Below are 53,448 nucleotides of genomic sequence, written 5' to 3'. Positions count from 1 at the left end.
CTGAAAGCGGCGAGCAAAGTGCCAAGAGGAAGGACCAAAGGCCGCCAAACGCGTAAAACACCAGCTCCGCTGTTACAGCCGCACCACTGCGATGTGGCGCTTACGAAGCCGTCGAAAAGAAAAAGACGATAAACCCAATTTTTGGATTTTGCAACCTACTGTAGCATGCCTCTGCTCTTTTTAAAAAGTCGAGCGAAATGCGGATGTAAAATTTTACATTAAGGCACTTTTTGAGGAAACTCCTCAATCCAAGGCAGCTTTTATGCAACGCTAGTGAAGCGAGTTCCGCTATTCTCCTCATTTTCCCCCATGTCCCGCACCTTAACGGAAAAAACTTCCGCTATACGCCCCCATTTCTCCCCTGCACTACGAAAAAAAGCACTGCCTCCCCGCCGGCAAGCGGCGGATGGCAGTGCTTTTCCTATGATGCGAGGCCTTAAGCGACCTGCTTGGTCTCCTGCTCCTCCGGCGCCTTCGTGCGGCGAATGAACAAGCCGACGACCAGCGCGACGAGCGCGACGATAAAGCCGATCCAGAACGCGTCGTGCAAGCCTGCCATCAGTCCGGATACCTGCTCGGCCGGCGCGGTCGGTTCCTCGGAGCCGGCCAGATAGTTTTTGGAGCCCGTCGACATGATGCTGATGAACAGCGCCGTACCGATCGCCCCGGATACCTGCTGCAGCGTATTGAGGATAGCCGTGCCGTGCGGGTACAGATGCCGCGGCAGTTGGTTCAATCCCGTCGTCTGCGCGGGCATCATGACCATCGAGATGCCGACCAGCATGACGATGTGGATGAAGATGACGTACCCCTTGGAGACGTCCGCGTCGATGCCGGTGAACATCCATACCGACAACGCCGTGAGCGCCAGCCCCGGAATGACGAGCACGCGCGGACCGAACTTGTCGAACAGCTTGCCCGATACCGGCGCCATAATCCCGTTGATGATGCTGCCCGGCAGCATGAGCAGGCCCGACTTGAAGGCGGTCAACAGGAGCGCGCTTTGCAGGAACATCGGCAGAATGGTCATCGTGGAGAACATCGTCATCATAACGACGAACAGCAATACGGTAACCAGGCTGAACATCGGATACTTGAAGGCGCGCAAATTCAGGATCGGCTCCTTCACGACCAATTGGCGCCAGATGAACAGCAGCAGGGACACGCCGCCGGCCGCGAGAGACCATACGACCTCCGTATCTCCCCAGCCGCTCTCGCCCGCTTTGCTGAAGCCGTACACGATGCCGCCGAAGCCGATTGTCGACAGCAGGATCGAGACGATATCGACCTTAGGCTTGGTCAGATCGGTGACGTTGCGCAGGAAAGCCGCGGCGAAAATAATGGAGAAGGCCGCCAGCGGGAGCACCAGGTAGAACAGCCAGCGCCAATTGAGCGCATCGATAATCAGTCCCGACAGCGTCGGTCCGATCGCCGGCGCGAACATGATGACGAGGCCGATCAGGCCCATCGCCGCTCCCCGTTTTTCGACCGGGAAAATGACGAGGATCGTATTCATCAGCACGGGCAGCATCAGTCCCGTCCCCATCGCCTGCACGACGCGGCCCGTGAGCAGTACGCCGAATTCGGGCGCAAAAGCCGAGATGGCCGTGCCTATGAGAAATAAAGTCATCGCGGACAAAAACATTTGCCGCGTCGTAAACCATTGCTGCAGCAGCGCCGTGATCGGCACCAAAACGCCGATGACGAGCATATAAGCCGTGCTGAGCCATTGAATCGTCGTCGCGCCGACGTTAAATTCCTTCATCAAGTCAGGCAGCGCATTCCCGAGCAGCGTCTCGTTGAGAATCGCCACGAATGCCCCGATGATGAGCGAAAAGACGATCGGCCCCCGGCGTATCTTGCTTAAATCGATTGTCGCCCCTCCGGACGACGGTGATGCCCCGTTCATGGATGAAGCCTCCTATCCGCATTCTCTTTGTCTACACTTGTATGTTTATTTGTACAAGTGTTAGTCTTTACTATACAATGCGTTCGCCGTCCTCGGTCAAGAACCAAATCGCAATAAATGTAGTCTAATCTACATTGGAGGCATTAATGTATATGAAAAACGACGGGACTACCGATCTTAGAGTGCGACGCACGCGCAAGCTGCTTTGGGACGCGCTGATGGCGCTGCTCGGCGAGTCCGGCCGGACGTTCGAATCGCTCACCGTCGCCGAGATTTGCGAGCGGGCGATGGTACACCGGACGACGTTTTACAAGCATTTCGAGGACAAATACCATCTGCTGTGCGCAGGCTTCGAGGAATTGAACAAGGAGCTGGCGGCCATGGACTTCGAAGAGAGAATGCGGCGTCCGATGCAGCTGCTCGAACAATTCGGGCATCAGCGGCAGTTCCGTACGATCATGAAGTCCGAACAAGAATCCACGTCGATCAAAAGTCTCATGCAGCGCATCGGATCGGGCTTTTTGAAAAACGATTTGCTTGCGCTCGAGCAAAAAGACGGGCCCTTCCCCGTTCCGGCCGAGATCATCGCCGAATTTTACGCCGGCGCGATCAACGGGGTGGCCGCCTGGTGGGTGCAGCACGGCGGGCACATCCCCGCGGAGACAATGGACCGCTATATCGGAGAGCTGCTGAACCCGGCGATATTCAATCGTCAAGCTCCATGAAAACCTCCATGAAAAGAACGGCTGCGCGGAGTGCCAGCCGTTCTTTCTTTGTCCGATACGGATTGAAGTGATTTACTTGCAGTGATTTAATTGCCGGCAGCGATTCGTTCCTGCCCGTCTAAAACGACCATCCGCGCGGGCGCTTCCCCGGCGCCGTGAACGAACACGAGCGTCGTCTCCCGCGAACGGTCGACGACGCCTTCCCGCTCCCAGCGCTCATAATCGAACGGCACGCGATCGATCGACGCTTTTTTAACCAAGTCCCGCTCCTCCACGCCGAGCTCGGATGCCGCCCGCTTGAACCGGAAGGTCCAATCGTCCTTCCCGAGCCGGTCCTCCCACCACATTTTGCGCGGCTTGTACTTGTGCTGGAGATAAAAGTCGATCTTGAGGAGCGCAAGGGTCACGTCCAGATCGAGCGCAGGATGCCGGTCCTCCTCGAGGAAGGTCCACAGCCGGACGAACAAGTCCTCAAGCTGGTGGCCGATTCGCTGCCAGCCGCGCGCTTCCCAAAAGTCGCCAAACCGCTGGAAAAAGTCGAATGGCGACGGATACGCCACATGGACCAAATATTCGATCGTCCGATTCATGCGGTGCGCATTCCAGTACTTCTCCAGCACATCCTCCACGCGCTTGATGCGGACGATGTCCGCGAACGGCATGAGGTCGTTGCCGAGCATCTCGTAAGGCGCTCTGTCCATGTAAATATAGCCGAACTTTTCCGCGTCCTGCCGAAGTCCCGTCCCGCGGAGCATCTTGAGGAAGCCAAGCTGCAGCTCCTCGGGGCGAAGCGCGAACACGTCGTTAAACGTTTTGCGGAACGTATCGTAGTCCTCATGCGGCAGGCCGGCGATCAAATCGAGATGCTGGTCGATCTTCCCGCTTTCCTTGACCTTTGTCACGGTGCGTACGAGCTTGCTCCAGTTCTGCCTGCGTTGTACCGCCAGATTGGTGACGTCGTTGGTCGACTGGACGCCGATCTCGAAGCGGAAGACGCCGGGCGGCGCGTGCTCCGCCAAATAATCGAGCACCTCCGGCCGCATGATGTCAGCCGTAATCTCGAACTGGAAAACGCAGCCTCGATGATTCTCGATAAGGAACCGGAACATCTCGAGCGCATAATCCCGCTTGATGTTAAACGTGCGGTCCACGAACTTGATCAGCTTCGCCCCGCTGTCGATCAGGTATAAAATGTCGGCCTTGACCCGGTCCATATCGAAGTAGCGGACGCCGACCTCGATGCTCGACAGGCAGAATTGACAGCTGAACGGGCACCCGCGGCTCGTCTCGAAGTAGACGACGCGATTGGCGAGGCTCGGCACGTCCTCCTCGAACCGGTACGGCGAGGGCAGCGTCGCCAGATCCAGCTTCGGACGACCGGGATTGACGACGATCTCGTCTCCCTTGCGATAGGCGAGGCCAAAGACGAAATGAAACTTGCGGCTGCCGGACAACTCGCGCAACAGATCGCGCAGGGTCTCTTCCCCTTCGCCCATGATGATATGGTCGACCGCCGGCAGGCGCCGCATCCACTGTTCCGTGTCGTAAGACACCTCGGGGCCGCCCAGGACGATCGTCGCGTTAGGCAAAATCTTGCGCAGCATGTCGATGACGGTGATCGTCTCTTCGATGTTCCAGATATAGCAGGAGAAGCCAATGACGTCGGGCTGCCTGGCGAACAGATCGGAAGCGATGGTCATCGGCGGGTCCTTGATCGTGTATTCCGCAATGTCCATCGGAAACTCGTCCTGGCTATATGCCTTGAGGCAGCGCAGGGCAAGCGAAGTATGAATGTATTTGGCGTTCAGCGTCGCGAGGACGACTTTCATGCTTGTCCCTCTCTTTGAAAACAGAATTCAGCTTACTCCATTGTAAGGGATTGCGGTTGCCGTGTAAAAGCGGAGGCGTACCGGTACGCGGGTGGCGCGGATAGCGGTTGCCCGATCCAGTCTCAGCATGCTATGATCTTAGCAATATATTCCCGGCAGCAAAGCATGCGCCGCAAGCTTCTCTATTCGAGAGCTTGCGGCTTTTTGCGTTCCGGACGAGAATGGGAGGATAAAAATGGCGCCGCACGATGAAGCCTTCAAGAAACTGCTGCAAACTTTTTTCAAAGAATTTATTCAGTTGTTTTTCCCCGAGTTGGACGAATGGATCGACTATTCCCATACGCGATTGCTTATGCAGGAGCTTCTGGTCGATATAGTCGGCTCGGAGGCTAGACAGCTGGACTTACTGATGGAGACCAAGCTTAAAGGCCAGGACGCCTACATCCTTTTTCACCTGGAACCGCAATCTTATCGGGATCCGAAATTCGTAGAACGAATGTATATTTACTTCAGCAGGCTTTTCGAAAAATACCGCAAGGCGCACAAGCTGATCGTTCCCATCGCGATCTTTACCGGAGACGGCATGAAAAACGAACCGGATACGTTGTCGATGGCGCTGCCTTGGCACGAAATCTTCCGATTCCGGATGCTCAAGCTCGAGCTCGGCCAACAGGATTGGCGAAGGTTTATCGACTCCGACAACCCTGTAGCCGCTGCGCTGCTGGCCAAGATGGGCTATAATAAAAAAGACCGTCGCAGCTTGAGACTCGCCTATTTGTCGATGCTGCTGCGAATGAAGGGCAAGCTGGATAGCGCCAGACTGGCGCTCGTCCGCTCCATAGCGGATTTATATTACGAGCCTGATGCGACGGAAGAGAAATCTATCATGCAAGAATTCATGAACATGCATCCCGAGGAGGAGGAAACGATCATGGAACTGATGCCTGCGTGGGAACGGTGGGGCTACGAGCGGGGAATGAAGGAAGGCATCGAGCAGGGCATTGAGCAAGGCATCGAGCAAGGCATCCAGCAAGGCAAAAGAGCACTCCAAGAAGCCACGATCGGACGCATGCGGTCCAGAGGATTTTCCGACTCGGAGATCGCGGACCTTCTCGGCCTGCTGCCTGAAGACATGGCCAGTTCGAATTCGGACGCCACATAAATAAAAGCGGCAGACCGGACGGACCGGCTGCCGCTTTTTCATTTCTTTAAGCCTCAAAACCGTCTTGCTCGATCACGCTTTGAATAAACAGGTAGCTGTCCTTCGGATAACGCTTGAGCGTCTTGTAGTCGGTGTAAACGATTCCGAAGCGCTTGACGTAACCTTCCGCCCACTCGAAGTTGTCGAGCAGCGACCAGGCGAAGTATCCCTTCAGCGGCACGCCGGACTCGATCAGACGATGGCACTGGATGAAGTGCTTTTTAAAATAGTCGGCGCGCTTCGCGTCGTGAACGCGGCCTTCCGTCGTCAGCTCGTCCTCGTAGCACGCGCCGTTTTCCGTAATGTAAATCGACACTTCGCCGTATTCTTCATGCACCCACGACAGCACCTTGTACAACCCGTCCGCGTAAACGTTCCAATCCATGTAAGTCTTGTCGAAGCCGACCTGCACTTCCTCGCAGTCGAACAGCCCTTCGCCTTCCTTGTATCGGCCGAAGCCGCCGCTATAGAAGTTTACGCCGATGAAGTCGATTGGCTGCGCGATCGTCTCCATGTCGCCGGGCTGGATCGGCACCTCGACGCCGTTGCCCTTGAACCAGTCGACCATGAACTGCGGATATTGCCCCTTGAACGTCGGGTCCATGAACCACTCGTTGTTGTACGCGCGATTGCGATGCGCGGCGGCGACGTCTTCCGGCTTGGTCGTATACGGCTCGAACCAATACAGGTTGTGCGTCGTGCCGATCTCGCCCGGGGTGCCAAGCGCACGGAATGCCTTCACCGCTTCGCCGTGCGCGACCATGCAGTTGTGCGCGACGTTGACGGCAAGCTGCAGGTCGGTGTTGCCCGGCGCATGCGCTCCGATATAGTTGGACAGGAACGATACGCACCAGGTCTCGTTAAACGTGATCCACTGCTTAACCTTGCCGCCGAACGCCTTGAACGCGGTCTCCGCGTAACGGACGAACGCGCGGATCGTGTCTCGGTTGTCCCAGCCGCCCTTGTCCTGCAGCGCCTGCGGCAGATCCCAGTGGTACAGCGTCACGCAAGGCTCGATGCCGGCGGCCAGCAGGCCGTCAATGACCTTGGCATAATAATCGAGCCCCTTTTGGTTCAGCTCGCCGTCTCCGTCCGGATAAATGCGCGGCCAAGCGATCGAAAAGCGGTATGCCCTGACCCCCAGGTTTTTGAGCAGCGCGATATCTTCTTCATAACGGTGATAGCTGTCGCAGGCGACGTCGCCCGTATCGCCGTTAACGACCTTGCCCGGCGTGCGGGAGAACGTATCCCAGATCGACATTCCCCGTCCGTCTTCGTTATATGCCCCTTCGATCTGGTAGGAAGCGGTAGCCGTTCCCCAGACGAAATCCTTCGGAAATTGAATCGAAGCCATTTTTAACCCCTCCGCACAAAGTAATCGTATGGCGCACGCATCATGTAAAACGTTTTCCATACTCTATTTTATACAAATTGTCCGCGTGCGCCCATACGATATCCTGTGCGATATTGGCGCTTACTTATTCGGATTGGCTTCGTCTAGCAGCTTGCGGGCATTCGCCTCCAGCCCGTCGTAGAATGCCTTGACCTCCGGAATGGCGACCTGCTCCCCGCCTTTGCCCTTTTTGTAGACAACGCCTCCCGTTTTCTCCACGATGGCCAGAAATTCCTGGGCGAGCTTTGCCGTAACCGTGCCCGGAGCATCGGCGATGTTCTTTTCCAGCGATGCTTTGACCTGCGAATCGAGCTTGAACGTATCGAAGTCGAAAACCGGCGTGTTGTCCAGTCCCATCAGCAAAAACGGGATGTAACGCGTAGCAAACAAATCCTCGGCCTGCCCGCGCTCGGGCGCATCGGGATGCGCAACCACGTAGGCTTCCGCTTGGGCGGCGCGCGCGGCGACCTCCGCACGCTCGATGACGAGCCCCCCGTCCGAGGCCGACTTCTGATCCGACTCGACGGCCAGCAGCGAGATATAATCCTTCATCGCGGCTGTCACCCGCGCGTCCGCGCGTTTCAGCTTGCCATAATCTATGACGGGGAAATAGTAGCCCTCGGTCGTCTCCAGCTTGTATCCGCCGTCTATGGCGCCCTGAGCGAGCGCGCGAACCTGATCATCCTTAATTTGACCGATTTGCTGCGCGGTAGGCGGCCAATCGAGCTTTTGCAGCGCCTGCTGGACCTTTTCCGGCTCGAACTTCCCCTGCAAATCCGGCAGTCGCCGATCATAATAGGCGAGCATCTCTCGCATGAGCGCATCTCCAGTTTCCGGCGAGGCCTGCGCAAGCTTGTCGTCAAGCGCCTTGTTCAACTCCGCGGCCGACAGGTCGGACTGGGCTTGCTCCTTGAACGCCTCGAGCAGCGCGGCTTCGGCATTGTCATCGGATGTCGCGCTTGCCGACGGCGAAGGCGATGCGGATGCGCTTGCGGCCGGACCCGCGCTCGCCGAAGACGTCTGTGCCGGCGCCGAGGCTGTGACGGTTGCCGAAGCGTCCGGAGCGGCATCGTTCGACCCGCTAGAGCAAGCCGCAAGGCCGACCGACAACAACAGCACGAGTCCGAATGCAGGCTGGCGCATGACCGACCTTCGCTTCGTTTGTTCTCTCGTATCGCGCATTGGACCTCTTCCTTTCCACCCTGTCTTGTAATAGCTATTTACCCATTCGCTGGTTGGCCTTCGAACGATTAGACGGCTCTGGCACAAGAATGGTTCCACGATTAGGAAATTTTATACATTTTCCTGCGTACTCAAATGCGTTACAATCGAGGAAACCTGTCCCCCTACATAAAAAGGAGAGAAACCTGCCATGTCTTCTTACCGGCTCATCGCGATCGACCTCGACGATACGCTGCTAAACGACAAGCTCGAAGTAACCGAAGCGACGAAGGACGCGCTCGCGCAAGCGATATCGCAAGGCGTCCATGTGACCCTGGCTACGGGCCGCATGTTTGCCTCGGCCAAGCAGACGGCCGCTCAGGTCGGCCTGAACGTACCGCTCATCACTTACCAAGGCTCGCTGGTCCGCAATCTGCTCGACGAGCGCACGTTGTACGAGCGTTCCGTCGACCTCGAAGCCGTCCGCAAGCTGTACGGCTTTACGCGCGCCCGCAAGCTGCACTTGCAGACTTATATTGACGACAAGCTCTATTCCTTTGACGACGGAGACCGACTGGCCGCTTACGCAAAGCAATCGAACATTCCCTATACCGTCGAGCCCGAGCTGGACGCGCTGCCGGCCGGACATCATACGAAGCTGATCATCATCGACGAGCCGGCTATGCTGGACGAGATTGCGCCTGAGCTTCATGCGCTGCTCGGACCGGATGTTCATATCACGAAGTCCAAGCCGCATTATTTAGAATTCACGCACAGCGAAGGCACCAAAGGGCATGCGCTTCAATTTCTGGCCGAGCATTACGGCTTGACGATGGATCAAACGATCGCGATCGGCGACTCCTGGAACGACCGCGAGATGATCGAGGCCGCCGGTCTCGGCGTCGCCATGGCGAACGCGGTTCCCGCGCTGCGCGAGATCGCCGACTACATTACTGCAAGCAACAACGAGGATGGCGTAAAGCAGGTCGTCGACAAATTTATTTTGAACGCTTAAGTTCGCCGGTTCGCTGTTAGCCCCATGCCTGGTTCCCTCGAAGATCCGTTTTGAACATCAAAAAAGGCTTCCGCAAGCTCTTATTCAGAGCAGCCCGGAAGCCTTTTACGATTTTCGCCGATCGGCGTCCTTCTCTTTTTTCCGCTTCTCGCGCAGAAGCCGGTACATCTCGAGCTGTTCCCGCAGATGTCCCGCCTCTTCCTCCGTTAGCGTCTGTTCGACGCCTTGAATGACAAAACGGTTCGGATCGGCGGAAGGCTGTTCCTTATCGATGCCCGTCAGCAGCCAATCGAGCGATACCTCGTAGATGCTTGCAAGCTCCCGCAATATTTCATTATCCGGCTGCGACCGGTTGTTCTCGTATTTGGATATCGTGGTGAAGTCTACGCCCAGCGCGCCCGCGACATCGTTTTGCGTCATATGCTTTTCTTGCCTGGCCAGCTTCAAGCGTTTGCCGAATGTCAACGGTTACACCCCGCACTTTTTGCTCCAGTATAAGAGATTTCAAATCGGCTTCGGCCCTACTTGCATATAAATCAAGTTTTTACTTGAATTTTTTACAATTTTTATTTAATATAAAATCAATACATGAAGTTACTTCAATGGAGGGAACGTTCATTTTTATTCACGATCAGCCTTACCCGATGTATTATTGGATCATTAGTCTTTCCGTCATACTCATCCTCGTCGGATTCCTCGTGCGCAGCGAACGCCGCAAGCGCCGGTCGGAGAGGGACGATGAGACCCCTTAAAAAGAAAACCGTTCGAGCGTCGAGCCCGAACGGTTTGTGGAAGACTTCGCGATACGAGTTCTCCATAAAACAAAGTAGGACCGTCAGGGGGAGATCGTCCTGACGGTCCTTTAAGTTTGGCGGATACCCGGAACTGAAATCGTGAAGAACGCCCGTCGATGGCTCATCGGCAGCCATGCCCATGGACCCGCGTTACGGCGCGTGCGTTCTCGCCGGATGTTGTCGCTTGCGTTCCGTCGCCTACATTCCGTCGCCTACATTCCGTCACCTGCGTTCCGTCGCTTGCGTTCCTTTGACGGCGTTTCGTCACCTGCGTTCCGTCACTGTATTCCATCACTTGCTTTCCGTCGCTTGCGTTCCGTTGACTGCATCATCCCTAACAGCAATGCCTGCAAATATACATCTTTTTCCGCCGAAGTCGACCCTTTTAACTACGAAAGATGCAAATATGCAGTTATTTTACGTCATCAGCCGGATTTCCGGCTTGCGCATTGGATTTACCTGCATATTTGCAGGTATTTCACCAGATACCGTTGGTCGGCAGACAATACATGTATAGATGCAGGTTTTTGAGGCTCGCAAGCCACCGTAATGCTCCAGCATACCGAAGGTACGGATACTCGACTGCGAATGCCGCCCAATTTATACTTTCTGATCTTCCAAAAAAAGACGAAGGCGCCGAACGCGCCTTCGTCCTTTGTCGTGTTGTTCGTTGTCGTGCTGTTCTTTTTCGTGCGATCACTTGCCGGCCAGCACCTGATACCATACGCCGCGTTTGGCGTACAGCTCGCTCCGAACCTGGCTCCATCCCCCGAGATAGCCGATATCGAACAAGCCGGAGGGCGTCGCGTACCGGTCCGCATAGCGGCTCGCCACCTCTTCGTTCACCGGCCGGAAGCCATGCTCCGCGAACACCTTTTGCGCTTCCGCCCCGCTCATGTATGCGACCAACGCCTCGGCGGCTTCGCGAACGCCGTGCGCGTCCGCGTTGACATCGACGACGCCCGCCGGATTCTCGATCAGGATCGTATCCTCCGGCGTCACGATGTCGTAATGCACGCCCTGCGCCACCCGGGCAAGCAGCTCGTTTTCATAGGTGACGATCACGTCGCCGACCCCGTATTCGAATGCCGCCATAGATGCGCGGCCGCTTTTGTCCATCGATTCGACATTCCGGTAGACGGCTTTCAAGAAGGTCTTGGCGGCATCCGGATCCTTCTTCCCCGAATCGCGCTCCGCCTGCTTCAGCCCGGCGCCATAGATCGCGTTGATGTCCCATTGCGCGCCGCCCGATACCTTCGGGTTGGGAAACAGCACTTTAACGCCTGGTTTGGCGAGATCCGCGAAGCCGGTAATGCCAAGCGGATTGCCTTCCCGCGTACCCAATACGACGATCGAGCGCGTGATCATGCCGCTCGTCTCCGTCTTTTTCCAATCCGCGCTCATAAGCCCGGCCTTGACGATCTTGTCCATATCGCCCTCGAGCGACAGCACGGCGACATCCGCCTTGAAGCCCCCGACGATCGATCTGGCCTGGGTACCCGACGCCTCGTAGGACTCCTGGAACTTGAGCTTCTGTCCCGTCTTCGCTTCCCATTCCCGGCCGAAGGCGGGCAGAATCTCCTGCAGCGCGTCCTTCGCGACCGAGTACGCGCCGACGACGATAGTCGCGGTCCCCGCATCCTGCGCGGCGCTGCCTTCGCCTTCGGCTGGAGAGCCGTTAGACGATTGCGCGCCGCCGCAGCCGGCCAGCGAGGCCGTGAGCGCCGCGGCCAGCAGCCATCCGCTCAGCCGGCGGCCAGCGCCGCGCCGCCTTGTTATCTTGTTGCTATTCAAGAACGCCAACCTCCCGGCGGTGCCTCCGCAGGCTCCCGCATATGCAACCGAACGATCGCAGACGATCGGCAGCCCTCGCGGACTGCCGGCGCCTTTATCAGATATAAACGAACATCGGGTCAGCTTTCAGCTTGTTTTCCATCACCCAACTGTCGCTGTCGTTGAACAAATACGCGCGGTGAACGAGCACCTGCACTTCGTCGCCCGGATGGAGCACTTCTTTCTCGAGCGATCTGTAGGTGACGAGCTTGATCCCGCCTACCTCTACCTCCACGAGCCATTCGCTGCCGCGGAAATGAATGTGGCTGACGCGGCCGGCTTCCGTCGCCGAGAGCAGCTGCGTGAACTCTTCCTTGCGTCCGATCTCGATATACTCCGGCCGGATCAGGCCTTTGGTGCCCGCAGATGCAGCTGCGTCGGCGAAGCCGCGAAGCTCGCCGATGTTGTCGACGATGCGGGACTCCCCGATAAAGCCGGCGACGAACGGCGTCTTGGGATCCTTGTAAATTTCCCAAGGAGACCCCTTCTGCTCCAGATTGCCTTTGTTGATGATCATGATCTCGTCCGCGACCTCGATCGCCTCGTCCTGGTCGTGCGTGACGAAAATCGAGGTGATGCCGAGGCGGTCGATCATCTCGCGCAGCCAGGAGCGCAGCTCATGACGGATCTTGGCATCGATCGCCGCGAACGGCTCGTCGAGCAGCAGCAGCTGCGGCTCCGGCGCGAGCGCGCGGGCGAACGCCACGCGCTGACGCTGTCCGCCGGACAGCTGGTGCGGATAGCGGGACTCGAAGCCCTTAAGGCCCGTCAACTCGGTCAGGCTGGCGACGCGTTCCTTGATTTTGGCTTTGTTCCACTTTTTGACCTCGAGGCCGAAGGCGATGTTTTCGCTCACCGTCATGTGCTTGAACAGCGCGTAGTTCTGGAAGACGAACCCGATGCCGCGCTCCTGCGGCGGCAGATCGTTGACCCGCTGGCCGTGGAAAACGATGTCGCCCGAGTCGGGCGTCTCGAGCCCGGCAAGCATGCGCAGGATCGACGTCTTGCCGCCGCCGCTCGGACCGAGCAGGCCGATGAGCTGGCCCTTTTCGACGCTGAAGTCGACGTCCTTGACCGCTTGAAAGCTGCCAAACGATTTATTTAATCCCCGCACTTCGACATGCATGCTCAATGCACTTCCTTTCGGGATTTAGACCATTCCATAACGAGCAGTAGCAGAACCGAAGCCGCAGCCAGCACCAGCGCAACCGAGTTGGCCGCCGTCAGATCGAAGTTCTCGACGTCCTGATATACCAGCGTCGTCGCCGTCTGCGTCTTGTTGATAATGTTGCCCGAGACGACCAGCACGGCGCCGAATTCGCCCAGGCAGCGCGCGACCGTCAAGATAACGCCGTAGACGACGCTCCAGCGGATGAGCGGCCAGGTGACGCGCCAGAACGTCGTCCAGGCGTACGCGCCCATCATGTGCGCGGCCTCCTCCTGCTGGCTGCCGACCTCTTGAAGCACCGGCATGACCTCGCGGATCACGATCGGAAACGTAACGAACAGCGTCGCGAGAATCATGCCCGGCAGCGCGTAAACGATATCTACGCCGGCACGGCCGAGCAGTGCGCCCGCTGCGCTGTCTGGACCGAGCAGCAGGACGATCATGAGGCCGCCGATGACGGGCGAGACGGCGAAGGGCAGGTCGACGATGCCGTTCATGACGGCTTTGAGCCGCTTGCCGAGCCAGCCCGCGCGGACCAGATACAGTGACAGCATGACGCCGAACAGCGTGTTGACCGCGGTAACGCTCGCCGCGATAATGCCGGTCATCAGGAGCGCATGCAGCGCTTCGGGCCGCGTGATGCCCGCCGAGAAGCCGCTCCAGCCGTGATCGAACGCGCCCTGCACGATCCGCAGCAGCGGAACGATCAGGAGAACGGCGAAGATGAGCGTCGTCAAACCGATCCATAACCTTCTGATGGTCAACGGGCTCGCCTCCTTCGGACGAAGCTGACCGTCCATAAAATCAGGAGGGACAAGGTAAGCAGCAAAACCGATACCGCGGCGGCGCCGGCGGGATTGTCGCTCTCGATCTCGCCGAAGATGTAGACGGAGGCGACCAGCGTGCGTCCCGGAATATTGCCAGCGACCAGCACGACCGCGCCGAACTCCGCCAGCGCGCGGGAGAATGCGAGCATGGCCCCGCTCACGATGCCGGGCATCATGCAAGGCAGAATGACCCGCAAGAACGTACGCGACTTCGAAGCGCCCATCGTATACGCAGCTTCCTCCGCGGAAGCGTCGAGCTCCTCGAGCATCGGCTGAACTGCGCGGATCACGAACGGAAACGTAACGAAGACCATGGCGACGACGATCGCCGGCTCATGGAACAGAATCGACGTGCCCAGTCGCTCCGCGCCGCTGCCGATCCAACTGCGGGGTCCGAGCAGCAGCAGGATCATCAGGCCGATGACGGCGGTCGGCAGCGCGAACGGCAGATCGACGAGGCTGTTCAGGAGACTCCGTCCCGGAAACCGGTACCGAACGAGCACCCAGGCCGACATGGTGCCGACCGCCGCGTTGATGATTGTAGAGATCACTGCGAGCTTGACCGTGAGCAGCACGGACTTCCAGGCCAGTGCCTCAGTAATGTTGTCGGCGAACGCCTGAAGGCCGCCTGACAGCGATTGCACGTAAATGCCTGCGATCGGACAAACGATAAGAATGATAAAATAAAGCATGACGGTGCTGCGGAATCCCCAGCTCCACCATCGGCTCTGCAGCATGTTTGTCACGTATGCGAACCTCCAGGATGGGCTTTGTTGCCACTCCATAATTCCTATTAAATTAGTTGGTATTGCTACTTTAGCAGATCGGCCCTTGATTCGTCAACGACATTTCTGTATTTTGTCAAATAGAAGGAGCATCCCTCCAAGGGATGCCCGTATAGGAGGCCGCAAACGATGCTATACAAAGAGAAGCTCCGCACGACTTCCCGCGACGAGATCGTCGATATTACCAGGCAGACCGCCGCGCTCGTCGCGCGCTCCGGCGTTCAGGAAGGCCTGGCCGTCGTTTATTGCCCGCATACGACTGCAGGCATTGCGATCAACGAGAACGCGGATCCCGACGTCAAGCGGGACGTACTGATGCGGCTGGACGAGATCTACCCTTGGACACATCCCAAATACCGTCATGCGGAAGGGAACACGGCTTCCCATCTCAAGGCGATCACGACGGGAAATTCGCAGACGATCATCGTCAGCGGCGGCAAGCTGCTGCTCGGCCGCTGGCAAGGCGTATACTTCTGCGAGTTCGACGGACCGCGGGACCGCGAATACTTCGTCAAGATCGTCGAGGGCTGACGTTGCCGGGCCCGGCGCAGGGCTTGGCGCCGGGCTTCTTGTCCGGTCTGCGGACTGCATGGCTCGCAAGGATGGCTTGAATCATTGACTCATGAGAGCTGCTCCGTAAAATAACGCGCCTCTCCCCTGGTCACGAGCCCCTGGCCTTGCGTCAGATCGGTCATCCAGGCTTCGAAGCGCTCGGCTTCCCCTTCCTCCGGCAGGCACAGTACCCGCACCCGATCGGTAAACGCGACGTCTCCGACCTTCACGCCTTTTCCGCGCAGCTCGTTCTCCAGTTTGCCGTACCAGGTATAATCGACGTCCACCGCGATCTCCCGATGCAGCGCCCGAACGATCGGCCCGGCCGCATCTGTCCCGGCCACGGCGCCGTCGGTGTAAGCGCGGACGAGCCCGCCCGCTCCCAGCATGATCCCGCCAAAATAGCGCGTGACCACGACGACCGTATTTTTCAGCCCGCGGTTTTTGAGCACCTCCAAGATCGGCCGCCCCGCGGTCCCGCTCGGTTCGCCGTCGTCCATCGCCTTCTGCCACTGATCGCGCTCCCCGATCGTATAGGCGGAGCAATTGTGCGTGGCGTTCCAATGGCGTTTCTTGATTTCCTCGATAAAGGCGACCGCTTCCTCTTCGGTCTCTGCAGGCTTCGCGTGGCCGATGAAGCGCGACTTTTTAATGACGACTTCTTGTTCCCCGTATCCGGCTACGGTGGCGTATCGCGCCAGCATGCTCCAACTTCCTTTCCCATTAGCTTAGCTCCGATGCTTGTCACCCAGTTTAACATGAGGCATGGATAAGGAAAAACCGCCCCCGGACGAAGGTCCGAAGGCGGTTGTAGCGGCATCCGTAAGAGATGCGCGGTTCAGGCTTTACAGGCGGGCTTCCAGCTCTTTTTTCTTCTCCTCGAAGCCGGGCTTGCCCAGCAGCGCGAACATGTTGACCTTATAGGCCTCGACGCCCGGCTGGTCGAACGGATTGACGCCCAGCAGGTACCCGCTGACGCCGCAGGCGATCTCGAAGAAGTAGACGAGCTGGCCGAAGCTGTGCGGCGTAAGGTCCGGCAGTTGGACGACCAGGTTAGGCACGTTGCCGTCCGTGTGCGCGAGAATGGTGCCCTCGAACGCCTTTTTGTTCACGAAGTCCAGCGTCTTGCCGGTCAGGAAGTTCAGGCCGTCGAGATTGTCCGCGTCGCTCCGGATCTCGATCTGCTCCGACACCTCGCCGACCTGGAGCACGGTCTCGAAAATGATGCGGTTGCCCTCTTGAATAAATTGCCCCATCGAGTGCAGATCCGTGGAAAAGTCGACGGAGGCCGGATAAATGCCTTTATAATCCTTGCCTTCGCTCTCGCCGTACAGCTGCTTCCACCATTCGGACACGAAGTGCAGGCTCGGCTCGTAGTTGACGAGAATCTCGACCGTCTTGCCCTTGCGGTACAGCGCGTTGCGGATGGCCGCATACTGGTATGCAGGGTTCTCGGCGAGGTTCGGATTGTTCAACGCCGTAGCCGCGTCCTGCGCGCCTTTCATGATCGCTTCGATGTCGATGCCCGCGGTCGCGATCGGCAGCAAACCGACGGCCGTGAGGACCGAGTAGCGTCCGCCGACGTCGTCCGGGATGACGAACGATTCGTAGCCTTCGGCGTTCGCCAGCGTCTTGAGCGCGCCCCGCGCCTTGTCCGTCGTGGCGTAGATACGCTTCTTGGCCGCTTCCTTGCCGTACTTGGTCTCGAGCGCTTCGCGGAAGATGCGGAAGGCGATCGCGGGCTCGGTCGTCGTGCCGGACTTGGAGATGACGTTGATCGACCAGTCCTTGCCTTCGAGCGCCTGCAGCAGATGCGTCACGTACGTCGAGCTGATATTGTTGCCTGCGAAAAAGATCTGCGGCGTCTTGCGCTGATCCTTGGAGAGCGTATTGTAAAAAGAATGCGACAGCATCTCGATCGCGGCGCGGGCGCCGAGATAAGAGCCGCCGATGCCGATGACGACAAGCGCCTCGGAGTCGGATTGAATCTGCTTGGCCGAGGCCTGGATGCGGGCAAACTCTTCCTTGTCGTAGTCAAAGGGAAGATTGATCCAGCCCAGGTAATCCGAGCCCGTGCCCGTACCGTTATGTAGCTGCTCATGCGCCAGCTTCACCGCAGGAGCCAGATAATCGATCTCGTGCTGCCCGATAAACTGCAGCGCCTTGGAATAGTCGAGCGCTATGCTCTTGGCCATCATTTGTTTCCCCTCTCAGGTTCGATTGTTCGCGTCCGGAAGGCACGTAGTTTTAGAATAACCAAAATTCGCCTTAGGTACAAGCAACCGAACCTGGGGAGCACGATGCTTCCCCGAAAACGAGATTATGCAGACGAAGCGGGGACAGCGAGCAAGAACACTACGGAGGCTGCGACGCCGAGCTCGAGCTCGATCGCGTCGTCTCCGAGCCTGACGTCCGGAGCCTCCTCGCCGTACAGAGAAAGCGCGCGTGACACCTCCGTACGGTTTAAGGGCAGCCGGTCCCATCGAATCGTCCGTTTAGCGGCGCGCTCAGCGTCATAGTTAAAGCAAGCGAGCCAGAGCCCTTCGTCGGTACGCAGCGCGAATACGTCCGCAGCGTCCCCGCCGGCGACGCCGTCCACGGGCAGAAACGTCCTGCCCTTGCGCGCCAGCGCGACCGCCTCTCCGCTCGATAGCCAGTCCCGCGCTCTGGCTGCGGCTTCGGGCATGCGGTAGTCGTCTCCGAGCAGCAGCGAGGTGCCAGCGATGAGCGACGCATGCAGCCGGCTGCGTCCCTCGTCCTCCGACGTGGCGCGCTGGTTGTGGCTTTTGTAGAGAACGGTATGGTCGGGGTCGTTAAACCTGTACAGCGTATCGTTGACCCACCAGGCCGACGTCAGCGCGTTCAGCATGTATTCCGTGTCGCCGATCAGGCCGAAAGCGTCGCAGGAGATGCGGCGGCTGTGCGCATAGCCGTGCGGGAACAGCGGCGCGATCGACAGGTTGATGAAAAACGGACGGCCGATCCGCGCCGGGTCGAGCGCGTCCCTAACGACGGACATGCCGTAATTGTACGCCTGGATGCCGGTCTCGATCTCGTGCAGCGCATGCTTGCCCTCCATCGCGCCATGCGTAAGGAAGTCCAGCTTGACGTAGCTGAAGCCGGCGGACACGAATCTGGCCAGCTGCCGGCGGATCGATTCGACGACGATCGGGTGGGTCGGATCCATCGCATAAGCGCCGTCGAGCATCGGCAGGAGCGCGCCTGCCTCGTCCTTGAGCAGCAGCTCCCTGTAAACGACGCCCTCGAAGCCCTCGACGGGCTTCTCCGGATCGCGTCCCCAATAGGCGAAAGGCGTCGCGTAAATGCCGGGCAGCTGCCCGTTCGCGCGGACGCGGTCTACGCAAGCCTGCAATTCCGCTTCGTTCAGATGATTCCAGAAGGCGTCGAAGTTCACGAACACGGCGTCGTCCTCGCCCAGCGCGCCGCCCGCCTGGAGCGCTTCGCCGATGAAGTCGGACACGCGCATGTACACGTCGGCATCCAGCTTGTCCATGACGGCGGACCAGCTGTTCCAACCGAAAGGCACGCCGCCCTCCCAGGGCAGCGCGGGCGCGGTCTCCGCATTCGCCCGGCCGTAAGCCTCCAGACCTTCCCGATAATCGTCGTATTTGCCGACGAAGACGAGCGGCGAGCGAATCTCGCGTCCCGACACGGCTCCATGTCTCAGCGTATCGCGGGTATGCAGTCCGGCTGCGCCGCCGTATATACGCAGCCTGGCGATCTCGCCGGCAAAGGTTCCCGCTGCTTCGACGCCCGTCTTCCATACGTCGTGGGAGACGGATCCGAAGACGAAGCCGCGGCGGCTCGCGGGATGATAGACGGAGGTCACCTCATAGCTCTCCACGTCGCAAGGGATCGGATGCGCCGCATACCGGACCCATTTGTCGTTGTCGAACGGCACGAACAGCACCCGCAGCTCCTTGTCTTCGGCCCGGGCCTCCGCCTCCTCTCCGAACGACAGCACGGAGCCGTCGTTGCGCAGCGCGCACAGGGGGCTGATCTCGCGCGTCGACCAGGACGTCTCGCGCGAAGCGGTCAGCTCCGTCAGCGCATAGGGCCGTCCCGCCGTGAGGACAAAGCGCTGGCGCAGCGCGGGGCTATCGGCATCCGCTCCGCGATGCTCGATCGTCCAGGATAACGTGCTCCCGCCTGCTGCGGCTCCGTCCGCAAGCACGGATTCCTGCAGCAGGACATGGCTCCCCGCATGCGTCGTCCGCCACATCCGGTCGCCGGCGAGCGTCTCGCCGTGCGTATCCAGGACGGACGAACCGTCCGCCCACCGATAAGCGGTCGTGCCGCTCCGCAGATCGTTTTCGACCCGCATGATCCCGTTGTCGGCGACGAACCGGTTGCCGTCGTTTTCGATGATCCAGCTATTCATAATTAGCCTCCGTCCGGATGCGGAAAAGGAGCGGCATCGCTGCTGCCCCTTTTTCCCGTTCCATCTTATTTCCAGAGCGACAGGCGCTCCTGGTAATTATCGTTGATAACCTTCTCGACCTTGTCGCTGCCGGCGGACTTCATGTCCGAGAGCATCTTGTCGTACGCGGCGTTCGCGTCGGCTTCGCTCTTGGCGATGATCACCTTGGTGACGGACTGCGTCATCAGATCTTGCACCTTCTGCATGGTGAGCGCCTCGGGCGTGCCGCCCTGCGGGCCCAGATTCTCGTAGGCGTCGTTGTCGTAGACGGAATCCGCCAGGTTTTTAATCGCCATCTTATCGATCTCGTTGCGGTCGTAGCGTCCGGCCAGATCGTACGGCGTACCGTCCGTGCCTTTTCCGTTTTTGATGAACCAGGTCCACTTGCGGATGCCGGACTGCTTCACGAAGCCGCTCCAGTCGTCCTTGAATCCTTGCATCGTCTCGGGACGAGGCACGTGCTTGCCGTCCTTCATGTCCCAGTCCTTGCCCTCGATCCCCCACATCAACAGGTATTGGCCTTCCTCGCTGGCCAGGAAGTTGATGAATTTCATCGTGCGCTCGGGATCCTTGTTCGCCTTCGTGATGCCGATCGCGTCCCAGCCGAGCGAGCTCTTGGGACTATAGGTCGTCTTCGAGGGATCGACCCCGTTCGCTACGACCTTATAGGCATAAAACTCCTTTTCGACGCCGTCATCCTTTTTCAGCGCCGTGTTGGCATCGCCCAGATCCCAATATGCGCCCGTCGAGGCGAGTACGGCGCCGGACGAGAGCTTTTGCAGCCAGGACTCCTTCTTGTTGATGGCCCAGTCGACGTCGATCAATCCGTCGCGGTACAGCTTGTTCATATAAAGCAGCATCTCGCGATACTTGGGATCCGTTACGTCAAATTGAAGCTTCCCGTCCTGCTCGTAATACGATTTCAGGCCGAACATGCCCTTGAACGTACCGAGCGTGGCGCCCATATTCGAGCCGTCCATCGTCAGCGGCACCGACGGCTTGCCGTTCACGTTCGGATACTTCGCCTTGAAGCTTCGCAGCAGCGCTTCGAATTCGTCGGCCGTAAACGGCTTGCCGCCCTCCGCCTTGTCCGGCGCGAGCTCCTTGAGCAGGTCCATGCGGATGTTGAAGCCGCCGTTCGGCTCGTCTTTTTCGAATCCGTACCAGTTGGACAAATAATAATTTTTGCCGTCTTTGAAACGGGTTTTGTTGAGCATGTCGCCGTACATGCTCTTGACGTCCGGGCCGTACTTCTCGATCAGGTCGTCCAGCGGGACAAGCGCGCCGGCAGCGATGTATTTGTTCACGATGTCGCCGCCGCGGTCCATCAGCACGATGTCCGGCAGATCGCTGCTCGCCAGCATCAGGTTCAGCTTCTCCGCCGGGTTGCCCGTCGGCTGCTGGATCTCGACGGTAACGCCGGTCCGCTTGGTAATCTCCTGCGCCACGGCATTGTTAAAGGCGTCGCCCGTATTTTTGTCAAAAAAGGTGAGCGTGATCGGCTTCTCGTCCGCGCCGGCGGACGGGCTCGCGGAAGCGCCGGCCGACGCCGGAGCGCTCCCGCTGGCGGACGGACTCGCGGACGTATCGCCGTTGTTATTATTATTGCCGCAGGCGCCCAGCATAGAGGCGAGAAGCGTGAAGCCGGCAGCGTATACGACCGATTTTTTCAGGCTGGTCATGGTATTTCCCCCCGAATGATAGTTGGATGATCAAGCATAACACCGATAGAATCGAATGGCACACCGGCCTTCTCCTCGAAGCTCCTCACCTCCTCTCAAGGCCGGATGGCCTGTCAGCTTTTGACCGCGCCGAGCGTCATGCCTTTGACGAAATAACGCTGGAGGAACGGATAGACCAGAACGATCGGCAGCGTGGCGACCATCGTCGCCGCCATGCGGATCGTCTCCGAGGAGACCGCCATCCGTTTCGCGGAATCCGCGAGCTGTCCGGACGAAGAGGTGAATTCCTGCGTCTGGTATTGGTTCAATATTTTGACCAGCACCGCCTGCAGCGTCTTCAGATCGGACTTATAGGTGAACACGTACGAGTCGAACCAGGCATTCCACTGATTGATGGCTGAAAAAAGGCCGATCGTCACGAGCACCGGAACGCAGATCGGCAGCACGACGCGGGCGTAGATCTGGAAATCGTTCGCGCCGTCGATCCTGGCCGACTCCTCCACCTCGGCGGGCAGCTCCTGCATGAACGATCGGACGATGATGACGAAGAAGACGTTCATCAGGTTCGGGAAGATGTAGACGGCGAACGTGTCGATCAGATGGACGCTTTTCAAAATCATGTAGTACGGAATCAGGCCGCCGCCGAAGTACATCGTAAAGATGAAAAACAGCGAGATCAGCTTGTTGCCGACCAGGTCCTTTTTACTCAGCGCGTAGGCCAGCAGGCTGATGACGAGCACGGTCAACGGCGCGCCGATCACGGTGCGCATCAGGGTCACCTTAATGCCGCCCAGAATCTCCTGATCCTTCAGAATCTCCTGATAGCTCTGCAGGCTGAACGATCTGGGCCACAAGTAGAGCCCGCCTCTGACCGCGTCGTCCGCGCTGTTCAGCGACAATACGAGAATGTTCCAGAACGGGTAGAACGTCACGAGGAAGACAAGGATGAGAAACGCGTATACGAAAGCCATGAACAAACGGTCTTCCGATCTTTTGACGAGCGACACGGCGCGCGCCTCCTTTCCGGTGCGGATCAATAGAGCGACTGCTGGTTCACCTTGCGCGACCAGGCGTTGACGGCGACGACGAGGATAAACGCGATGACGGATTTGAACAATCCGACCGCGGCGCCGTAAGAGAACATCCCATTCTGCAGGCCGTACCGGTACGTGTAAGTATCGATGACGTCCGAATACTCGAGCACGGTCGTGTTCTGCAGCAGGTACTGCTGATCGAAGCCCGCGTTCAGCACGTTGCCGACGGCGAGGATCGACAGGATGACGATGGTCGGCTTGAGCGACGGTAGCGTGACGTTCCACATCTGACGCCAGCGGCTCGCGCCGTCGACGCGCGCCGCCTCGTACAGCTCCGGATTGATGCCGGCGATCGCCGCCAGATAGATGATGGCGTTGAAGCCCATGTCCTTCCACGTATTGGAGAGGGCGATGATGCCCCAGAAGGCATGGCCGTTTTGCAGGAACTGAACCGGCTTGTCGACGAGGTGGAGCGCCATCAGCAGCTCGTTGATCGCGCCTTGGGAAGACAGCAGCGTCACGATGATATTGGCCGCGATGACCCAGGAGATGAAGTGCGGCAGGTAGCTGACCGTCTGCACGAAGCTCTTGAACAGGCCGCCGCCCACCTCGTTGATGAGGAGCGCGAGCAGGATCGGCGCCGGAAATCCGATGAGCAGCGACAGCAGGCTCTGGGCGAGCGTGTTGCGCATGATCTTGTAAAAATCGCCGTTTTCGAAAAAGTAGCGGAACCACTGCGTGCCGACGAACTCGCTGTGAAAAAACGAGCCGAAAAACGAGCCGCCGCCCGGCGAATAGTTGGTGAAGGCCATATATAGCCCGAACATCGGCCCGTACGCGAAGACGAGCGTGCACAGGAAGGCCGGCAAAATCATCAGGTATAAAATCTTTTGCTGCTTCATTTTTTTCCATTTGCCCGTCTTGCGGTTTGTTGCCATCGCCGGCGACGGCGGTTTTTCCAAGTAGGCTTCCATAAGTCCCTCCCTCTGGCGATGCGGCACGACCTTGCTTGATTCATGCGGGGATTCATGCATTCGCTCCGTTGATAGGTTCATTATAGATTCGGTCGGGAAGCGGTTTCTATAACTCGTTCCTCGGAAACGCAACGCTAAATAACACAGTTTTGGGGGCTTCGGATCGTTGTTTTGGAGTATGACGACGTCGCTAAAAGCCAAAGTTAGCGGCGGTGATGGCACTGGAGCACTGGAGCGATTGCGGACATACGATCCTCTATTTCTCTAAATTCGCACATTTTCCCGTCTCCGAGGACTCAGCATCCGCTATTCGTCGCTTCCAGCACGCCGACGCCGCTCTTTTTCAAAAATAAAGGCTCCTCGGTCCGAAACATCTGCCTCAGGCGCGTCATTCTGAAAAATAGCGGCCTCTGAGTCCATTTACTGCTCCAGAAACGACGCTGAAGATGGAGTTAGCGGCGGTGGTGTGTCACTGGGGACGGGGGCGCGGACAGCAGGGTTGCGGATAGCGGGGGCGCGGACAGCGGGGGCGTGGACAGCGGGGGCGCGGACAGCGGGGGCGCGGACAGCGGGGGCGCGGACAGCGGGGGCGCGGACAGCGGGGGCGCGGACAGCGGGGGCGCGGACAGCGGGGGCGCGGACAGCGGGGGCGCGGACGGAGGTGTTGCGAAATTCGGGCAAATAGCCAAAAAGAGGCTCAAAATAGAGCCTCCCTTTGAAACCGTTACTAACCAAAACGCAGATTCGCGTCGGTTCGTCCGCGCCTATGGACGAATCAAAGCATACAGCAGCTGCGCGGCCTCCGCGCGCGTGGCTGGCGCCTGCGGCGCGAAGCGGCCGCCGTCTTTGCCTTGCAGCAGGCCGAGTTCCGCCGCTTCGTTCACGGCCTCTGCCGCCCAGGGCGAGATGTCGCTTGCGTCCGCAAACGTCCGGACCGGGTCAACGTGGGGCGTATCTGCAGGCGTGCCGAACGAAGCGCCGACCGCCCCTTCCCGCGCCGACCGCCAAGCATACGCGCGCATGAGCATGACGGCGATCTCCTCCCGCGAGATCGGCGCGCTCGGAGCGAACGCGGCTGCGTCTCTTCCCGTCGCAAGCCCCTGCTTCGCGGCTGCGAACACGTAGCCCGCGTACCAGGACGCCGGGTCGACGTCCGCGAACCCGTCTTGTGCCGCCTGCTGCGGCGCGAGGCCCAATCCGCGGACCAGCAGCGCCGCGAATTCGGCGCGCGTGACCGACGCGCCGGGGTTAAAGACATCGTTGCCCTTACCTTCAACGTACAGCTTGGCCGCCATCTCCCGGATGACGCCAGCCGCCCAGTGATCGGCCGGCACGTCGCCGAACGTGCGATCCAGCGTCAGCACGGCATAAACGCCGGGACCCGTGATCCCTGCCGTTACGCTGCCGCTTGCGAGCTTGCCTGGAACGTAGGCCGGCTTGCCCGTCTCGTTCAAGCGATAGATGCCTCCCCTTGCAAAGTCGAAGCCCTCATCCGTCCGCAGCGTCAGTACGATCGGCGTGCCGAATTCGGACATCGTCTCGGCCGTTCCGCCAGCCGGCTTGACGGTCAGCTTGATCACGTAGATTCCGCCCTTCAAGGCAGCCTGCGCATTCGCAGCTGCGCCAGTCTGATCCGCCAAACCGGCAGCCTGCGTGCGCTCGACCGGCGCCAGGCCGAGGGCGATCTCGCCGCCGTCCCGCTGCGCGGCCGGCAGACGATCGAGCAGCCGCTTCAGAACATCCGCCGGCAGCTCCAGCGAGAGCGCGCCCGCACGGACGGTCAGTCCCCGTTCGGCGAGCGAGGCGGCAAGCTTGCCGGACATGACAAGCTCCCGCGCATCGTTTTTCAGCTCGACGGACGGGGCGCCTTGCGTCCCGCTCTGCAGGAGCATCTCTTCGGTCAGCACGACCTTGCCGTCCTTCGCCGCCCCGGACGCTCCTGTATCGCTCGCCCCATTGCCAGGCTGATTGCCCGGCTGGCCGACCGGGCCGGCCGGCGCCGTTAACCGCAGCAGCTTGGACCCGGCCGGCGCCAGCGTCAACTGCAGCGAGCCGGTCGCCTCGGACGCTTCGCCCGTCCACAGATCCTTCGCCGCGTACGTCAGCGAGGCGTCAAGGCCGGCGCGTCCGAGATCGATCGTTTTGTCCGCCGCGGCGCTCGCGCTGTAGTTGAACACGGCCAGATAATAATCCGCGCCGTCCTTCAAGACAAAAGCATCGGCAGCGTTCGCGCCCGTGTTGCCCTCGAGCGGCCGGAACGACTTCCCTTTCAGCGCCAGATCGATAACTTCACGGTTGCCGTACAGCGCCTCCATATAGGATTTGGCCTTCGGGTCGTTCACGTCGTCCGAGTCAAGCAGCACGGTGCCCGAGATCACGCCCGAATTGACGCGGCTCCGGGCCTCCTCCAGGCTGTCCGCGCGCGACAGCGCCAGATGGTCGGGATCCGTGTAACCGTAGATCGTGCCGTTTTGCCAGAAGCCGTACGTGAGCGAGTTCAGCTCGTACTCGGTCTCGTTGATTTTCCCGTACGTGTCGCAGGAGATGCGTCTGGCGTGCGCGAACTGGCTCGGGAAGATCGGCGCGATCGATTCGCTGATGAACATTTTGCCGTCCAGCACATGGTTCACGTAAGCCATGCCCTGGTTGTAAGCCTGTATTCCGGTCGTGACGGCGGGGTCGTAATGCTTCCCTTCTAGCGAACCGTGCGTAAGAAAATCGAGTTTGATGTACGTAAAGCCAAGCGTCTTGAACTTGTTTAAATAGTAGTTCATGCGCAGCTTGGCGCCCGGGTGCGTCACGTCGAGCGGGTATGCGCCGTCGAGCGTAGGCAACGGCTGTCCCGAGGCGTCCTTCAGCACGATATCGCCGTAAGTGTATGCCCCGTCCGTGCCTTCGACAGGCTGGCTCATGTTGTTGCCCCAGTAGACGAATGGCGCCCAATAGATACCCGCGTGCTGGCCGTTAGATTTAATCTTCGCGACCGCTTGCGCGAGCTGGTCGTCGTTCAGATTATCCCAATAGGAGTCCATGTTGATATAGACGTTGCCGTCGTTATTAAATGCGGTCAGCGTGTTTTTAAAATAATCCGAGACGTCCAGCACGTTCTGGAGGGACAGCGAGCTGCCGTAGGCGCCCCAGCTGTTCCAGCCGACTGGCACGCCGTCCGGCAGGTTCGGTCCGAGCGCGAGCTTCGGCGCGACGACCGCGTTCGCTTCGCCGTATGCGGTCAGTCCGTCGCGGTAGTCCGCGTAGGCGCCCACCATGACGGTCGGCGAAGAGAGCTCGCTGCCCGCGATGCTGCCGTGCGGCTGCGAGTCGCGGGTCGCCGGCGTGGCCGCGCCGCCGTATACCGTCAGCGCGTTTAACCGATCGGACGCTCCCGTCCAATCGATGCCCGTCTTCCAGACGTCGTGCGTCACGGAGCCGAGCACGAGCCCGGCGCGCGTCGAAGCGTTATAGATCGCCGTCGCCTCGTAGCTCGTGTCGGACCGGTTCATCGGCTGCGACTTGTAGCGAACCCAGGCGTCGTTGTCGAACGGCACGGTCAGCACGCGGTTGTCCGCGCTGACTCCGATATCGACGCCGCTTTTGCGCTTCAGGGCGATCGGCGCCATGTAGTTCGAGGTCAGCGCCGTATCGCCCGCCGCGTCCAGGCGGACCAAAAAATAAGCGCAGTTTTCGTAGATTTTATAAATTTGCGTAAGCGCCGGTTTACCCGGCGACGTATGCACGAAGGCGATCTCGACGCCCTTGCCGAACCCGTCCTCGATCGGCGCCGGCGCGCCCGCGATCTCGTGATGCGCGTATGCCTTCGTCTCCAGCAGCTCGCCGCCAAGCTTTAGGGCGCCGTACGCGCCCGACATCCGCTGCCCGAGCTTCCAGTCGTAGCCCGCATAGCCGGTCTTGTCGTTCAGGCCGACGTCGTAAGCGCCGGTCGAAACCATCAGCCCGTACGTATACTTCGTCACGGAGATCGCGCCATAATCGGTCGTCGCGCCCGCATCGCCGAGCGTGCCGAGCTCCTCGTCCGGCGTGTCCGTCTCCGACGCCTTGGCGGGCTCGACGACGATCCGATCGATGTCCGGCGCGTACCCGTCGCCGTCAGAGACGGCGATCGTGTTGTCGCCGGCCTGAAGAGGCAGCGTCACGTCCACGGCGCCGACGGTATCCCAGTCCGGCGTTTTCGGCGGCTCAATATACTGGTCGGCGCCGGCGTTCGCGCGGATATAGAAGCCGCGCGGATCGCCCGAGATGTAGGAGACACGCACCTTGTAATCGCCGGTCATCGGCGCTGCGATTCCGGTGAAGACGACCATGCTGCCTTGATACAATCCGCCCACTTTTTTGCCGCCCGAGGCGGCCGGGCTGTCCGAGACGCTCGCGTTGCCGCTCAGCGTGTTGGCCTCGTCCTCCGCTTCATAGCCGACCGTAAAGGGAATGACCTCGATCCGGTCGATATCGGGCGAATACCAGTCGTGATCGGAGAAAACCAGCTCGTTGGCGCCCTTGCGCAGCTCCACCGAAGCGTCGTAAGTGCCGACCGTGTTCCAGTCGGCCGTCTTCGGCAGATCCAGCAGGCTGTCCGCGCCGTCGTTGACCTTCAAGTAAACCGGGCGCTGATCGCCGGAAATATAAGAGATCCGGACGAGGTAAACGCCGGTCCCCGGCACTACGACATTTTTAAAAGTCAGCGAGCTGCCTTGATACAGGTCGCCTACTTTTTTGCCGCCCGAGCTCGTCGCGCTGTCGGAGACGGACGCGTGTCCCGTCAGCGCGTTGCCCGGCGCTTCCGCTTCGAAGGTCGTGCCGGTCAGTTCCTTTTGCCAGTCGTCGTCCGGCTCTTCCGTGCCGGGATCCTGATCCTCCGTCCGCTCGCCGACGACGATCCGGTCGATGTCCGGCGCGTACCAGTTGTTGTCGTCGATCAGAACCGCATTGACGCCGGCCTTCAGGGAGAGCTTCAGCTCATAGCTGCCGACGGTTTCCCAATCCGCCGTTTTGGGCGGATCCTCGTACTGCTTGCCGCCGCCGTTCGCGCTGATGTTAAACGACCGCTGATCGCCGGAAATGTAGTACACGGTGATCTTGTACGTGCCGTCCGCATCGACTTCGACGCCATTAAACCGGACGGAGCTGCCCTGGTACAAGCCGCCTACCTTCTTGCCGCCGGAGGCCGCTTCGCTGTCGCCGACCGCCGCGTTGCCGGCCAGCGTATTCGCCGCCGACTCGGCCTCGTAAACGTTCGCCGCGTCGGCGAACGCGCGAGGCGCGAGCCCTCCGCTGCCGCCCGCCGCCAGACAAACCAGCAGAAGCAGCAGCCATCCTTTTTTCCACAAGCGTTTCAACATCATCTTCCCCCTCCGTCGTTCCTTCATGACAAGCGTCAACGCGATCCGCGTTTCATTCATTATAGGAACGCCGCCAAGCCCGATTCCATAACCCGATTTACGGAAACGCAACGGTAATTAACGCATTTGCGTCCCTGGGCATTGTTGAATCGGAGCATTCCTTTTAAAATAAAACCTGCATCGGGAGTCTGAATGCGGAGGCGCCGGACATGTATCGAATATTGCTGGTGGACGACGAAAAGCTGGAGTTGGAAGCGATTGCAAATTACGTCCGCTGGGCGGACATGGGCATCGCCGTGGCGGATACGGCCAAGAACGGCCGGGAGGCGCTCCAAAAAATGAGCGTGTGCAAACCCGACATCATCCTGACGGACGTACGCATGCCTGTCATGGACGGACTGGAGTTCGCGCGCAAGGCCAAGCAGCTGGACAAGCACGTCAAGATCGTGTTCCTGAGCGGACACGACGAATTTCAATATATTAAAGCCGCGCTAGCCGTCGAGGCGGTCGGCTATCTGCTGAAGCCGGTCGATCACGAAGAACTGGCCGCGGTCATGCAGCGGGTCATCCGCAAATGCGAGGAAGACAACCAGCTGCTCGGCTCCGCCGAAGGGCTGAAGGAAAAGCTCGTCCGCTCGTTAGCGTTCGAGTCGGATCCGGACAGCCGCAGGGAATGGATTCAAAAAATCGAGAGACTGCCCCGTCCGCTGCCGCTGTCTGGACGCTATGCGATCGCCTATGCGAGCATTCACGCCAAGACGCCCGGCACGCGGCCGGCCGAGCTATTCGCGGACATTCAGCGTGAACTGGCGCGGCAGGGCGAGCGTCATTACGCCTGGTATTTGGACGAAGAGCGGTTTTGCGCAATTTATTATCCGGAGCCGACCGCCTTGCCGGGCGAGAGGAACGAGGCAGCCGCGTTCTGGCTGGCGCTTAGCGACGCGTTCAAGGCTCGCGGCACTGCGGCGCTCTCCGTTGGTCTTTCAGGGGAGGGACGCCATCTGATCGAGCTGCACGACCGCTTCGAGGAAGCGAAGCTGGCCCATTCGTCCCGCTTCTATGACGGCGGCCGCGCCGTCTATGCCTACGGTCCGTTCGAATCCCCCAGGATGCCGACGGTCGATCCGGCGGCCGCCGCTGCCGGCATCGGCGCGGCGATCTCCCATGCGAGGCTGGACGACATCGACCGGCTCGTCGCCGGCTTCCTGGCGCCTTACGCGGCGAACCGGACGCCGCGGGAGATGATCGTTTCCGATACCGCGCACCTGCTGTCCGAGCTCGAACGGCATTATGCGCCGCTGCTTGAAGCCACCGAAGGCGCGCGCGAACGGCAGGAAGCGAATTGGAAGACGATGCTGGAGCCGGATTCGCTGGCAGAGCTGCGCGCGCAGCTCTGCGACTGGTGCCGGGCGCTCGCCGGCATGATCGAAGCGCGCGAGCAGGACAAGCACATGCCCATCGTGCAGCGCGTCATGGAATCGATCGACGTCCGGTACAGCCAGTCGTTGACCGTCGAGCAGCTGGCTGCGGAGGTTTACCTTTCGCCCAACTACATCCGTACGCTATTCAAGGAAAAATCCGGGGAGACGATTCTGGAGTATTTGACAAAAGTAAGAATCAAGCGCGCGGCCGAGCTGCTGAAGGACAGATCGCTGAGAGTGCACGAGATCTCCAAGGCGGTCGGCTACGAGAACGTTTCTTATTTCTGCGCGTTGTTCCAGAAGCACCGGGGCGTCACGCCTAACGATTATCGCAAAAAGCTGCTATAAGAAAGGAGCCTCATGCGCAGATTCCTGAGCCGTAACCTGACTTCCCCGTTTCTGAATCTGAGCATGCGGGGCAAGCTGTTCTCGCTGTTCCTGCTCGTCGCCTTCATTCCGCTGCTGTCGTTCGTCTTTTATTCCTACCATACGGTCAAAAGCCAGCTGATCCAACAGACGTTCGCGAGCGCCGCGCTCATGACGTCCCAGATCAACAGCAATCTGCAGAACAAGCTGGACAACTACAATAAAATATCCGCGTCCCTCTATCTGGACGAGACGCTGCAGGATTATCTGGTCAAATCGTATCGGGACAACGCCGACTTCCTCGACGCCTACCGCTATATCGACAATGTCATGAACAATGTGCTCACGACCAATCCGGAAGTATTCGGCATCGCGATTTACACGACCAACACCACCATGCACATCGACGATACGTTCATCAAGCCGCTGACAGACGTCATCGAGCAGAAGCCCTGGTTCCATAAGGTGCAGAACACGTACGGGAACGTCATTTTTACCATTACGCCCGCGCAGCCGGCCGATCCGCCGCGCAAGGCGACGCCGCCGATGTTCACGCTCGTCCGCTATTTGAATTACAACAGCCTGAACTTTCCGTACGGCATCCTGGCGATCGACATTCAGGAATCCGAGCTCTACGCGCTGATCGACAAGGAGGACAAGGATAAGGACATCTATATCGTCGACGAGCAGGGAACGATCGTATCCGGCAAAGACAAAACCCGTCTGAACGCCAATATCGGGGAATGGCTCGCGCTGCCGCAGCAGACGGGCGGCTCCGGCAAGTTCGAGACCGAGTACGAAGGGGAAAAAGTGTTGGTCGTCTACAATGCGATCCGCAGCGGGTGGAAAACGGTCTCCATCATTCCATACAGCGGGTTCATGAAAGCGGCGAACGAGTCGACGCACCGCCTGCTCGTCATCGCATCCGTCTGCCTGCTGCTCTGCATGGTGCTGATCTACGCGGTCGCCCGGCTCTCGACCAAGCGCATCGAAACGCTGCTCAAAAATATCCGGCGCCTGGAGCGGGAGGACTTTGACCTTGTCTCGATGAAAATGGGGCACGACGAGATCGGTCAGATGTCGTTCGCGCTGAACAAGATGGCCGCCCGCTTCAAAAACCTGATTAACGAGGTGTACAAAAAAGAAATTTCCAAGCAGGAAGCGGAGCTCGGCATGCTCCAGGCGCAGATCAATCCCCATTTCTTGTACAACACGCTGGCTTCCATCTCGGCGCTCGCCATGAAAAACGACGACCGCCGCACGCAGGACATGGTCTCCCATTTGGCCAAGTTCTACCGTATTTCCTTGAACAAAGGAAAGAGCATCATCTCGCTGAACGAGGAGCTTAAACTGACGCACAATTATATCGCGATCCAGCAGATCCGCTATCAGGATCTGATCCATATCCATTACCGGATCGAGGACGACGTCCGCAGCTACCCGACCGTGAAGCTGACGCTGCAGCCCTTTATCGAGAACAGCATCCGCCACGGACTGTGGGACGACGATTACGGCATCGGCATCGTCATTAAGGCCTATCGGAAAGACGGAGACATCTACCTCGAGGTCATCGACGACGGCATGGGCATGCCGCGCAGTCGGTCAGCTCGTGACCGCTCCAGCAGCCGCCGGTCCACAGCGGCAAACTGAGCACCGCCGCGCAGCGCAGCAGCCGCTTCATCGCTTGCCATCCTTGCCGGGAGCGCCAGCGTGCAATCTCCGGTTGCGCGGCGAGCGCATGAGCGCCTTGAGCGGCGCGCGGACGATCACGTCCCTCAGATCCCGAAGCTTCAGCGGCGCGAAGGAAGACAAGTAAGGTTGTCTCAAGGTTTGCAGGCAGCAGAGATGCAGCAGGATCAGGATAAATCCGAGCATGAGCCCGTAGCCGCCCATGAAGCTGGCGGCGAGAATAAGCGGAAATCGCAGCAGACGGATCGCGATCGCCATCTCGTAATGCGGAATCGCGAACGAAGCGATGCCGGTCAGCGCGACGACGATGACCATGATCGGCGAGGCGATCTTGGCCATGATCGCCGCCTGTCCGATGACCAGCGCCCCGACGATGCTGACCGCGGAGCCGACGGGTCTCGGCAGCCGGATACCGGCTTCGCGGAGCAGCTCGAACGACGTTTCCATAATAAGCGCCTCGACGATCGCGGGGAACGGAATTCCTTCGCGCGCATCCAAAATGGCAAGCAGCAAAATGTTGGGGATCAGCTCCGGATGAAAGGTGGACATGGCGACATAAGCGCTCGGCAGCGTGAGCGCGATCGCAAAAGCCAGCAGTCGGAGCAGCCTTATCGTGGACGCATACACCGTGCGTACATAGTAATCCTCGCTCGTAGTAAAGAAGTCGACGAAAAACGCCGGACAGATGAGGATCATCGGCGAATTGTCGGTCAGCACGAGAATTTTCCCGTCCAGGAGCGAGGCCGCAGCCGTATCGGTGCGTTCCGTATAACGATGCTGGGGAAAAGGCGACCATTGCGAATCCTGAATCGCATCCTCGACGAACGACGTATCCAGTACCTCGTACGGCGCAATCCTGCCGATTCGCTCGCGAAATTCGGCCAGCATTCCCGCATCGACCGTATCGTCCACATAAGCAAACGCGATATTCGTACGCAATACCTTGCCCGCCGTGAGATACTCGATTTTCAGCCGGGAAGTGCCTACCCGTTGGCGCAGCATGCCCAGATTGACGGCCAGCGTCTCCACCGTGCCCTCGCGCGGCCCTTGAACCGAAGGCTCGCTGACCGGCTCCGTCACCTGCCGCTTGGTCAGGCCGGCGCTCTTGAAGCCGGCTGCGTGCGTCCAGCCTTCGGCGACCAAAAATAAATATCCCTGCCAAACCTTGTCCTCGATTTCTTTCCAGTCTTCGAACAGCTCGGCCTGATGACGCGCCCCCGCTTCCCGCAGCCGGGACTCGCAATCCGGCGCCGCCGCAGGACCGCCGGAGAGCTCCCTCAGCAGCGGCTCGGCGAGCAGCGTCCGGATCCGCCTGCTCTCCTGCTCGTCCATGAGCGAGGCGCAGTAGACGATAAGCGCGACCGCGTCTTCTGACTGTCCATCGCCCAGCGGAATGATATTCACGTCCTGGCAGCGGTCAAACAACGCGCAGGCCTTTTCCCGGTTCACGCGAAGCTCCCTCGCCACCGCCGTTTCGGATCCCATTCTCGCCATCGTGCCGCGCCTCCTTTCCCTTTTTCCCGCTAAGCCCGGTTCCGGTCCCCACGAATCGCAGTCATCCCGGCATGAAGCGCGAGAAATGCGCCGCCCACTGTCAGTACCGCGAACGGCCAAACGACGTAAACCTGCGAGAAAAAGTCCGCAGGACTGTCGAAGAGCGTAAGGGAAAGGAACAGGCACATCAGCGCCAACGGATAGACGGACGCCCGATCGTCCTTGAACGGCAGCCAGCGTGCGACGATCAGATTCGTCATATACAGGTAGACCGTGGCTTTCATGTACGATCCCAGGATTAGCGCGATGCCGACGATCGATTCCGTCCGCTCCATCATGTCGCCGATATGGATCTCGCTGGCGAGCTTGAACAGCGAATAAATAAACACGTCCGACGCGGGACCGAAAGCCATCCCGGAGCACAGAACGGCCATGACCAGCATGACGGAGGCAAGCGCATAAGCCTTGTACAGCTTGCCCCTCCAAGGCGCCGCGCCCGGCGCGGTAGGCACGAGATGCATCAGCAGCGCGTACAGGAAAATCTCGCCGAACGGGAAGCCGGCCGTCAATAAAAACCCGTGGAATAAAGGCCTGACCATCTCGTGCGGCCATATCGGCAGCAGCATGCCGGATTGATAGAGCGGGATCGCCAGGATGAGGACGGCCGAGATGAACGCGACCATTACGGTCAGCAGCAGCACGAACATGCGGGCGGTTACTTTTATGCCTGCGCGTACCGTCCACGCGGCCGCGAACAGACTCGTGGCGTTAAAAATATACGCCGGCGTCTCCTTCATCATCACGCCGCTGAAAAAGTCGCCGATGCCCGATACGATCGCGGATACTGCGAACAGAAGCATCAGCAGCACGGCAAGAAACAACAAGCCGGATATCGGCTTGCCGAAAAGCTCGGCGCTGTACTCCAATATGCTGCGCCCCCGGTGAGCGCGGTTCAGATACAGCACGACGGCGAGCAGCAATGCGCCGAAGCCGGCGGCGAGCAAGGCCGACATCCATGCGTATTGCCCTGCATAATGAGCCAAAGGATGCGGAATAAAAACGATTGAGGAGCCCAGCGTCGTGGCGACGATCAGCACGGACATTTGGCCTGCGGTGATGTGTTCCCGGCTCTTCGTCATCCGTTCCCGCCGCTCGACAGATACCGGTCGATGGCCGTCGCCGGCGCCTTCAGCAGGCCGCACATCAGTTCCGGGAGACTCGGCCAGCCCGCCTGACTGACATAGTTCACGCCCTGGTACAGGACGGGCAACAAGAGCAGCGCATACGCCGCCAGCTCCTTGCCGCGCATTTTCGTGATCGAGGCGCTTTGCGCGACGGCGAGCGCCGCGAATAACGCGGCGCTGAATCCGAGCCGTTCCATCATCCTACGGTCACCTCCCCGGTTACCGTTCGTTGGTTTTCTTTCCTAATGTTTGAACGCCAAGGCGTTTTTATTCGCTCAGACGACAAAAACCCTCAAGCGAGGGCCGAGAAGAGGCACTTGCTTGAGGGCTTAGATCGCGCGAGGATGAATTCGAAGAAGGATTAAACTTGGCGCAGGCGCCATACGGCGCTCTGGAAATCGCCGTGCAGCTGCGGTACGGGCAGGCCGGCATACATGAGCTGATCGCCGCCGAACCGCTCGCCGGTGCCGACGATCTCGTAGTCGGCGTTCGGGTCGAGTCCGGCCAGCCGCAGCCAATCGATCGGTTCGTTCGGCTGGGCGAGCACGCGGAAAAACGCGACGAATGCTTCCGACTTGTCGGCGGAGACGACGCTCCATGCCGTGTCGTTGCCTTCGAACGGGCTCTTCAGGCGGTACAGATCGCCGAATTGCACGAGCTCGCGCAGTTCCTTGTAGGTCGAGACCTGCGCTTTCACTTCTTCTTTTTCCTCCGGCGTGAACTTGGTCAAATCCAGCTCATAGCCGAAGTTGCCGGACATGGCGACGTCTCCGCGCATCTTGAGCGAAGTGACCCGGTGCACCTGATGGTTCGGCACGGCCGAAACGTGCGCGCCCATCGAGCTGATCGGATACACGAGGCTCGTCCCGTACTGGATCTTGAGCCGGCATACGGCATCCGAGTTGTCGCTCGTCCACGTTTGCGGCATGTAATGGAGCATGCCCGGATCGAATCGGCCGCCGCCGCCGGAGCAGCTCTCGAACAAAATGTGCGGGAACCTCGACGTGATCGTCTCGAGCACGCGGTACAGACCGAGCATGTAACGATGCGCCGTCTCGCGCTGACGCTCGGGCGGCAGCAGGGCGGAGCCGATCTCCGACATGTTGCGGTTCATGTCCCATTTGACGTAGGCGATCGGCGCCGACGCCAGCACGCCGCCCACCGTATCGATGATGTAGTCGCACACGTCATCGCGCGACAGATCCAGGATCAGCTGCCGCCGTCCCTGCGTCCTTCTGCGTCCTTCGACATGCAGACACCAGTCCGGGTGCGCGCGATACAGGTCGCTGTCCGGCGAGATCATCTCGGGCTCGAACCAGAGGCCGAACTGAAGACCGTGCGCGTTCACCCTTTTCGCCAGATCGTCCAGCCCTTGCGGCAGCTTCTTGAGATCGACCTTCCAATCGCCGAGGGACGTCGTGTCGTCATTGCGGTAGCCGAACCAGCCGTCGTCGAGCACGAAAAGCTCGATGCCGAGCCTTGCGCCCTCCTCCGCGATCGCCGCGATCTTGTCGGCGTTGAAGTCGAAGTAGGTGGCCTCCCAGTTGTTGACGAGCACGGGACGCGTACGGTCGCGGAACTCGCCGCGGCTGAGGCGGCTGCGGTACAGTCTGTGGTACGTGCGGCTCATGCCGCCTAGACCTTCGTTCGAATAGACGAGCACGGCTTCGGGCGTCTGGAACGATTGGCCCGGCTCGAGCAGCCATTCGAAGTCGAACGGGTTGATGCCGATCGATACGCGCGTCGTGCGGAATTGGTCCACTTCGGCGGAGGCGGCGAAGCTGCCGCTGTAGACGAGGCTGAAGCCGTAGGCGTCTCCCTGCTCTTCTCCCGCATTCGGCGACACCAGCGCGACGAACGGATTGTGCTGATGGGAGCTCGAACCGCGGCGGCTCTCGATGCCCTGCTGCCCTTGGACGAGCGCTCTGCGTGAGAGATTGCGCTCGTTCGCCCAGGCGCCGTTCAGGTGCACCAGCTCGTAAGCGTCGTTGTTGAAGTCGACGCTGGCGCTAAGCGCGCGGCGGATGCGGACGGACTTGTCGCTCTCGTTGACGTAGCGGACCGAGCGGGCGATCGCATCCGAATCGCGGAACGTCGTGTAGCTCAGGACTGCAATCAGGCCGGAATACGAATCGTGCAGCGTGAGCTCCAGCGTCGCCGCTTCGTCGTCGGACTCCGCGTAGGTGGCGGGAAGGCCCTCAAGCTTCGGCTTGCCGGCGAAAATGCGGTGATCGCGGTAGACAAGCTCGGCGACCGTCGTGCCGTCGGACAGACCGAACTGATAGGCCGGGCTGCGGAAATCGCCCGAGCCGTAGCCCGGATATTCCTGGAGCAGCGAGTCGAGGGACAGCAACGGCTTGTCCGGATTCGGCGTCGGGCTGAAGCTCGACCGCTCGCGCAGCGTCAGGCCGCCAGGCCACGAGGCGTTTCTAAGCTTGGGTCCCCAATAAACGTGCGCAGGATATAGGCCTTCGACAATAGTAATTATGTAGCTAGTATTCGGTGTTTGCAGATGGAACGTCTGATGCTCCCGGTCGAATAAAATCGCCATGTCGGCCTCCTCAAGTGAATGTCTATCCAGATAGCATACCGGAATCGGAAGTGCGGATACATGGAATAAAGACGTTTTAATATGTTTTTATGTGACTTGCATGCGCCGGGTGGAAAAGATTGTTAGGCTGGCGAACGGACAGCGCTTTTCACGGGCTCCCTCTTCTCCTATAATGGAAGAATCGGATTGAACCCTGGGAGGGAAATCAATATGCCAACGATCGCATTTATCGGACTCGGCACAATGGGTCTGCCTATGGCCGCGAACCTACTTCGCAAGTCCTATCACGTAATCGTTTACAACCGCACGCCGGGCAAGGCCGGACAACTGCTCGAGCTCGGAGCCGAGGAAGCCGCCACGCCCCTGGCGGCGGCTCGCGGCGCCGACGTCGTCGTGACGATGATCAGCAACGACGCAGCGGTGGAAGAAGTATATTACGGAACCGAGGGCGTTTTCGCCGGGCTGAAGCCTAACACCGTCCTCATCGACAGCAGCACGGTATCCCCCGAGCTCGCGCGCCGGCTTGCCCGGGATGCCGCGGACGCGTTTTGCGATTTTCTCGACGTGCCGGTGACGGGCAGCAAGCCTGCCGCCATAGACGGTACGCTTCTGTTCATGGCCGGCGGCGACGCGCAGGTCGTGGAGGCGCAGAAGGAGCTGCTGCTCGCCATGGGACGCGAGGTGCTGTACATGGGACCGAGCGGCAGCGGGGCGGCGGCCAAGCTCGCCCACAATACGATCGTAGGCATTAACGCCGCGGGCCTTGTCGAAGGCATGGCCATCGCGGCCAAAGCGGGCATCGACGCCTCCTCCTTCCTGCGGGTCGTGCAGGGCGGCGGCGCTGCGAGCAAGCAGGCCGATCTCAAGGGCGCCAAGATCATCGAGCACGATTTCAGCGTGCAGTTCTCCTTGGCCCTGATGCTCAAGGACCTTAAACTTTCCTCCGTGCTGACCGACGGTCTCGGCGTGCCGACGCCGATGCTCGAAGCCTCCAAGAGCCTGTTTCAGGCGGGGGCCGCGGCGGGCTATGGCGAAGAAGATCTCGCAGCGCTGGCCAAGCTTTACGAGCAGTGGATCGGCGGGCGGATCGGACGGGACAAGCGCGCGGACGAGGAAGCGTCCGCCGCGGCTTTTGCTGTGGCCGAGGAAGCCGATACGGATTCGGATTCTGATCGCCGCAAGAAGAAGCGCGTCGCGCTGAACATCCCGCTCATGATCTCCATCTATCAATGGGAGCAAGCAGGCTCGTTCGCCGGTCAGAGCGTAGACGCGGTGCTGAGCGACGTTTCCGAGGACGGCTTGCAGGTGGCTGCCTCCATCCCGCTCGAGAAGGACATGTTCGTCGTCATTCACTTCCAGCAGGAGACCAGCCTGCCGCCGATGACCGCCCGCATCATCCGCATCGAGCGCAAGGACGGGCTGTTCCATTACGGATGCCTGCTGTCGGGACTTGCCCTGTACCAGCGGCTTCAGCTCAAGGAATATATCGAATCGCACGGCTGACGCCTCTCGGTTAAGCCTCTCGGTTGAAGCCTCTCGGTTGAACAACCGCCAGGAAAGATCACCGATCTTCCTGACGGTTGTTTTAGGTTTGGCGGACATCCGATACCGGATTCGCGCGAAACGCCTGTCGTTGGCACATCCTAAAGCTCATCCGACAGCCGCGCTTCGATGGGTTGAGCCGGATCGACGACTCATTAGACAGCCGCTCCGATGGGTTGGGCCGGATCGACGACTCATCCCACAGCCGCTCCGATGGGTTGGGCGGATCGACGACTCATCTGACAGCCGCTCCGATGGGTTGGGCCGGGTCGACGACTCATTAGACATCCACTCCGATGGGTTGGGCCGGGTCGACGACTCATCCGGCAGCGCTCCGATGGGTTGGGCCGGGTCGACGACTCATCCGGCAGCGCTCCGGTCGGTTGGGCTTATCGTTGCCAGCACACGTTGCTCCTTCGCCGTAATGCCTGCAAATATACATCTTTTTTCGCTGAAATAGCCCCTTTCGGACAGAAAAGATGCAAGAATACATGTATTTTCCTTCATCCGCTAAATTTCCGGTTTCCCCCTTGGATTTACCTGCATATTTGCAGGTATTTTATCAAGTGTCGCTAATTGATAGAAAATACATGTACGAATGCAGGTTTTTCGCTTTTCCGTACATCCGATCAGCATCGACACTCCGTAAGTGAGTCTACGTGTCCGCGAACCGCCGCCAATTTAGCTCAAAAAAGCCTTCGGCACACGGCGCCGAAGACTTTTTCATGCTTGAAGTTTATTGGAAATTAGGCGTCCAGGTACGAGCAGATGTAGTCCGCGACTTGGGTTACTTTCAGCTTGAACTTCGCGTTCGCGGGAACCGTGAACTCGCCGGTTCCGGAGATCGAGATCCAGTCTTCGCTGCCCGGCAGTTGAACGGTCAGCTCGCCGGCCAAAATCTCCATGACTTCCTTCTGATCCGTGCCGAACTCATATTCGCCTGGCAGCATGATGCCCAGCGTCTTGCGGGTACCGTCCGCGAACTTGACCGTACGGCTCGTTACCTTGCCGTCGAAATAAATGTTAGCTTGCTTTACGACGCTGACTTGATCGAATTGGGACATGGGTATAATGGCCTCCTAAAAGTGGGTTTTGATGATTAGCTGTAGATAACGGTCGAAAGCGATTGATGGCGGTTGAAAACAGGCAATCGCTCGGTGCGTAAGCCCCTCACTCTGCCTATGCGACGCGCTAACGCGCCTTTGCCGTAAAAAGCCGGCGCCCGTTGTCGGGGGCCGGCTCCGCGCCGGAGCGCGCTTCGGGCGGGCGGGCGGACTCGTTCGTCCGGCTGCCACATGCGCTCCGGCCAGCGGTTAGATCAGCTTGCGGAACTGCTCGACGACGTTCTCGACCGTGAAGCCGTATTCCTTGATAACGCGGTCTCCGGGCGCGGATGCGCCGAAGGTGGAAATGCCGAGCACGGCGCCGCCGTCTCCGACGTAGCGCTCCCAGCCGAACGGCGAAGCCATCTCGATTGCCAGTCGCGCCTTGACGCCCTTAGGCAGCACGCTCTCGCGATATTCCGCAGACTGCGCTTCGAACAAATCCCAGCTTGGCAGGCTGACGACGCGAACGTGAATTCCTTGCTCGGCCAGCGCCTTTTGCGAAGCGACGGCGAGCTGGACTTCCGAGCCCGTCGCGATCAGGATGCCTTGCGCTTCGCCGGCCGCTTCGGACAGCACGTAGCCGCCCTTTTTGATGCCTTCGCGAGCCTGCTCGGCCGTGCCTTCGAGAATCGGCAGATTCTGGCGCGTCAGGACGAGCGCGACCGGATTGCCCGTGTTCTCAAGCGCATAGGCCCAAGCCGCTGAAGTCTCGTTGCCGTCCCCAGGACGCAGCACGGTCAGACCCGGAATGACGCGGATCGAAGCAAGCTGCTCGATCGGCTCGTGCGTCGGTCCATCTTCGCCGACGGCGATGGAGTCGTGCGTCAGTACGTATACGACCGGCTGACCCATGATCGACGCCAGGCGCACGGCCGGACGCAGATAATCGGTGAAGACGAAGAACGTGCCGCCGTACACGCGAAGGCCGCCGTGCAGCGAGATGCCGTTCATCGCGGCCGCCATGCCGAACTCGCGGACGCCGAAATAAATATTGCGGCCGCTATAGTCCTTCGCGGTATAGACCGGCAGACCCTTCAGATGCGTCATCGTGGAGCTTTCCAGGTCGGCAGAGCCGCCGACGAGGTTCGGCACGTTCTTGGCAAGACCGTTCAGGGCGTTGCCCGAAGCGACGCGCGTCGAGAGCGGCTTGTCCTCGGTCGTGTACTTCGGCAGATCGGCATCCCAGCCCTGCGGCAGCTTGCGCGCAAGCGCGTCCTCGAACTGCTGAGCCAGCTCGGGATGAGCGGACTTGTACTTGCCGAACAGCGCTTCCCAGGCGGCGTACGCTTGCTCGCCGCGGCTCTTGACTTCGGCAAAGTTAGCGCGCACTTCTTCCGGCACGAAAAATTCAGGATGATCCCACTCGTAGAACGCCTTGGTCAGCTTCGCTTCTTCGGTGCCGAGCGGCGAGCCGTGCGGTCCTGCGTGGCCGCCCTTGCCGCCTTTGTTCGGCGAACCGTAGCCGATCACGGTCTTCACTTCGATCAGCGTCGGCTTGCTCGTTTCGGATTGGGCTTCGGCAATTGCCTTGGCCAGCGCGGCCAGGTCGTTGCCGTCCTCTACGCGCAGCACCTGCCAGCCGTAGCCGTCGAAGCGCTTGGCCACCGACTCGGAGAAGGACAGGGAGAGCTCGCCGTCCAGCGAGATATCGTTCGAATCGTACAGGACGACCAGCTTGCCGAGCTGAAGGTGGCCTGCAAGCGATGCGGATTCGGAGGAGATGCCTTCGGACAGGTCGCCGTCGCCGCAGACCGAATACGTGAAGTGGTTAATCAGCTCGAAGCCGTCGCGGTTGTATGTAGCGGACAATTGCGCTTCCGCCATCGCCATGCCGACAGCCATCGCGATCCCTTGGCCGAGCGGTCCGGTCGTCGCGTCGACGCCGGCCGTGTGGCCGAATTCCGGATGTCCGGGCGTCTTGGAGCCCCATTGGCGGAAGTTCTTGAGCTCTTCGATCGGCAGATCGTAGCCGGAGAGGTGCAGCAGCGAGTAAAGCAGCATCGAACCGTGGCCCGCGGACAGAACGAAGCGGTCGCGGTCGATCCAGCTAGGCTGGGAAGGATTGTGCTTCATCGTCTTGGCGAACAGCTGGTAACCCATCGGCGCCGCGCCCATCGGCATGCCGGGGTGTCCGGACTTCGCTTTTTCGATCGCGTCGATCGCGAGCGTGCGGATCGTCGTAACGGAGAGCTGATCGATCGTATTTGCGTTTGTTGTCATTTGGTAACGACCTCCTCTATCTGCATTACGTAGTTATTATGCGTTAACTCGTTAAATCGCCGCAGTTCGGCCTTGCCTATTGTAACATGGGGGTTGTCCGTTTGCCACAGCACTTGTACGGACAAGTCGAACGTTTTCCTTCATGCGTAAATCCGCATCTCGCAAGATGCGGACTTCGATTTATCGTTTTCCTCGCCCGGCAGCTTTATCCGCATTTGCGTCCGGATGAATGTCTCCGCCGAGTCTGCCCCGGTCCTGCCAAGCCTTTAGATGAAGGCAACCGTTTTGTTCTGGTACACGACCAGGCGGTCCTCGATGTGCCATTTCACCGCTCTGGCCAGCACGATCCGCTCGATGTGACGGCCCATGCGCTTCAGCTCGTCCACGTTGTTGCGGTGGCTGACGCGCTGTACGTCCTGCTCGATGATCGGGCCTGCGTCAAGCTCCGCGGTCACGTAGTGCGCCGTCGCGCCGATCAGCTTGACTCCGCGATCGTAAGCCTGGTGGTACGGCTTGCCGCCGACGAACGCCGGAAGGAAGGAGTGATGGATATTGATGATGCGGTTGGTGAAGTGCTCAATAAACTTCGGCGTAATAATCTGCATGTACCTGGCGAGAATAACCAGGTCGACCTTGCCTGCGGTCAGCTCCAGCTGACGGCGTTCGGCTTCGGCTTTGGTCTCCGGCGTGACCGGAATGTGATGGAACGGTATGCCAAACGATTCGACGAGCCCCCGCATGTCGTCATGGTTGCTGACGACCATGCTGATCTCGGCGTCAAGATCCCCCGCCTGCCATTGCCAGAGCAGCTCGAGCAAGCAGTGATCCTCGCGGGAGACGAAAATGGCGAGGCGTTTGCGCCGCACGGCGCGATAAACGCTCCAGCGCATCTCGAACCGGTCGGCGATCCGAGCGAAATCCTCCTGCAGCGCAGGCAGGTTCTGCTCGAGGCTGCCCAGATCGAAGGCGATCCGCATGAAAAACATGCCGCTGGCCGGATCGGTCGTGTACTGGTCCGACTGCAGAATGTTGGCGCCCTTCTCGTAAAGAAATTGAGAGACGGCGGCGACGATTCCCGGCCGGTCGGGGCAGGAGATCAGCATGCGGGCGCGGTTCGCGTTCTCCTCGCGGCCTTTGCTGTCCTGGTGTTGGTAAACGTTCTGGGTCATGACGGGTTCCTCTGCCTCTCTATCGAATGCTTCGTTTTCTTACTTTGTCTCGTTCGCGGCGCCTTTTATACCTTGGCAAGCCATTCCCGGCCGGCAAGATAGGCCGTCAGGCGCTGATTGACAGCTTCCTCGCTGTAGTCGCCGGACAGCACGCGATGCTCCATCGCGAGATCGTACAGACGCTCGAGCGGCTCGCGCGGATCCGCCTTGCGCGCTTTGGCGTCGGACTTCAAGAGCTCCCAGGTGCTGAGCACGAAGGCGCGGTGATCGATATCCTGCTTGCTGAAGAAGTGATGCAGACGCTCTACGTCCTCGAGGAACTCGCCGCCGAATCGAAGGTCGACGTCGCCGCGCAGCAGCGCGATCTCGGCTTCGTACATCGGGCGTTCCTTGCCGGCGTTTTTGCCGATCCAGGGCGTCTCGAGGATAAAAGGCTTGCCGGCCAGCGAAGGATGGCTGACGACATTGTTGATCGCATCGTAGCCGATCCAGCCGGAGCCGACCGGCGTATGGCGGTCCTTGCCCGCGCCGCGCGGATTTTTGCTGTCGTTCAAGTGGACGACCGCAATGCGGTCCAGGCCGACGAGGCTGTCGAACGACTTCAGGACGCCGTCCAGATCGTCGACGATATCGTAGCCCGCGTCGTGAACGTGGCAAGTATCGAGACAGATCGTGATTCGGCCGTTGTCGCGTACGCGCTCGATGATGGCGGCGAGCTCTTCAAAGCTGCGGCCGATCTCGGTGCCTTTGCCAGCCATCGTCTCGAGGGCGATGTTCACGTTCGTGTGCTTGGTGGCGTCCAGAACCTCGTTAAGTCCTTCCGCTATGCGCGCAATGCCGTATTCCGGATCCTTTTCCGTATAGGCGCCCGGATGAAGCACGATATTGTTCACGCCGATCGCGTCCGTACGGCGAATCTCCTCCTGCAGGAAGTTGACGGCCAGCTCGAACGTATCTTCCTTATAAGAACCGAGGTTCACGATGTATGGCGCGTGGACGACGATCTCGCCGATCCCCGCGGCCGTCATCGCCTCTCTTCCCTCGGGAATGTACAAGCTCTCAATAGGCTTGCGCCTCGTATTCTGCGGCGCTCCCGTATAAATCATGAACGAGCTGGAGCCGTAGGACTTGGCTTCGTCCGTCGCCGTAAGCAATCCCTTGTCCGAAAAAGACACGTGGGAACCGATCTTCAGCATGGCTTTACTCCTCTCCGTATGCGGCGCCCCGTGATGTCCGGGCCCGTCCCTTCAAATCAAAGTCTATTGTAGCGCGAACGTAGAAATAAATCTAGAAGACCGTATCCGCCAAAGACGGTAAACGAGCCCAGCTGCAAGCCGTTTTCCAACGGAAAATCGCAACCTGAAATGAGCGCGGCGGACGTTGCAAGAATAGAATGACGGCTTTTCTCTTTTGCGGGACAGACTGGTAGAAATACGATATAATTTCGGAAGCGAGGTGAATTTAAAAATGAAATCCAGTCCCGATTGGTTTATGTACTTTATCGCATTTTGGGGCGTCGTGCTGGTCGTTTTCATGAGCATCGGCGGCTTTTTCATGTTTCGCAAGTTTTTGAAGGTGCTGCCGAAGGCAGACGGCAAGTCCAAGCTAGACTGGCAGAACCACTGGGTCGAGCTCAGCCGTCCGCTTTGGAACGACGAATCGAAGGCCATGCTGGACAAGCTGGCCTCGCCCGTACCCAACGCTTTCCGCGACATCGCCAAGCATTCGATCGCCGCGCAGATCGGCCAGCTCGCCGTCGAGAGCGGTGAAGGAAAAGTGACGGAGGAGCACTGCATTAAAGGCTATATTTTGGCGACGCCAAAGCGCGATCACGCCTTCTTGATCAGCTTTTTGGACAGCAACGGCATCGATTATTCGCCGTATGCCCATCTGCTCGATTCGGAAAAAAACGAAACCTTTGGCACCTCCCGTCGTCTAACTTAAGGAGCGGCTCGTCCGGACAGGGCGGCCGCACGATGTTTTGGAGGTGGTCTCGGTATGTTCAATCAACTGAATCGGTACGGTAAAAACTCGGCCTGGGCCGTCGCCGTTCTGGCCATGCTGCTCATGGGCACGGCCTGCAGCAACGACAAAGAAGGAAGCGACGCTTCCCCTTCGCCTAGCGTATCCGCTTCTGCGTCCCCCGCATCGTCGCCTGACGCCTCTCCGTCCGCACAACCGGACGCCAGCGCATCCGCGTCGCCTAGCGCGTCGCCCACCGCGGCTCCTACTGACGCGGTCGACGAGAAAGAAACGGCAGGCACGTACAACGGACAAATCGACAATCACTCGATCGAGGTCGAGAGCGCCGACGGCATCCGCGCCTATCAGATCGACGACGAGATCTCGGACAAGCTGTCGAGCTGGGACGACGGCGTGAAGGTCAAATTCAAGTACAAGATCAATGAGATCAAAGGCGACAGCGAGACGATCGAGCAGTATGTCATCACCTCGATCGACAAGCAATAATTCATGACATTCCCATGAGGTGAGCCCATGCGCGCAGTGCTGTGCGGCGGTACCGGATTTATCGGTTCCGCCTTGGCCGAAGCCCTCTCCGCCCGCGGAGACGAAGTATGGATCATAACCCGGAGCAAGCCTGCGGCGCCAGCCGCAGGCTTGCTTTATGCGACCTGGGATATGTGGCTGGCCGATCCCGGCCAGACCGGCCCCGTCGACGCAATCGTCAATCTGAGCGGAGCGACGATCGGACGCAGATGGACGCCCAAGTCCAAAGCGCTCATCCTTTCCTCCCGCATCCAGGCCGCAGGGCGTATCGCGGATGCCGTCGCACGCATGCCGATACGGCCGTCCGTGCTCGTGAACGCCTCCGCCATCTCGCTTTACGGTCATTCGGAGTCGACCGGCGGCCGCTATCCGATGCCCTTCGACGAGAGTGCGCCGCCGCGTCCGGAGGATTTTTTGAGCGAGACGATCGTACAATGGGAGGCCGCAGCCGACCGTATCCCGGTCGATCGTACCGTTAAGCTGCGGATCGGTCTCGCCTTGGGCAAAGGCGGAGGATCGTACTCGCTGCTCAGCCTGCCGACCAGGCTATTCGCCGGAGGCCGGCTCGGTTCGGGACGGCAGGGGATGCCCTGGATCCACATCGACGATATCGTGGGACTCGTCCTGCTCTGCCTGGATACTCCGGCGATCTCCGGGCCAGTCAATGCGGTCGCGCCCGAGTCGGTCGACAACGATGTCTTCGGCCGGACGTTGGCGAAGGTGCTGGGCCGCCCGTACTGGCTTCATGCGCCCGCTTGGGCGATCAGCGCCGCGCTCGGCGAGATGTCCGCGCTGCTGCTCACCGGGCAGTTCGCCATCCCCCGCAAAGCGCAGGCGCACGGTTACGTTTTCCGGCATCCTAAGCTGGAAGGCGCCCTTCGAGACCTGGAAGGCCGAAGTTAACGCACGTTAGATTCGCATAGGCTCGCTCGGCGCATGGAAACGGTAGATCGACCCGGCCACCTGCAGGCAATCCCCCGTTTCGAGCGGATACGCTTCGTACGGCGCCATCGGACTGCCGTTTAGCCAGCTGCCGTTGCGGGACCCCAGGTCCTTGGCCAGCCATCGTCCCTGCTCGCGCAGCATTTCCAGATGCGCTCTGGACATCCCCCCCGATTCATCTACGTGCTGAGCCGCGTCCTTCGAACGTCCGATCACGAGGGATTCGGCTTTCAGCGGTATTTTGCACGGCCGCTCCGCAGACTCCCATTCCAGGTAGCATACCGCGGGAGCTGCCGCCTGCGGCGAGGCCAACAGCTCCGTCGCTTCCCGCTTGGAAGACAGCCATTCCGTCTGCGGACGATCGTGAAGCGTTGGATCAGATGCCTTCCGATTGCTTTTCGAGCCGTCAGAAAAGGATTCGAATCTCGACGACGGCATGAGATCCGGCGTGCGGGCCGCCTTCCCTTCCACTGGCTCGGGCCATGCCGGATAGCCGGCGTACCGTTCCGGCTTCGGTTCGCTTGCTTCGGAACCGCTCTTCATCCCGCGAATGGTCTCCGTTCGTTCTTTCCTTGTCCATCCGTTCCAGAGAAACAGACACAGACCCGCGCATGCTGCGGTCGCAGCAAGTGACGTCGCAAGTCCTCTCGTGCCCGGGGCATTGGCGTATAATGTTTTCCAGGCAATGCCCGCCGCAACGGCTGACAGCGCCACGAGCCATACCCGCCATCTGGCGGCGCTCATGCCGCCGGGCATCCATCCGGCATCGGCATGCGCATCTTCTTCATTCCCTACAAGAACCGAATCTGCACCTCGCTCGGATCGCAATGCATCCGGACGTTGCCAGGAAGATTCGCCAGCCTCTCCCTCTGTCCGCGCGGACGCCTTTTGCGGCGGCAACCTTGCCCGATCCAGCCGTGAAAAAAAGTCTGGCGCTCCTTCGCTTGCCTTCCGTTCCGGTTGAAGCCCCGCGTGCGTCGAAGCTTGCTCCCCTCCCACAAACCGCTTTTCGCTGCCATTGGCAGCCTGAAGCATGCTGTCCGCGCGTTCTTCGGCGCGCTCGCACAAATAGCGGCGGGCGAAAGCACGCAAAGAAGAAGGGATAAAACCTTCGGTAGCCGTCATCTCAAGCAGTTGCTGCAGCACTGCACCGTCCGGGTTATCCGCACGCATGACCCACCTCACGATAAGGCGTTCAAATCCCGCTTCGTCTTCTCCCGATGCGTCGGCCGCAAGCGGCAAATAGGCAAACCGCAGGTCATGCCAACCGTTCCCCACGAAAATGTATTCGTCTCTTAACAGCAGTCGTTTAAAATCCAGCATATGATCGTGGCACTGCTCGGCCGTTTCCGCCAGCTTGCACAATGCGGCTATCGCATCGGTCATCGTCCAGCGTTCGGCCCTAAACGACTGGCTCAGCATTTTGCTGCCGGCCAGCCGGTAACGCAGCCCGATCCGTCCGTCCGTCTCTTCGACGGCCAATGGCAAAAGACCCGGTATCTCGCATGCCTGCAGCATCCCCGTCTGAACTGCGTCCAGATCCTCTCTACGCCAAGGCGCCGAAGCCTGTTCGAGGATCATCCATAGTCCGCGCTGCTGCTCGAATCTCGTTTTCAGCTCGTTCATGACTTACCTCCTTACGTCTTCTTTTGGCTTGTACGCTACGATTCGCAGTTACCCGCCGTAGAAGACAAGCATCGCATAGGCCGGCGCCACGGCCAGCATGAACGGAAACTTAGCTCCCTTGCAGGCATGCGCCGGATGCGATCCCCACGGCCACTTTAATTTAAGCGCCCAGGGACGTACCAACGGCACCCTCGACAAGAGCAATAGCGCTGCGATTCCTCCCGCGAACAGGAGCGAATAAATGATCAGCTGCAGCGCTGCCGAAGCGCCTGCCCATGCGCCGTAGGCGGCGAACCACTTGACGTCTCCGGCGCCGAGACCTCTGGCGGCATGAAGCAGCCAAAGCGGAACCCACCCCGCGACAACCCCGCCGATCGTCCACCAGATGCGACCGGGGCCGTACGCGGCGATTTGAAAGATGAAGCCGCCTGCCGCAAAAGCGGCGCACAGTAAATTGGATATTTGCATTCGCCTGATATCGCTCCAGCAAGCGAACAGCAGCAAAATTGCCGTCGCCGACCATACAACCTTCTCCACGGTCAACCTCCTTTTCAGGCGGATTTGGAATGTACCTCGAAAGTCTGCGCAAGGCTTCCTCCTGCGTAAGAGGCCTCCCATTCCCATTCGCCGGGCGTCGTGTTGCCCGATACGAGCCACGTCCACGAAACGCGGCCGGACGCGTCGGCCGTCGCCGCGCCTAGATGCCTGGCCTGGCTCAGACCGCTTTTGTAAACGACCTTAAGATCGACCGCGGCGCCCGGCTCCGCCCGCAAGACCAAAGTCACCCTGCGTCCGCGTTGAACGGGAGAAGGCTCAAGCGACACGAACGCCAGCAAGCCCGCTTCCCCGCCCGGCTCCGGGGCCGCTGCGGCAAGACGCTCGCCCCCCGTCCATACCCGTTCCCGTACGGATGCCCGAAGGATGAGCGGCCGTCCGGACCACGGAAATGAAAATGGCAATCTATATTCCGCTTCAAGCGTCAGATACGCTTGGGCAACGTCCGCTGCATCCGGCAATTCGACGCGGATCAGCTTCATTCGCGAAGCCGGCAGCATGGAGTTGCCGAGCCTGTCGGCGACGCGAGGCTCCAATGCCTGCTTTGCAAGAAGCGCGTCCGGATGCCAGTCGCCTGCCGCAAACCGCTCGGCCCACTCGGAGAGCGGATCGGGCAAATAAGGAGCAAGCTTGCCGACCGTCTCCTGGGGACCCGCCAGCCGTTCCTTCCAGCCTGCGTAAGCCTCTGCATCCGCGCCGACTGCCTCGCCGGCACTCGCCAGACTCTCGGACAAGGGGTACCATACCGACGCAGTCTGCCTGGCCGTCTGGGACAAGGCGCCCTGCAGCGCCATGGCGGCAATCGAAGCGTGGATCAAATAAATTAAAAACAGAATGCAAATCATGACCGTCGGCATCGTCAGCGCAGCCTCGAGCGTCAAGCTGCCCTCGCTGTCCGCCTGTTTTTTACTGATAAGCGCTATCCGACGAAAAAGCCGTCTCATAACGATTTCCCTTCACCGTCCCCTGCCAGGATACGCTTTTTCCTGCGAGCTTGGCGGCGCCCGGCAAAAACCATAGTCGCACTGAAGCGATGCCTCGCGCGCTTACGTAGGTATAGGCTTCCTGAAGATCGACGTCGAGCGTGTCCTCGATCAAAGCGATCCTGCGGGCCGTCTGCGCGTCGGAGCTCCCGTGCAGCAGCAAAAACAGCCGAATGTAATCCTTATAATAAGTATCGATTTTTGCATATTTGGATAGCGTTATAACGCCCCGGTCCAGCAATTCCTGAACATCCTTCAATGCTTCGGTGATGCCGTAAAACGCGGCTGCTGCAAGCACGACCAGCGGATGCCCGTAAGAGCGGCACTCGATCAACCCTTCCATCGTGCGGATCGCAAGGCGCAGCGCAAACAATTCGCCGTAAGCCGCCGCAATGTTACCCGAAGGATTGCGCAGTCCGTACAACACGTACTCGTTTTCCTGGTCGCTCGGCATCAGCAAGCTCTCGCCGCTCCCGTCCAACATCGCGCGAACTTCGGATGGCTCAGCCATCGAGAAACGCGCATAGGAGTATTCGGCGAAATATACGGTATCGCGCATCCCCGTCACGCCGTCTCCAAGCGCATCCAGCCAACCGTCCGCGGATGCGAACGCCGACTTGCGCCCTTCTTCGGCATCAGAGAGCTGGCGTGGCGGAGCTGCTTCTTCTTGCCCCTCGTTCCAGGTTAAATTGCGGCTGTACAGCCAATCGAGCCTTTCGAACGCCTGCTTCTCCTCAGGCGACGATCGTATGCCAGCCAGCGTGGCGAGAAAGGCGGTGGCGCCCGACCAGGCGGCGCCCGACTTCTTTTCCAGCGACTTGCGTTCCTCTTCGTCCGCCCGTTCGGACTTAAGCGTATCGCGGCGTCCGGCCGTCACGCTGCCCGATGAACCATGCTTGCCGGCGAAGCCTGCCAATTGCGATTGAAGATGGTCGGTCCCGTCGCGCAGCGCGCCGTCCATGCCGGACGAACCTGGCGCCAAGTCCAACGATCCTGCCATCGATGCGGCTGCATCGCGCAAACCGATGCCGGCGCTGCGAACGTCCTCCAGCTCTTCGCCGTATCGATCCCAATAATCATCGGGCAGCACCAGCTCCGATGCGGCTCGCCGAAGTTCTTGCAGCGAACCCGCTTCGCCCCCGTCGAAACCGCCTTCCCCCGTCTCCGCCGGCCATTCCGCGGGCGCGTCGGCAATGCCGCCGGACGCTGTCGCAATTCGGGCCATTTCTTGATTCGCCGCCCGCGCCTCCTCAAGTTCCTTCGTTGCCGCTTCAAGCGATTTCTCGAGCGAGGAAAACGCTTGAAGCGGCTTGTTCCGCAGTTGATCCGCAAGCTTGGCCGCTCCGCGTTCGTAAGCCGCGATTTGCACGGCGTACAAAGGACCCTCCAATGGAGCAGGCGTCGGCGAAGGAGACGGGGTCGCTCCCGGAGAAGGCGAGGCGCCTTTCAGCTTTTCTTCCGCCTCCAGGCGCAGTCTATCCGCTTCCCGCTGCCGCTGTGTCTCGGCTCTGGCTGCGTCTTCGGCCCGTTTTGCCGCGTAATCGCCGTACATCAAAGCCGCGTCCGCAACATCCTGAACGTCGCCGGCGGATCTGCCGCCCGTCATCGGTACCGGCGGTTGCGGAACGATTCCCTTGAAGGCTTCCGTCATTACGTCGCCCGCTTCGGCCTGGCGTTCCAGTGCGCGATCCAAGGCCGCCTCGCGCTTCTCGTAAGCCTGCCGCATGTCCTCGAGCAAATCGGACGTTTTTCTCGCTTCTTTAATCAAAGCGGGCAAGCCCTTGAACCGCGAAGCCAGATCTAGCGTCAGGTCGATCGGCGCCTTATACTTCATCTCCTCCAGCACCTGCCGCTTGAACACGGCATGGGAGCCGAGCGGCCGGCTCTCGATCGCTTCCCCGTCGCGCCACGTCGTATCGAGCAGTCGCAGCGCGTCGTCATCCTCGGGGTCCCCATACCCTTCGAGCACCGCAGACAGCAGCGCTTCAGGCTCGCTGCCTCCGATCGCAAACAAGCCGTAGCGCTCGTACAGCATCGGATCGTATGCCGACAGTACGCCTCTGGCGCCGGCCTTCATCGACAGCTCCGCCTGCTTGCGGAATGCCGCGATACGGCCGAAGTCGATCAGCGTTCCCGTCAGAAAGATCATCGCGGCCATCACCGCGGCCATGTAAATAGACACGGCTCCCGAAGTCTCTCGGCCGAACCGAAACAACCGATGTTTCGACCGCCCTCTCCCGACATTATTGCGATGTCGCATCCGCCTTCCTCCCTAGCAGAGAGCCCGCTTTTCCGAGATACGTCCCCGCGCCGTCGCCTGCGAGTTTCGCCCGGGCCGTGTAGTAACGGACAAGATCGAACGTGCGCACCCACTCCGCCGGATCCGTCACCGGTGCCGACGCTTCGGACGACGCAACCGAAGAGCCGCGCAGCGGCGCAAGCGGGCTCAGCTCGCCCGGATCCGCCGCCGTGACGGCGATCTCCCGGCGCAGACCTCCCCGCTCGTATCGGATGCTGCCTCGCCAATTGCCGGCAAGCGCTGCGGCGGCCGGATACAGCTTGCGCAGCATCAGCCCTTCCCCCGGTTCGGCCGCGCCGGGGAAATTCAAACCGTCCGAAGCCTCGCCCGCCGACCAGCCGAACAATCCATGAAGCAGCGCGTCGTCGGTCAGACGCCAGTACAAGCCGTCATACGCCACCTCGTCGTAAGCGCCCGTTGCGAAGTCGCTTCCGGCATGACTCCAGTTATAGGCCGTCCTTTCGGCGGCCATGCCGGATTTGTAATGGACGATCGCATTTTGAGCAGTAAACAGCGCGTAAAAAACGAGCAAAAACGTGACGATCAGCAATGTCGGCATCAGCATGCTTGCCTCCAGCGAATAGGACCCCGCGGTTTGACGCCAAAAGATGGAGACGCGAGAGCCAGGCAAGCGGCGACGAACCCCGCGCACAACCGCATAAAGTCGGATAAAGCTCGCCATGCCTGTCAACTGAAAAACGAATCCGACTTGTCCTCGACCTTGCCGAACAGCCGATCCAGGAAGTCCAGAATCCAATCCTTGAACAATACGGCGATGGCGATGATCACCGCGGCGATCAGCACGATCTCAAGCGTGCCAAGCCCCTCCTCGTTCCTCCAGAATGCGTTCAGCTTGCCGCGCGCGTACATTCCGAGCCTAAAAGAAAGACGGCGAATACTCATGCAATAACCCCCTATTAAAAATGAAATTATTCAGTCGCCATCAGCAAGATCGAAGGCGTGCCGACCAGAACAAGGATGATGAGAAATATAATGGCGAGCGGAAAGGCGAGCCTGGAGGAGGCGCGTTCGCCGAGCGTCCTGGCTGCGGCTTTGCGCTTCTCCCACAGGATGCGGGAGAGCTCCCGCAATGCGGTTACGAACGTATCGCCGCCGCGG

At 59.8% G+C, this 53,448-nt stretch carries 41 protein-coding genes and 1 pseudogene (1 of these 42 only partly in view); 11 read left to right on the top strand and 31 right to left on the bottom strand.

Annotation, left to right across the window (positions count from 1 at the left end):
* Positions 1-436: 436 nt before the first annotated feature.
* Positions 437-1,909: an MDR family MFS transporter gene (locus ACFOTD_RS10555; RefSeq protein WP_378118399.1), complete on the bottom strand. Its 1,473-nt coding sequence runs from the start codon at positions 1,907-1,909 to the stop codon at positions 437-439.
* Positions 1,910-2,061: 152 nt separating this feature from the next.
* Between ACFOTD_RS10555 and ACFOTD_RS10550 the strand changes: the two genes are divergently transcribed.
* Positions 2,062-2,634, top strand: a complete 573-nt coding sequence (locus ACFOTD_RS10550) for a TetR/AcrR family transcriptional regulator (protein WP_378118397.1) — start codon at positions 2,062-2,064, stop codon at positions 2,632-2,634.
* A gap of 86 nt (positions 2,635-2,720) precedes the next feature.
* Here the strand turns inward: ACFOTD_RS10550 and ACFOTD_RS10545 are convergent, their stop codons facing one another.
* A complete protein-coding gene (locus ACFOTD_RS10545) occupies positions 2,721-4,463 on the bottom strand; it encodes a B12-binding domain-containing radical SAM protein (RefSeq protein ID WP_378118395.1) in 1,743 nt (580 codons plus the stop codon).
* A gap of 235 nt (positions 4,464-4,698) precedes the next feature.
* Between ACFOTD_RS10545 and ACFOTD_RS10540 the strand changes: the two genes are divergently transcribed.
* Positions 4,699-5,625 carry an Rpn family recombination-promoting nuclease/putative transposase gene (locus tag ACFOTD_RS10540; protein WP_378118393.1) on the top strand — a complete coding sequence of 309 codons (927 nt, stop codon included), beginning with the start codon at positions 4,699-4,701 and terminating at the stop codon, positions 5,623-5,625.
* A 46-nt stretch (positions 5,626-5,671) separates the two neighbouring features.
* On the opposite strand, the gene ACFOTD_RS10535 is transcribed toward ACFOTD_RS10540, so the two are convergent.
* On the bottom strand, positions 5,672-7,018 hold the full coding sequence (locus tag ACFOTD_RS10535) for a GH1 family beta-glucosidase (protein WP_378118391.1): 1,347 nt from the start codon (positions 7,016-7,018) through the stop codon (positions 5,672-5,674).
* A 120-nt stretch (positions 7,019-7,138) separates the two neighbouring features.
* Positions 7,139-8,239 (bottom strand): hypothetical protein, encoded by a 1,101-nt coding sequence (locus ACFOTD_RS10530; RefSeq protein WP_378118389.1) that lies wholly within the window; start codon positions 8,237-8,239, stop codon positions 7,139-7,141.
* Between the two features lie 190 nt (positions 8,240-8,429).
* Here ACFOTD_RS10530 and ACFOTD_RS10525 point away from each other — a divergent pair, with 190 nt between their 5' ends.
* Positions 8,430-9,233 carry a Cof-type HAD-IIB family hydrolase gene (locus ACFOTD_RS10525; protein ID WP_378118387.1) on the top strand — a complete coding sequence of 268 codons (804 nt, stop codon included), beginning with the start codon at positions 8,430-8,432 and terminating at the stop codon, positions 9,231-9,233.
* 105 nt (positions 9,234-9,338) lie between these two features.
* On the opposite strand, the gene ACFOTD_RS10520 is transcribed toward ACFOTD_RS10525, so the two are convergent.
* The 5 genes from ACFOTD_RS10520 to cysT all read right to left on the bottom strand — a co-directional run bounded on the left by ACFOTD_RS10520 (position 9,339) and on the right by cysT (position 14,601).
* Positions 9,339-9,698, bottom strand: a complete 360-nt coding sequence (locus tag ACFOTD_RS10520) for a helix-turn-helix domain-containing protein (RefSeq protein WP_378118385.1) — start codon at positions 9,696-9,698, stop codon at positions 9,339-9,341.
* A 1,025-nt stretch (positions 9,699-10,723) separates the two neighbouring features.
* Positions 10,724-11,821, bottom strand: coding sequence for a sulfate ABC transporter substrate-binding protein (locus ACFOTD_RS10515; RefSeq protein WP_378118383.1), 1,098 nt, complete (start codon positions 11,819-11,821; stop codon positions 10,724-10,726).
* Between the two features lie 97 nt (positions 11,822-11,918).
* Complete coding sequence (locus tag ACFOTD_RS10510) at positions 11,919-12,986, bottom strand: sulfate/molybdate ABC transporter ATP-binding protein (RefSeq protein ID WP_378118381.1); 1,068 nt, start codon at positions 12,984-12,986, stop codon at positions 11,919-11,921.
* Positions 12,987-12,988: 2 nt separating this feature from the next.
* A complete protein-coding gene (locus ACFOTD_RS10505; protein WP_378118412.1) occupies positions 12,989-13,786 on the bottom strand; it encodes a sulfate ABC transporter permease subunit in 798 nt (265 codons plus the stop codon).
* A 2-nt stretch (positions 13,787-13,788) separates the two neighbouring features.
* Positions 13,789-14,601: a sulfate ABC transporter permease subunit CysT gene (gene cysT, locus ACFOTD_RS10500; RefSeq protein ID WP_378118379.1), complete on the bottom strand. Its 813-nt coding sequence runs from the start codon at positions 14,599-14,601 to the stop codon at positions 13,789-13,791.
* A gap of 168 nt (positions 14,602-14,769) precedes the next feature.
* Here cysT and ACFOTD_RS10495 point away from each other — a divergent pair, with 168 nt between their 5' ends.
* The gene (locus ACFOTD_RS10495) at positions 14,770-15,171 is read left to right on the top strand and encodes a secondary thiamine-phosphate synthase enzyme YjbQ (RefSeq protein ID WP_378118377.1); all 402 of its coding nucleotides are present in this window, start codon (positions 14,770-14,772) and stop codon (positions 15,169-15,171) included.
* An 89-nt stretch (positions 15,172-15,260) separates the two neighbouring features.
* On the opposite strand, the gene ACFOTD_RS10490 is transcribed toward ACFOTD_RS10495, so the two are convergent.
* From ACFOTD_RS10490 to ACFOTD_RS10460, 7 genes are all read right to left on the bottom strand, one after another.
* Positions 15,261-15,896: a YigZ family protein gene (locus ACFOTD_RS10490; protein ID WP_378118375.1), complete on the bottom strand. Its 636-nt coding sequence runs from the start codon at positions 15,894-15,896 to the stop codon at positions 15,261-15,263.
* A gap of 141 nt (positions 15,897-16,037) precedes the next feature.
* Positions 16,038-17,387 carry a glucose-6-phosphate isomerase gene (locus tag ACFOTD_RS10485; RefSeq protein WP_378118373.1) on the bottom strand — a complete coding sequence of 450 codons (1,350 nt, stop codon included), beginning with the start codon at positions 17,385-17,387 and terminating at the stop codon, positions 16,038-16,040.
* Positions 17,388-17,512: 125 nt separating this feature from the next.
* Positions 17,513-19,594, bottom strand: a complete 2,082-nt coding sequence (locus ACFOTD_RS10480; RefSeq protein ID WP_378118371.1) for an alpha-amylase family protein — start codon at positions 19,592-19,594, stop codon at positions 17,513-17,515.
* A 65-nt stretch (positions 19,595-19,659) separates the two neighbouring features.
* Positions 19,660-21,315, bottom strand: coding sequence for an ABC transporter substrate-binding protein (locus ACFOTD_RS10475; RefSeq protein ID WP_378118369.1), 1,656 nt, complete (start codon positions 21,313-21,315; stop codon positions 19,660-19,662).
* 113 nt (positions 21,316-21,428) lie between these two features.
* Complete coding sequence (locus tag ACFOTD_RS10470) at positions 21,429-22,286, bottom strand: carbohydrate ABC transporter permease (RefSeq protein ID WP_378118410.1); 858 nt, start codon at positions 22,284-22,286, stop codon at positions 21,429-21,431.
* A gap of 62 nt (positions 22,287-22,348) precedes the next feature.
* Complete coding sequence (locus tag ACFOTD_RS10465; RefSeq protein WP_378118367.1) at positions 22,349-23,323, bottom strand: ABC transporter permease; 975 nt, start codon at positions 23,321-23,323, stop codon at positions 22,349-22,351.
* Between the two features lie 764 nt (positions 23,324-24,087).
* Positions 24,088-28,677: an S-layer homology domain-containing protein gene (locus ACFOTD_RS10460; RefSeq protein WP_378118365.1), complete on the bottom strand. Its 4,590-nt coding sequence runs from the start codon at positions 28,675-28,677 to the stop codon at positions 24,088-24,090.
* A gap of 206 nt (positions 28,678-28,883) precedes the next feature.
* On the opposite strand from ACFOTD_RS10460, the gene ACFOTD_RS10455 reads away from it, so the two are divergent.
* The gene (locus ACFOTD_RS10455; protein WP_378118363.1) at positions 28,884-30,443 is read left to right on the top strand and encodes a response regulator; all 1,560 of its coding nucleotides are present in this window, start codon (positions 28,884-28,886) and stop codon (positions 30,441-30,443) included.
* A 12-nt stretch (positions 30,444-30,455) separates the two neighbouring features.
* Positions 30,456-32,111 carry a cache domain-containing sensor histidine kinase gene (locus tag ACFOTD_RS10450; protein ID WP_378118361.1) on the top strand — a complete coding sequence of 552 codons (1,656 nt, stop codon included), beginning with the start codon at positions 30,456-30,458 and terminating at the stop codon, positions 32,109-32,111.
* 27 nt (positions 32,112-32,138) lie between these two features.
* On the opposite strand, the gene ACFOTD_RS10445 is transcribed toward ACFOTD_RS10450, so the two are convergent.
* The 4 genes from ACFOTD_RS10445 to ACFOTD_RS10430 form a co-directional block, all read right to left on the bottom strand.
* Positions 32,139-33,644: a spore germination protein gene (locus ACFOTD_RS10445; protein ID WP_378118359.1), complete on the bottom strand. Its 1,506-nt coding sequence runs from the start codon at positions 33,642-33,644 to the stop codon at positions 32,139-32,141.
* A gap of 29 nt (positions 33,645-33,673) precedes the next feature.
* Entirely contained in the window at positions 33,674-34,783 is a 1,110-nt protein-coding gene (locus ACFOTD_RS10440; protein WP_378118358.1) for a GerAB/ArcD/ProY family transporter, read from the bottom strand.
* On the bottom strand, positions 34,780-35,028 hold the full coding sequence (locus ACFOTD_RS10435) for a hypothetical protein (RefSeq protein ID WP_378118356.1): 249 nt from the start codon (positions 35,026-35,028) through the stop codon (positions 34,780-34,782). Before ACFOTD_RS10435 ends, ACFOTD_RS10440 begins: the two co-directional genes overlap by 4 nt.
* A gap of 161 nt (positions 35,029-35,189) precedes the next feature.
* Complete coding sequence (locus ACFOTD_RS10430; RefSeq protein ID WP_378118354.1) at positions 35,190-37,379, bottom strand: alpha-galactosidase; 2,190 nt, start codon at positions 37,377-37,379, stop codon at positions 35,190-35,192.
* A gap of 210 nt (positions 37,380-37,589) precedes the next feature.
* Between ACFOTD_RS10430 and ACFOTD_RS10425 the strand changes: the two are divergent.
* Positions 37,590-38,471, top strand: a pseudogene (locus tag ACFOTD_RS10425) (NAD(P)-dependent oxidoreductase); the annotation flags it as partial.
* 45 nt (positions 38,472-38,516) lie between these two features.
* Positions 38,517-38,882 (top strand): PilZ domain-containing protein, encoded by a 366-nt coding sequence (locus tag ACFOTD_RS10420; protein WP_378118408.1) that lies wholly within the window; start codon positions 38,517-38,519, stop codon positions 38,880-38,882.
* A 785-nt stretch (positions 38,883-39,667) separates the two neighbouring features.
* Here the strand turns inward: ACFOTD_RS10420 and ppnP are convergent.
* The 4 genes from ppnP to ACFOTD_RS10400 form a co-directional block, all read right to left on the bottom strand.
* Positions 39,668-39,985 (bottom strand): pyrimidine/purine nucleoside phosphorylase, encoded by a 318-nt coding sequence (ppnP, locus tag ACFOTD_RS10415; protein ID WP_378118352.1) that lies wholly within the window; start codon positions 39,983-39,985, stop codon positions 39,668-39,670.
* A gap of 249 nt (positions 39,986-40,234) precedes the next feature.
* Positions 40,235-42,247, bottom strand: a complete 2,013-nt coding sequence (tkt, locus tag ACFOTD_RS10410; protein WP_378118351.1) for a transketolase — start codon at positions 42,245-42,247, stop codon at positions 40,235-40,237.
* A 266-nt stretch (positions 42,248-42,513) separates the two neighbouring features.
* Positions 42,514-43,416, bottom strand: a complete 903-nt coding sequence (purU, locus tag ACFOTD_RS10405) for a formyltetrahydrofolate deformylase (RefSeq protein ID WP_378118349.1) — start codon at positions 43,414-43,416, stop codon at positions 42,514-42,516.
* A 65-nt stretch (positions 43,417-43,481) separates the two neighbouring features.
* Positions 43,482-44,612, bottom strand: coding sequence for a deoxyribonuclease IV (locus ACFOTD_RS10400; protein ID WP_378118347.1), 1,131 nt, complete (start codon positions 44,610-44,612; stop codon positions 43,482-43,484).
* Between the two features lie 271 nt (positions 44,613-44,883).
* Here ACFOTD_RS10400 and ACFOTD_RS10395 point away from each other — a divergent pair, with 271 nt between their 5' ends.
* The 3 genes from ACFOTD_RS10395 to ACFOTD_RS10385 are packed head-to-tail and all read left to right on the top strand — an operon-like array spanning position 44,884 to position 46,827.
* Complete coding sequence (locus ACFOTD_RS10395) at positions 44,884-45,360, top strand: DUF2621 domain-containing protein (RefSeq protein WP_378118345.1); 477 nt, start codon at positions 44,884-44,886, stop codon at positions 45,358-45,360.
* A 54-nt stretch (positions 45,361-45,414) separates the two neighbouring features.
* A complete protein-coding gene (locus ACFOTD_RS10390; protein WP_378118343.1) occupies positions 45,415-45,885 on the top strand; it encodes a hypothetical protein in 471 nt (156 codons plus the stop codon).
* A 27-nt stretch (positions 45,886-45,912) separates the two neighbouring features.
* Positions 45,913-46,827: a TIGR01777 family oxidoreductase gene (locus ACFOTD_RS10385; RefSeq protein ID WP_378118341.1), complete on the top strand. Its 915-nt coding sequence runs from the start codon at positions 45,913-45,915 to the stop codon at positions 46,825-46,827.
* 6 nt (positions 46,828-46,833) lie between these two features.
* Here ACFOTD_RS10385 and ACFOTD_RS10380 read toward each other — a convergent pair whose 3' ends face one another.
* The 7 genes from ACFOTD_RS10380 to ACFOTD_RS10350 all read right to left on the bottom strand — a co-directional run.
* On the bottom strand, positions 46,834-48,492 hold the full coding sequence (locus tag ACFOTD_RS10380) for a DUF6382 domain-containing protein (protein WP_378118339.1): 1,659 nt from the start codon (positions 48,490-48,492) through the stop codon (positions 46,834-46,836).
* Positions 48,493-48,540: 48 nt separating this feature from the next.
* Positions 48,541-49,029: an A24 family peptidase gene (locus ACFOTD_RS10375; RefSeq protein WP_378118338.1), complete on the bottom strand. Its 489-nt coding sequence runs from the start codon at positions 49,027-49,029 to the stop codon at positions 48,541-48,543.
* Positions 49,030-49,043: 14 nt separating this feature from the next.
* Positions 49,044-49,991 carry a hypothetical protein gene (locus tag ACFOTD_RS10370; protein ID WP_378118336.1) on the bottom strand — a complete coding sequence of 316 codons (948 nt, stop codon included), beginning with the start codon at positions 49,989-49,991 and terminating at the stop codon, positions 49,044-49,046.
* Entirely contained in the window at positions 49,954-52,200 is a 2,247-nt protein-coding gene (locus tag ACFOTD_RS10365) for a hypothetical protein (protein WP_378118334.1), read from the bottom strand. The genes ACFOTD_RS10370 and ACFOTD_RS10365 overlap by 38 nt, the downstream gene beginning before the upstream one ends.
* Positions 52,201-52,273: 73 nt before the next feature.
* The gene (locus ACFOTD_RS10360) at positions 52,274-52,894 is read right to left on the bottom strand and encodes a hypothetical protein (RefSeq protein WP_378118332.1); all 621 of its coding nucleotides are present in this window, start codon (positions 52,892-52,894) and stop codon (positions 52,274-52,276) included.
* A 122-nt stretch (positions 52,895-53,016) separates the two neighbouring features.
* Positions 53,017-53,232, bottom strand: coding sequence for a Flp1 family type IVb pilin (locus tag ACFOTD_RS10355; protein ID WP_378118330.1), 216 nt, complete (start codon positions 53,230-53,232; stop codon positions 53,017-53,019).
* 26 nt (positions 53,233-53,258) lie between these two features.
* Positions 53,259-53,448 carry the 3' end of a type II secretion system F family protein gene (locus tag ACFOTD_RS10350; protein WP_378118328.1) on the bottom strand. Its footprint extends 647 nt past the window's final position, so only the last 190 of its 837 coding nucleotides appear in the window; the start codon falls outside the window, past its right edge; its stop codon occupies positions 53,259-53,261.

Source organism: Cohnella sp. GCM10012308 (genome assembly GCF_042649185.1).
In the GTDB taxonomy this organism is placed as follows: Bacteria; Bacillota; Bacilli; order Paenibacillales; family Paenibacillaceae; genus Cohnella.
The sequence above is the reverse complement of the archived record's forward strand: the minus strand, read 5'-3'. Positions and strand labels throughout refer to the sequence as shown.

What these genes read in the sequence shown, in the direction of transcription:
- ACFOTD_RS10355 (WP_378118330.1), bottom strand. Translation starts at nt 53,232, where the DNA reads ATGAGTATTCGCCGTCTTTCTTTTAGGCTCGGAATGTACGCGCGCGGC.
- ACFOTD_RS10465 (WP_378118367.1), bottom strand. Translation starts at nt 23,323, where the DNA reads ATGGAAGCCTACTTGGAAAAACCGCCGTCGCCGGCGATGGCAACAAAC.
- ACFOTD_RS10385 (WP_378118341.1), top strand. Translation starts at nt 45,913, where the DNA reads ATGCGCGCAGTGCTGTGCGGCGGTACCGGATTTATCGGTTCCGCCTTG.
- ACFOTD_RS10380 (WP_378118339.1), bottom strand. Translation starts at nt 48,492, where the DNA reads ATGAACGAGCTGAAAACGAGATTCGAGCAGCAGCGCGGACTATGGATG.
- ACFOTD_RS10510 (WP_378118381.1), bottom strand. Translation starts at nt 12,986, where the DNA reads ATGCATGTCGAAGTGCGGGGATTAAATAAATCGTTTGGCAGCTTTCAA.
- ACFOTD_RS10555 (WP_378118399.1), bottom strand. Translation starts at nt 1,909, where the DNA reads ATGAACGGGGCATCACCGTCGTCCGGAGGGGCGACAATCGATTTAAGC.
- ACFOTD_RS10445 (WP_378118359.1), bottom strand. Translation starts at nt 33,644, where the DNA reads ATGGCGAGAATGGGATCCGAAACGGCGGTGGCGAGGGAGCTTCGCGTG.
- tkt (WP_378118351.1), bottom strand. Translation starts at nt 42,247, where the DNA reads ATGACAACAAACGCAAATACGATCGATCAGCTCTCCGTTACGACGATC.
- ACFOTD_RS10480 (WP_378118371.1), bottom strand. Translation starts at nt 19,594, where the DNA reads ATGAATAGCTGGATCATCGAAAACGACGGCAACCGGTTCGTCGCCGAC.
- ACFOTD_RS10550 (WP_378118397.1), top strand. Translation starts at nt 2,062, where the DNA reads ATGAAAAACGACGGGACTACCGATCTTAGAGTGCGACGCACGCGCAAG.
- ACFOTD_RS10535 (WP_378118391.1), bottom strand. Translation starts at nt 7,018, where the DNA reads ATGGCTTCGATTCAATTTCCGAAGGATTTCGTCTGGGGAACGGCTACC.
- ACFOTD_RS10400 (WP_378118347.1), bottom strand. Translation starts at nt 44,612, where the DNA reads ATGCTGAAGATCGGTTCCCACGTGTCTTTTTCGGACAAGGGATTGCTT.
- ACFOTD_RS10495 (WP_378118377.1), top strand. Translation starts at nt 14,770, where the DNA reads ATGCTATACAAAGAGAAGCTCCGCACGACTTCCCGCGACGAGATCGTC.
- ACFOTD_RS10470 (WP_378118410.1), bottom strand. Translation starts at nt 22,286, where the DNA reads ATGGCTTTCGTATACGCGTTTCTCATCCTTGTCTTCCTCGTGACGTTC.
- ACFOTD_RS10460 (WP_378118365.1), bottom strand. Translation starts at nt 28,677, where the DNA reads ATGATGTTGAAACGCTTGTGGAAAAAAGGATGGCTGCTGCTTCTGCTG.
- ACFOTD_RS10485 (WP_378118373.1), bottom strand. Translation starts at nt 17,387, where the DNA reads ATGGCCAAGAGCATAGCGCTCGACTATTCCAAGGCGCTGCAGTTTATC.
- ACFOTD_RS10455 (WP_378118363.1), top strand. Translation starts at nt 28,884, where the DNA reads ATGTATCGAATATTGCTGGTGGACGACGAAAAGCTGGAGTTGGAAGCG.
- ACFOTD_RS10540 (WP_378118393.1), top strand. Translation starts at nt 4,699, where the DNA reads ATGGCGCCGCACGATGAAGCCTTCAAGAAACTGCTGCAAACTTTTTTC.
- ACFOTD_RS10365 (WP_378118334.1), bottom strand. Translation starts at nt 52,200, where the DNA reads ATGGCCGCGGTGATGGCCGCGATGATCTTTCTGACGGGAACGCTGATC.
- ACFOTD_RS10430 (WP_378118354.1), bottom strand. Translation starts at nt 37,379, where the DNA reads ATGGCGATTTTATTCGACCGGGAGCATCAGACGTTCCATCTGCAAACA.
- ACFOTD_RS10435 (WP_378118356.1), bottom strand. Translation starts at nt 35,028, where the DNA reads ATGATGGAACGGCTCGGATTCAGCGCCGCGTTATTCGCGGCGCTCGCC.
- ACFOTD_RS10395 (WP_378118345.1), top strand. Translation starts at nt 44,884, where the DNA reads ATGAAATCCAGTCCCGATTGGTTTATGTACTTTATCGCATTTTGGGGC.
- ACFOTD_RS10360 (WP_378118332.1), bottom strand. Translation starts at nt 52,894, where the DNA reads ATGCTGATGCCGACATTGCTGATCGTCACGTTTTTGCTCGTTTTTTAC.
- ACFOTD_RS10525 (WP_378118387.1), top strand. Translation starts at nt 8,430, where the DNA reads ATGTCTTCTTACCGGCTCATCGCGATCGACCTCGACGATACGCTGCTA.
- purU (WP_378118349.1), bottom strand. Translation starts at nt 43,416, where the DNA reads ATGACCCAGAACGTTTACCAACACCAGGACAGCAAAGGCCGCGAGGAG.
- ACFOTD_RS10370 (WP_378118336.1), bottom strand. Translation starts at nt 49,991, where the DNA reads ATGAGACGGCTTTTTCGTCGGATAGCGCTTATCAGTAAAAAACAGGCG.
- ACFOTD_RS10440 (WP_378118358.1), bottom strand. Translation starts at nt 34,783, where the DNA reads ATGACGAAGAGCCGGGAACACATCACCGCAGGCCAAATGTCCGTGCTG.
- ACFOTD_RS10475 (WP_378118369.1), bottom strand. Translation starts at nt 21,315, where the DNA reads ATGACCAGCCTGAAAAAATCGGTCGTATACGCTGCCGGCTTCACGCTT.
- ppnP (WP_378118352.1), bottom strand. Translation starts at nt 39,985, where the DNA reads ATGTCCCAATTCGATCAAGTCAGCGTCGTAAAGCAAGCTAACATTTAT.
- ACFOTD_RS10530 (WP_378118389.1), bottom strand. Translation starts at nt 8,239, where the DNA reads ATGCGCGATACGAGAGAACAAACGAAGCGAAGGTCGGTCATGCGCCAG.
- ACFOTD_RS10490 (WP_378118375.1), bottom strand. Translation starts at nt 15,896, where the DNA reads ATGCTGGCGCGATACGCCACCGTAGCCGGATACGGGGAACAAGAAGTC.
- ACFOTD_RS10545 (WP_378118395.1), bottom strand. Translation starts at nt 4,463, where the DNA reads ATGAAAGTCGTCCTCGCGACGCTGAACGCCAAATACATTCATACTTCG.
- ACFOTD_RS10390 (WP_378118343.1), top strand. Translation starts at nt 45,415, where the DNA reads ATGTTCAATCAACTGAATCGGTACGGTAAAAACTCGGCCTGGGCCGTC.
- ACFOTD_RS10450 (WP_378118361.1), top strand. Translation starts at nt 30,456, where the DNA reads ATGCGCAGATTCCTGAGCCGTAACCTGACTTCCCCGTTTCTGAATCTG.